General features: G+C 40.6%; 62 protein-coding genes (2 of these 62 running past the window's edge). 49 read left to right on the plus strand and 13 right to left on the minus strand.

From position 1 onward, the window contains the following. Together FA727_RS13415 and FA727_RS13420 are read left to right on the plus strand one after the other, a co-directional pair. A protein-coding gene (locus FA727_RS13415; RefSeq protein WP_136831579.1) for a chromate transporter crosses the window boundary here: on the plus strand, positions 1 to 42 show its final stretch. Its footprint begins 525 nt before the window's first position; 42 of the gene's 567 nt are visible here — the last part of the coding sequence; its start codon lies off the left edge, out of view; the stop codon is at positions 40 to 42. Next, positions 39 to 569, plus strand: a complete 531-nt coding sequence (locus FA727_RS13420) for a chromate transporter (RefSeq protein WP_136831581.1) — start codon at positions 39 to 41, stop codon at positions 567 to 569. Before FA727_RS13415 ends, FA727_RS13420 begins: the two co-directional genes overlap by 4 nt. 119 nt (positions 570 to 688) lie before the next feature. Here FA727_RS13420 and FA727_RS13425 read toward each other — a convergent pair whose 3' ends face one another. Both FA727_RS13425 and FA727_RS13430 read right to left on the minus strand, forming a co-directional pair. Beyond that, positions 689 to 2,350, minus strand: coding sequence for a methyl-accepting chemotaxis protein (locus FA727_RS13425; protein WP_136831583.1), 1,662 nt, complete (start codon positions 2,348 to 2,350; stop codon positions 689 to 691). A gap of 16 nt (positions 2,351 to 2,366) precedes the next feature. Next, on the minus strand, positions 2,367 to 3,332 hold the full coding sequence (locus FA727_RS13430) for a BMP family lipoprotein (protein WP_136831585.1): 966 nt from the start codon (positions 3,330 to 3,332) through the stop codon (positions 2,367 to 2,369). Between the two features lie 256 nt (positions 3,333 to 3,588). Here FA727_RS13430 and FA727_RS13435 point away from each other — a divergent pair, with 256 nt between their 5' ends. Next, positions 3,589 to 4,725: an SEC-C metal-binding domain-containing protein gene (locus FA727_RS13435; protein WP_136831587.1), complete on the plus strand. Its 1,137-nt coding sequence runs from the start codon at positions 3,589 to 3,591 to the stop codon at positions 4,723 to 4,725. A gap of 335 nt (positions 4,726 to 5,060) precedes the next feature. Continuing rightward, positions 5,061 to 5,990, plus strand: coding sequence for a nuclease-related domain-containing protein (locus FA727_RS13440; RefSeq protein WP_136831589.1), 930 nt, complete (start codon positions 5,061 to 5,063; stop codon positions 5,988 to 5,990). Positions 5,991 to 6,699: 709 nt separating this feature from the next. On the opposite strand, the gene FA727_RS13445 is transcribed toward FA727_RS13440, so the two are convergent. Beyond that, complete coding sequence (locus FA727_RS13445) at positions 6,700 to 7,428, minus strand: GntR family transcriptional regulator (RefSeq protein WP_136831591.1); 729 nt, start codon at positions 7,426 to 7,428, stop codon at positions 6,700 to 6,702. A gap of 176 nt (positions 7,429 to 7,604) precedes the next feature. On the opposite strand from FA727_RS13445, the gene FA727_RS13450 reads away from it, so the two are divergent. The 12 genes from FA727_RS13450 (at position 7,605) to FA727_RS13505 (ending at position 23,063) form a co-directional block, all read left to right on the plus strand. Continuing rightward, positions 7,605 to 8,987: a PTS transporter subunit EIIC gene (locus FA727_RS13450; RefSeq protein WP_136831593.1), complete on the plus strand. Its 1,383-nt coding sequence runs from the start codon at positions 7,605 to 7,607 to the stop codon at positions 8,985 to 8,987. Further along, complete coding sequence (locus FA727_RS13455; RefSeq protein ID WP_136831595.1) at positions 8,987 to 9,817, plus strand: alpha/beta hydrolase; 831 nt, start codon at positions 8,987 to 8,989, stop codon at positions 9,815 to 9,817. Before FA727_RS13450 ends, FA727_RS13455 begins: the two co-directional genes overlap by 1 nt. 18 nt (positions 9,818 to 9,835) lie before the next feature. Continuing rightward, positions 9,836 to 11,467 (plus strand): alpha,alpha-phosphotrehalase, encoded by a 1,632-nt coding sequence (treC, locus tag FA727_RS13460; RefSeq protein WP_136831597.1) that lies wholly within the window; start codon positions 9,836 to 9,838, stop codon positions 11,465 to 11,467. Between the two features lie 638 nt (positions 11,468 to 12,105). After that, positions 12,106 to 14,619 carry a preprotein translocase subunit SecA gene (gene secA / locus FA727_RS13465; RefSeq protein ID WP_136831599.1) on the plus strand — a complete coding sequence of 838 codons (2,514 nt, stop codon included), beginning with the start codon at positions 12,106 to 12,108 and terminating at the stop codon, positions 14,617 to 14,619. A 71-nt stretch (positions 14,620 to 14,690) separates the two neighbouring features. After that, a protein-coding gene (gene prfB / locus FA727_RS13470) for a peptide chain release factor 2 (protein ID WP_136831601.1) occupies positions 14,691 to 15,798 on the plus strand; the annotation gives its coding sequence in 2 pieces (ribosomal slippage) (positions 14,691 to 14,762 and positions 14,764 to 15,798; 1,107 coding nt in all). Between the two features lie 176 nt (positions 15,799 to 15,974). Continuing rightward, positions 15,975 to 16,841 (plus strand): YitT family protein, encoded by an 867-nt coding sequence (locus tag FA727_RS13475; protein ID WP_136831603.1) that lies wholly within the window; start codon positions 15,975 to 15,977, stop codon positions 16,839 to 16,841. 53 nt (positions 16,842 to 16,894) lie between these two features. Beyond that, positions 16,895 to 17,242 (plus strand): cytochrome c551, encoded by a 348-nt coding sequence (gene cccB / locus FA727_RS13480; RefSeq protein WP_136831605.1) that lies wholly within the window; start codon positions 16,895 to 16,897, stop codon positions 17,240 to 17,242. Positions 17,243 to 17,879: 637 nt separating this feature from the next. Next, on the plus strand, positions 17,880 to 18,224 hold the full coding sequence (gene cccB, locus FA727_RS13485) for a cytochrome c551 (protein ID WP_136831608.1): 345 nt from the start codon (positions 17,880 to 17,882) through the stop codon (positions 18,222 to 18,224). 326 nt (positions 18,225 to 18,550) lie between these two features. Next, positions 18,551 to 19,237, plus strand: a complete 687-nt coding sequence (ftsE, locus tag FA727_RS13490) for a cell division ATP-binding protein FtsE (protein WP_136831610.1) — start codon at positions 18,551 to 18,553, stop codon at positions 19,235 to 19,237. After that, on the plus strand, positions 19,227 to 20,120 hold the full coding sequence (gene ftsX, locus FA727_RS13495) for a permease-like cell division protein FtsX (protein ID WP_136831612.1): 894 nt from the start codon (positions 19,227 to 19,229) through the stop codon (positions 20,118 to 20,120). The genes ftsE and ftsX overlap by 11 nt, the downstream gene beginning before the upstream one ends. Positions 20,121 to 20,195: 75 nt before the next feature. Next, a complete protein-coding gene (locus FA727_RS13500) occupies positions 20,196 to 21,446 on the plus strand; it encodes a murein hydrolase activator EnvC family protein (RefSeq protein WP_136831614.1) in 1,251 nt (416 codons plus the stop codon). Positions 21,447 to 21,635: 189 nt separating this feature from the next. Further along, on the plus strand, positions 21,636 to 23,063 hold the full coding sequence (locus FA727_RS13505) for a S41 family peptidase (protein ID WP_136831616.1): 1,428 nt from the start codon (positions 21,636 to 21,638) through the stop codon (positions 23,061 to 23,063). An 851-nt stretch (positions 23,064 to 23,914) separates the two neighbouring features. Here the strand turns inward: FA727_RS13505 and FA727_RS13510 are convergent. Beyond that, positions 23,915 to 26,026 (minus strand): transglycosylase domain-containing protein, encoded by a 2,112-nt coding sequence (locus FA727_RS13510; RefSeq protein ID WP_136831618.1) that lies wholly within the window; start codon positions 26,024 to 26,026, stop codon positions 23,915 to 23,917. A gap of 536 nt (positions 26,027 to 26,562) precedes the next feature. Here FA727_RS13510 and FA727_RS13515 point away from each other — a divergent pair. From FA727_RS13515 to FA727_RS13595, 17 genes are all read left to right on the plus strand, one after another. Continuing rightward, on the plus strand, positions 26,563 to 27,849 hold the full coding sequence (locus FA727_RS13515) for a VWA domain-containing protein (protein ID WP_158318865.1): 1,287 nt from the start codon (positions 26,563 to 26,565) through the stop codon (positions 27,847 to 27,849). 333 nt (positions 27,850 to 28,182) lie between these two features. Beyond that, entirely contained in the window at positions 28,183 to 28,884 is a 702-nt protein-coding gene (locus tag FA727_RS13520; protein ID WP_136831622.1) for a hypothetical protein, read from the plus strand. Between the two features lie 15 nt (positions 28,885 to 28,899). Continuing rightward, entirely contained in the window at positions 28,900 to 29,529 is a 630-nt protein-coding gene (locus tag FA727_RS13525) for an SAF domain-containing protein (RefSeq protein WP_136831624.1), read from the plus strand. 49 nt (positions 29,530 to 29,578) lie between these two features. Further along, positions 29,579 to 30,706: a CpaE/TadZ family protein gene (locus tag FA727_RS13530; RefSeq protein ID WP_158318866.1), complete on the plus strand. Its 1,128-nt coding sequence runs from the start codon at positions 29,579 to 29,581 to the stop codon at positions 30,704 to 30,706. A gap of 4 nt (positions 30,707 to 30,710) precedes the next feature. After that, a complete protein-coding gene (locus FA727_RS13535) occupies positions 30,711 to 32,045 on the plus strand; it encodes a TadA family conjugal transfer-associated ATPase (protein ID WP_136831628.1) in 1,335 nt (444 codons plus the stop codon). After that, on the plus strand, positions 32,042 to 32,974 hold the full coding sequence (locus tag FA727_RS13540) for a type II secretion system F family protein (RefSeq protein ID WP_136831630.1): 933 nt from the start codon (positions 32,042 to 32,044) through the stop codon (positions 32,972 to 32,974). The genes FA727_RS13535 and FA727_RS13540 overlap by 4 nt, the downstream gene beginning before the upstream one ends. Before the next feature lie 4 nt (positions 32,975 to 32,978). Further along, on the plus strand, positions 32,979 to 33,917 hold the full coding sequence (locus FA727_RS13545) for a type II secretion system F family protein (RefSeq protein WP_136831632.1): 939 nt from the start codon (positions 32,979 to 32,981) through the stop codon (positions 33,915 to 33,917). Between the two features lie 335 nt (positions 33,918 to 34,252). Next, the gene (locus FA727_RS13550; RefSeq protein WP_136831634.1) at positions 34,253 to 34,459 is read left to right on the plus strand and encodes a hypothetical protein; all 207 of its coding nucleotides are present in this window, start codon (positions 34,253 to 34,255) and stop codon (positions 34,457 to 34,459) included. Between the two features lie 32 nt (positions 34,460 to 34,491). Further along, the gene (locus FA727_RS13555; protein WP_158318867.1) at positions 34,492 to 34,875 is read left to right on the plus strand and encodes a TadE/TadG family type IV pilus assembly protein; all 384 of its coding nucleotides are present in this window, start codon (positions 34,492 to 34,494) and stop codon (positions 34,873 to 34,875) included. Then, on the plus strand, positions 34,865 to 35,629 hold the full coding sequence (locus tag FA727_RS13560; protein WP_158318868.1) for a pilus assembly protein TadG-related protein: 765 nt from the start codon (positions 34,865 to 34,867) through the stop codon (positions 35,627 to 35,629). Before FA727_RS13555 ends, FA727_RS13560 begins: the two co-directional genes overlap by 11 nt. Positions 35,630 to 35,667: 38 nt before the next feature. Continuing rightward, on the plus strand, positions 35,668 to 37,191 hold the full coding sequence (locus tag FA727_RS13565) for a phage tail tape measure protein (RefSeq protein ID WP_136831640.1): 1,524 nt from the start codon (positions 35,668 to 35,670) through the stop codon (positions 37,189 to 37,191). 17 nt (positions 37,192 to 37,208) lie between these two features. Further along, on the plus strand, positions 37,209 to 37,502 hold the full coding sequence (locus tag FA727_RS13570; protein WP_136831642.1) for a hypothetical protein: 294 nt from the start codon (positions 37,209 to 37,211) through the stop codon (positions 37,500 to 37,502). A 130-nt stretch (positions 37,503 to 37,632) separates the two neighbouring features. After that, positions 37,633 to 37,932, plus strand: coding sequence for a hypothetical protein (locus FA727_RS13575; protein ID WP_246041876.1), 300 nt, complete (start codon positions 37,633 to 37,635; stop codon positions 37,930 to 37,932). Positions 37,933 to 38,113: 181 nt separating this feature from the next. Continuing rightward, positions 38,114 to 38,467 carry a hypothetical protein gene (locus FA727_RS13580; protein WP_246041877.1) on the plus strand — a complete coding sequence of 118 codons (354 nt, stop codon included), beginning with the start codon at positions 38,114 to 38,116 and terminating at the stop codon, positions 38,465 to 38,467. A gap of 16 nt (positions 38,468 to 38,483) precedes the next feature. Continuing rightward, entirely contained in the window at positions 38,484 to 38,777 is a 294-nt protein-coding gene (locus tag FA727_RS13585; protein WP_136831646.1) for a hypothetical protein, read from the plus strand. 135 nt (positions 38,778 to 38,912) lie between these two features. Next, positions 38,913 to 39,212, plus strand: coding sequence for a hypothetical protein (locus tag FA727_RS13590; protein WP_246041885.1), 300 nt, complete (start codon positions 38,913 to 38,915; stop codon positions 39,210 to 39,212). 155 nt (positions 39,213 to 39,367) lie between these two features. After that, the gene (locus FA727_RS13595; RefSeq protein WP_136831650.1) at positions 39,368 to 41,050 is read left to right on the plus strand and encodes a transglutaminase domain-containing protein; all 1,683 of its coding nucleotides are present in this window, start codon (positions 39,368 to 39,370) and stop codon (positions 41,048 to 41,050) included. A gap of 90 nt (positions 41,051 to 41,140) precedes the next feature. Here FA727_RS13595 and FA727_RS13600 read toward each other — a convergent pair whose 3' ends face one another. Together FA727_RS13600 and FA727_RS24060 are read right to left on the minus strand one after the other, a co-directional pair. Continuing rightward, complete coding sequence (locus FA727_RS13600) at positions 41,141 to 42,850, minus strand: methyl-accepting chemotaxis protein (protein ID WP_158318869.1); 1,710 nt, start codon at positions 42,848 to 42,850, stop codon at positions 41,141 to 41,143. A gap of 155 nt (positions 42,851 to 43,005) precedes the next feature. Further along, positions 43,006 to 43,176, minus strand: coding sequence for a hypothetical protein (locus tag FA727_RS24060; protein WP_158318870.1), 171 nt, complete (start codon positions 43,174 to 43,176; stop codon positions 43,006 to 43,008). A gap of 240 nt (positions 43,177 to 43,416) precedes the next feature. On the opposite strand from FA727_RS24060, the gene FA727_RS13605 reads away from it, so the two are divergent. The 4 genes from FA727_RS13605 (at position 43,417) to FA727_RS13615 (ending at position 45,330) form a co-directional block, all read left to right on the plus strand. Beyond that, positions 43,417 to 44,610 (plus strand): PDZ domain-containing protein, encoded by a 1,194-nt coding sequence (locus FA727_RS13605; protein ID WP_136831654.1) that lies wholly within the window; start codon positions 43,417 to 43,419, stop codon positions 44,608 to 44,610. Positions 44,611 to 44,712: 102 nt separating this feature from the next. Next, positions 44,713 to 44,907: a hypothetical protein gene (locus FA727_RS24065; protein WP_158318871.1), complete on the plus strand. Its 195-nt coding sequence runs from the start codon at positions 44,713 to 44,715 to the stop codon at positions 44,905 to 44,907. Next, positions 44,900 to 45,109, plus strand: coding sequence for a hypothetical protein (locus FA727_RS13610; protein WP_136831656.1), 210 nt, complete (start codon positions 44,900 to 44,902; stop codon positions 45,107 to 45,109). Before FA727_RS24065 ends, FA727_RS13610 begins: the two co-directional genes overlap by 8 nt. A 53-nt stretch (positions 45,110 to 45,162) precedes the next feature. Then, the gene (locus tag FA727_RS13615) at positions 45,163 to 45,330 is read left to right on the plus strand and encodes a DUF3934 family protein (RefSeq protein ID WP_136831658.1); all 168 of its coding nucleotides are present in this window, start codon (positions 45,163 to 45,165) and stop codon (positions 45,328 to 45,330) included. A gap of 87 nt (positions 45,331 to 45,417) precedes the next feature. Here the strand turns inward: FA727_RS13615 and FA727_RS13620 are convergent, their stop codons facing one another. Continuing rightward, positions 45,418 to 45,687: a hypothetical protein gene (locus tag FA727_RS13620; protein WP_136831660.1), complete on the minus strand. Its 270-nt coding sequence runs from the start codon at positions 45,685 to 45,687 to the stop codon at positions 45,418 to 45,420. A 93-nt stretch (positions 45,688 to 45,780) separates the two neighbouring features. Continuing rightward, positions 45,781 to 46,752, minus strand: a complete 972-nt coding sequence (locus tag FA727_RS13625) for an NAD(P)-dependent alcohol dehydrogenase (RefSeq protein ID WP_136831662.1) — start codon at positions 46,750 to 46,752, stop codon at positions 45,781 to 45,783. Positions 46,753 to 46,886: 134 nt separating this feature from the next. Here FA727_RS13625 and FA727_RS13630 point away from each other — a divergent pair, with 134 nt between their 5' ends. Both FA727_RS13630 and FA727_RS13635 read left to right on the plus strand, forming a co-directional pair. Beyond that, the gene (locus FA727_RS13630) at positions 46,887 to 47,195 is read left to right on the plus strand and encodes a hypothetical protein (protein WP_246041878.1); all 309 of its coding nucleotides are present in this window, start codon (positions 46,887 to 46,889) and stop codon (positions 47,193 to 47,195) included. Positions 47,196 to 47,353: 158 nt separating this feature from the next. Continuing rightward, positions 47,354 to 47,827: a GNAT family N-acetyltransferase gene (locus tag FA727_RS13635; protein WP_136831664.1), complete on the plus strand. Its 474-nt coding sequence runs from the start codon at positions 47,354 to 47,356 to the stop codon at positions 47,825 to 47,827. A gap of 10 nt (positions 47,828 to 47,837) precedes the next feature. On the opposite strand, the gene FA727_RS24415 is transcribed toward FA727_RS13635, so the two are convergent. Then, positions 47,838 to 48,011 carry a hypothetical protein gene (locus FA727_RS24415; protein WP_170209266.1) on the minus strand — a complete coding sequence of 58 codons (174 nt, stop codon included), beginning with the start codon at positions 48,009 to 48,011 and terminating at the stop codon, positions 47,838 to 47,840. 201 nt (positions 48,012 to 48,212) lie between these two features. Here FA727_RS24415 and FA727_RS13640 point away from each other — a divergent pair, with 201 nt between their 5' ends. Further along, positions 48,213 to 48,989, plus strand: a complete 777-nt coding sequence (locus FA727_RS13640) for a sulfite exporter TauE/SafE family protein (protein WP_136831666.1) — start codon at positions 48,213 to 48,215, stop codon at positions 48,987 to 48,989. Between the two features lie 198 nt (positions 48,990 to 49,187). After that, complete coding sequence (locus FA727_RS24960; RefSeq protein ID WP_281280894.1) at positions 49,188 to 49,316, plus strand: hypothetical protein; 129 nt, start codon at positions 49,188 to 49,190, stop codon at positions 49,314 to 49,316. Between the two features lie 58 nt (positions 49,317 to 49,374). Here FA727_RS24960 and FA727_RS13645 read toward each other — a convergent pair whose 3' ends face one another. Beyond that, positions 49,375 to 49,947, minus strand: a complete 573-nt coding sequence (locus FA727_RS13645) for a Rossmann-fold NAD(P)-binding domain-containing protein (RefSeq protein WP_136831668.1) — start codon at positions 49,945 to 49,947, stop codon at positions 49,375 to 49,377. Between the two features lie 70 nt (positions 49,948 to 50,017). Here FA727_RS13645 and FA727_RS13650 point away from each other — a divergent pair, with 70 nt between their 5' ends. The 5 genes from FA727_RS13650 to FA727_RS13670 all read left to right on the plus strand — a co-directional run bounded on the left by FA727_RS13650 (position 50,018) and on the right by FA727_RS13670 (position 52,856). Further along, positions 50,018 to 50,314, plus strand: a complete 297-nt coding sequence (locus FA727_RS13650; protein WP_136831670.1) for a hypothetical protein — start codon at positions 50,018 to 50,020, stop codon at positions 50,312 to 50,314. Between the two features lie 93 nt (positions 50,315 to 50,407). Continuing rightward, the gene (locus FA727_RS13655; protein WP_136831672.1) at positions 50,408 to 50,707 is read left to right on the plus strand and encodes a hypothetical protein; all 300 of its coding nucleotides are present in this window, start codon (positions 50,408 to 50,410) and stop codon (positions 50,705 to 50,707) included. Positions 50,708 to 50,854: 147 nt separating this feature from the next. Beyond that, positions 50,855 to 51,100: a YuzB family protein gene (locus FA727_RS13660; protein WP_136831674.1), complete on the plus strand. Its 246-nt coding sequence runs from the start codon at positions 50,855 to 50,857 to the stop codon at positions 51,098 to 51,100. Positions 51,101 to 51,121: 21 nt separating this feature from the next. After that, a complete protein-coding gene (locus FA727_RS13665; RefSeq protein WP_136831676.1) occupies positions 51,122 to 52,117 on the plus strand; it encodes an NAD(P)/FAD-dependent oxidoreductase in 996 nt (331 codons plus the stop codon). A gap of 127 nt (positions 52,118 to 52,244) precedes the next feature. Then, positions 52,245 to 52,856 (plus strand): superoxide dismutase, encoded by a 612-nt coding sequence (locus FA727_RS13670; RefSeq protein WP_136831678.1) that lies wholly within the window; start codon positions 52,245 to 52,247, stop codon positions 52,854 to 52,856. Positions 52,857 to 53,012: 156 nt separating this feature from the next. Here the strand turns inward: FA727_RS13670 and FA727_RS24670 are convergent, their stop codons facing one another. Together FA727_RS24670 and FA727_RS13675 are read right to left on the minus strand one after the other, a co-directional pair. After that, positions 53,013 to 53,108: a putative holin-like toxin gene (locus FA727_RS24670; RefSeq protein WP_220096739.1), complete on the minus strand. Its 96-nt coding sequence runs from the start codon at positions 53,106 to 53,108 to the stop codon at positions 53,013 to 53,015. A 141-nt stretch (positions 53,109 to 53,249) separates the two neighbouring features. Then, positions 53,250 to 53,873 (minus strand): helix-turn-helix transcriptional regulator, encoded by a 624-nt coding sequence (locus FA727_RS13675; RefSeq protein WP_136831680.1) that lies wholly within the window; start codon positions 53,871 to 53,873, stop codon positions 53,250 to 53,252. A gap of 195 nt (positions 53,874 to 54,068) precedes the next feature. Here FA727_RS13675 and FA727_RS13680 point away from each other — a divergent pair, with 195 nt between their 5' ends. The 3 genes from FA727_RS13680 (at position 54,069) to FA727_RS13690 (ending at position 56,987) form a co-directional block, all read left to right on the plus strand. Further along, on the plus strand, positions 54,069 to 54,638 hold the full coding sequence (locus tag FA727_RS13680) for a YdhK family protein (protein WP_136831682.1): 570 nt from the start codon (positions 54,069 to 54,071) through the stop codon (positions 54,636 to 54,638). 626 nt (positions 54,639 to 55,264) lie between these two features. Further along, positions 55,265 to 55,648, plus strand: coding sequence for a hypothetical protein (locus tag FA727_RS13685; RefSeq protein WP_136831684.1), 384 nt, complete (start codon positions 55,265 to 55,267; stop codon positions 55,646 to 55,648). Beyond that, positions 55,632 to 56,987, plus strand: a complete 1,356-nt coding sequence (locus FA727_RS13690) for a 4Fe-4S binding protein (protein ID WP_136831686.1) — start codon at positions 55,632 to 55,634, stop codon at positions 56,985 to 56,987. Before FA727_RS13685 ends, FA727_RS13690 begins: the two co-directional genes overlap by 17 nt. A gap of 39 nt (positions 56,988 to 57,026) precedes the next feature. On the opposite strand, the gene FA727_RS13695 is transcribed toward FA727_RS13690, so the two are convergent. Further along, on the minus strand, positions 57,027 to 57,671 hold the 3' portion of the coding sequence (locus FA727_RS13695; protein WP_136831688.1) for a response regulator transcription factor. Its footprint extends 15 nt past the window's final position; the window shows 645 of its 660 coding nt (coding positions 16-660); its start codon lies beyond the right edge, outside the window; it ends in the stop codon at positions 57,027 to 57,029.

Raw genomic sequence — 57,671 nt, forward strand, 5'->3', positions numbered from 1 at the left:
AAGGATTCCACTTCGGAGAAAAAGGAGAATCAGGCATCATGATCTATTGGCAGATATTTTTAGCGTTTTTCCTTCCAGGAATTCTTGGATACGGTGGGGGGCCCGCTTCGATTCCGTTGGTGGAACATGAAGTGGTTGACCGTTACGGTTGGCTGTCAGTGGAGGAGTTCAGTGAGGTGCTCGCATTAGGCAATGCTTTGCCAGGGCCCATTGCCACAAAAATGGCCGGTTACATCGGTTATCAAGAGGGCGGCATACTTGGTGCGATTATCGCCGTTTTTGCAACGGTCGGACCGTCACTGATTTTAATGATTGCTTTACTAGGGTTATTAATGAAATATAAGGAATCGCCGAGAGTTAAGCGCATGACGACGTATATCCGACCGGTTATTGCTGTTTTGCTCGGTATCATGACCTATGAGTTCTTTTTCTCCGCCTACGAAGGAGTCGGCATCTGGCAAACCCTTTTCATTGGAGCGGCAAGCTTTGTTTTAATGGAAAAATTGAAGGTGCATCCGGCGTATGTGATTGCTGGGGCATTGGTATATGGGGCGGTTGTGCTAGCTTAGCCGAGCCATCCCGAATTTTACGAGTTCGCCGATATATCGCAAAAACCGCCGATATCGCTCCCATCCCATAAAAAAACAGCCCCGGAAACCAATTTCCGGGGCTGTCCCAATCATAAAACTTAAATCGTAAACTTATCCAATTCCTTCTTCAATACTTCCGTCATATCTTGAAGCTTCAGAATCATGTTGTTTACTTCCTGGAAGGCATTTAGCTGTGCTTCTGTGGAAGCGGAGATTTCCTCTGTTCCAGCTGCTGTTTCTTCCGTAATCGCAGAAATGTTTTCAACTGCAAGAGATACTTGGTTACCCATTTCAGTTGATCTCTCAACGCTGCGAACTAACTCTTCTAATCTTTCTTGAATCGAAGTTACATCTGTAGCAATCGTTTCAAAAGCATGCTCAGTAGAAACTTTCGCTTGTTCCTGTTGAACAGTCAACACATTTCCAAGTTCAGTTGCTTCAACGATATTTTTCAAACCACTCATGATATTTGAAACCATCGCAGTAATTAAATGAGTTGCTTGTGTAGAATCTTCGGCAAGCTTTCGTACCTCGTCCGCTACAACCGCGAAACCTTTACCAGCTTCACCCGCACGAGCTGCTTCGATCGCTGCATTCAATGCAAGTAGGTTAGTTTGTTCGGCAATTGCACGTACCGATTGAGCTGCAGATTCGATTTCACCTGTAAATTGAGCGAACTCTTTTACAGACATAGCGATATTTTCAGTCGACTTCGAAAGCTGTTGCGCGATTTCGCCTTGCTTATTTAATGATTCGCGACCAACTTCAACGGACTTGAATGCACTTGCACTTGCTTCAGATGCTTGTCTACTTTCATCCTGCACATGCACGAAATCCTGGCTCATGCTTCCCATCAAGGATGCAGTAGATTGGATATCAGCAGAAATTGATTCGCTTCCTTTTGCAAGTTCCTCAGTCGATTCGGCCACCTGGCTACTCACTTCAGATAAGTTCTCCATTTGTGTGGAAACTTCTTTCGTGAACGCTGTTACGTCTTTCCCGATTTGTTCAATCGAGCTGACCGTGCCCTTTAAGTTTTCCATCATAAAAATAAACGCCGAATTCAATTGATCAATTTCAAACTTACTCTTCGCTTTTTTATCAGATTGAGTCAACTGGCTTGTTAAATCACCTGCAGCAATTTTATTCGCCACCTCAACAATTTCATTTAATGGTCTTGAAATCTTTTGTGATCCTGCCCAAATAACCACACTCATGATCAGAATCAATGCACCGATGCTAATGCTAGAAAAGAGCACGACACCATCAATCTTTGCCTCTGTTTGCTTAAGGATTTCTTCATACCATTCGTTTGTTCTTTTATCCAACATGTAAACGTCGTTTAACACGCCGGAAACTCGAATCGATTGACGCTTGATTTCTGCTTTATTATCTTGTTCAAACGCTGTCTGTGTTGCTGTAGATAATGTTTTAAATTTGCCTTCTGCTTTTTGTAAAAGCTGTTTGTGCTCGTCATCGCTTAGAATCTTATCAAGCTCAGTCATTTTTACTTGAATGCTATCAAGGATTTCTAACGCTTCTGTTTTATTCGCTTCAGAAGGATTCCCTGTATAGTTCGCTAGGGCTTGCTTGGCAACGTTCGAATTGCCCTTTAATTCCTCTACCTGTAGCAGAATTTCAACATCATTTTTACTAGAGCTTTGAATATTGACTAATTGAATAATCATAAATCCAATGATAAATGCCGAAAGAATCATTGGAATGATGGACATGCTTAATAGACGGCCTCTAAGTCTCATAATCTAGTTCCCTCCTTTACTCCGAATCAACGGTAATTTCGCCTGAAATGATTTTATTCGTTGCTTCTTCAATCGCTTTTTGTTGATCTGGCGTCAGAGATGCCACTCTAATTTCAGCAAGGCCAACCCCGTTTTCTGCTAAACCAAGTAAGTATGAGTCAGCATCGATTTTTCCGTCTTCATTAATCATTTTTGCAATATCATAAACTGCATTGTCGACATTTTTTAACATCGATGTCACAACCGCTTTTTCTGCTACGAAAAATTGATCCGTGTCCACTCCAGCTGCATATATTTTACGCTCTTGTGCTGTTTGTAGGACCCCGTAACCTGTGAATCCAGCTGCATGGTAAATAAAGTCAGCACCTTTATCGATTTGAGCTGTCGCTAATTTTTTGCCTAGTTCAACATCATCGAATGAACCAGCATAGTCAACGAATACCTCTGCGTTTGGTTTTACATATTTCACACCTTGCTTAAATCCTGCTTCAAAATGGTGAATTAGGGGAACGTCCACCCCTCCTACGAAGCCGATCTTATCAGTCTTACTTGTCATCGCTGCGACCATTCCAACTAAGAAGCTTCCTTCTTGCTCTTTAAAAGTAATCGATGCGATATTTTCTAGTTCAGATACTTCGTCAATCAATAAGAATTGCTGATCAGGATATTTCTTCGCTACTGTTTCAAGACCTTCCTTAACGGAGAATCCTAATCCAATAATGATGTCGTTTCCTTGCTCCACAAGCTCAGTCAATGGCTTTTCTAATTCACCATCTGGTGCTTCACGATAATCAAAAGTAATTCCGAATTCATCTCGTGCGCGTTCCAATCCACGAAAAGCTGAATCGTTAAAAGATTCATCGCCAAGACCGGCATCGGAAAGGAGTATGCCAATTTTATGTTCATCCTTTTTTTCTACGGCAGCACTAGAGCAGCCGCTTATAAGAAAGACCAACAAAATAATAAAACTCAATTTTTTCATGTTGGTTAAACCTCCAAGTTAGTGTAAGATAATTTACTGGTATAATATCGGTTCGAATTCGAGATAATTTAGGTCTTTTTGTCGACTTTTAGATATTTTGCGAAATTTGTCGAAAGTGGTTTAATGCTATAGGAATATAGTTGTGGAATTCAAGAGGTTTTTTCCAATAAAATAGTTTTGCTTTTTTGAAAAAATGATTAAACTAATATTAGTGATAGAATGGTAGGTACGTGTATAAAGGGGAGGAGCAGTAAAGTTGAATGTAAGTGTAGGTAGAAATGAACCGTGTCCCTGCGGAAGCGGGAAGAAATATAAAAAATGTTGTGGTGCTCAAAAGACCGTTTCGATTACTTCCATAATTGAACAAGAGATTTTAGCGCTGCAAACACAAGTGATTCAATATGCGATGCATGAATATGAGGAAGAACTTGTCGAAGATTTCGAGGAAAAGCTAGATGAGTTGTTGACTGAAGATGAGGATGAACTGGAATTTTATTCATTTGTCCATACAATTTGGTATGCGTTGTTTGTACCGGTTGAAAATGGGGAGACGATCCTACAGCAATTTATCAAGGGACGAAGCAAAATGATCCAGCGTCCGATGGTAAAAGAGATTTTGCAATCTTGGACGAATCCAAGACCAATTGCGGGAAGATTGCTTTCTCTAAGCTCTGATTCTATGAAAGTGAAGGATACATTAACCGAAGAGATCATTTCGATTAAGTTACTTGAACCTACTGAACCAGAAGAAAATTCGTTTGTATTTGGATTCCTTGTCCCATTTGGTGGCGAGTCAATCCTGTTTACATCTGTCTTTGACCTAGAAGGGGAGAAGGATGACAGGGAAGAGTTCTATCTTAAGGAAGTTTTCGAGAATTCAGGGTATGAAGATCCGATTGAGTTTTTAAAGGATGAATTTCTTACACTTATGAATGATGTCCCTTATGAGACGATGGAATATGGCGCAGAGGATTTTGAGTGGAAGAGCCCGATTCATAAGGAAGTCGCGGATCTTTTTGAAGCAGAAATGAAGAAGCTCGAAGCTCCGAACACACTGATTGCAACAGGTTTCATTCTGTGGAATCAATATTGTGAAGTTGCGCCACGAATGACGAAAAAGCCGGCGACTTATGCAGCGGCGATTCATTACATCAACGCATCGGTGAATCCGATGATCGATATAACTAAAAAAGAAATCGCCCAAGCTTATGGCATTTCTGCTTCCACACTTGGAAGCGCGATTGCAGATCTAGAAATGGATTTGCAAGATATCATTATGGAACTCCGAAGTGTCCATCTGGAAAATATCATCGAGGGCCTAGCAGCTCAAGGCATCAATCCTTTTGATGACCTGGAGGATGACGATGATGATGACGAGTATATTCCGTTTTGATTGAAAGAGGCCGTTCCCAAAAGGGTTGCTAATTAAGCGACCTTTTTTGGGAAACGGCCTTTTTGCTGTATCTGAATGTGCATGAAGACACTAATTGCAGAATCACGGTGAACAATGTCCGCATGAGCGCGTCATGAAGACACTAACTAGAGAACCCCGTTGAACAATGTCCGCATGCCCCATTCATAAAGACACTAAACGGAGAACCTCAGTGAATAATGTCCCCGTGACAAGACTCAAGTATTGTTTTTTCCCAAACAAGTAACAAAAGTGTTGATATTATCACATGCATAATAGAAGCGGAATGTTATGATTACTGTGTAACTCCATAAAAAATGAAAGGTTGTGAGGTTTTGATTATCCTTCCTCGTAGTGAATCCCCTGAGTTATTAATCCACAGTTATTTATCCTCCAGAAATGGCTTGACTGAAAAGGAAAAACAGTACCATTTACATCTCGAAAAAGGTTTTGAAGGCGAGAAACAGTTTGATGCTTTAGCGGATACTTTTTTAAAAGACATGTTGTTTATGAATGATATACTCCTCGAACAAAACAATTCTCATTTTCAGATGGATTCTTTAGGCTTTTCTAAAGATGGTTTGCATATGTTCGATATTAAAAATTTTGAAGGTGATTTCTGCATGGAAGGAGACGCGTGGAAAACGACTTCTGGAATAGAAATCAAGAATCCCTATCATCAATTGGAGCGGTGCACAGCATTGTTAAGAAAATTTTTGCTGGAACGAAAATATAACATTAGTATTAAATCATATCTGATATTTATAAATCCTCACTTTACTCTTTATCAGGCTCCTCAAATTCCAAATATTATTCTTCCTACACAGCTTGATAGATTCATTGAAAAACTACAAATGGATACATCAAACCCCGGCACACGATACAACAAGCTCATTGAGACTATTCTTTCAGAAAAACTCAATCATTATCCCAACTCGACTATCCCAAAGTATGAATACAGTGAACTATCGAAAGGTGTTATTTGTATGGAATGCGGATCGGCTATGTTGCCCTTAATCAATAGACGAGGACAACTAGTTTGTTGTGAATGTTCAAAAATGGAAAGTATTGAATCTATTGTTCTGCGTAGTGTAGATGAGTTGCAGGTACTTTTTCCGGAGAAAAAGATCACCACTATGGGAATGTATGATTGGTGTAATGGATCAATGCGTGAAAAGACAATTCAGAGGCAACTAATAAAAAACTTTACTCGGAACTCTCGTGGGAAATTTTCATACTATGTATAATTTTTTGGAATGGAAATCTAAAAATAGGTAATTGAAGGACTGGCTCTCTGAATTAACGCTTAGGCTAGTCTTATGGTTGCCGACATTGAAAAAACTAGCTCATTATCCGTAAATTCGTAGATCAAATTGGGATGCCTATCAACCCAATCAAGGCTACATTATGGAGGGAGCTAGTTCTATTATTTAGGGTACTTATAAAATACCTTTTTTTGGGGGGGAATCACAAGTACTGTTTCCATGAAGACGTTAATTTTAGAAACAGCATGGATAGAGTCAGCATGAAGGAGTCATGAAGACACTAATCTTAGCAACAGCATGAACAATGTCCGCATGAAGGAGTCATGAAGACACTAATGGCAGCAACAATATAAATAGAGTCCGCATGAGGGCGTCATGAAGACACAAATGAAAGCGACAACATGAACAGAGTCCGCATGAGCTCGTCATGAAGACACTAATGGGAGCAACAACATAAATAGAGTCCGCATGAGGACGTCATGAAGACACTAATGGCAGCAACAATATAAATAGAGTCCGCATAAGCTCGTCATGAAGACACTAATGCCAGCAGCCACATAAATAGAGTCCAGATGAACCAGTCATGTGGGCTCTAAATCCAGAAACTACATAAACAATGTCTTCATGCACCCTGGCCACGGTCTATAAATCTATCAGCAAGCCAAACTCCCCAAAAACCCCAAACACTTATCTACTCATTAATATTCTGCGCAAAGTTCGTTATCACAAACTTATTCGGAATAAAGCGAATTTCTGTATACTCAAATAGTTTTCCCATGTCTGTATAGACAATATTCTCCGCGGCACCTACACAATTATTGCCGTCTAAATCGAGGTACTCCATATCCTTAGCAATAGCTGTTTCGACCTTCAAAAACGTTTTTGCTGAAGCGATTTGGATTCCTATCGTTTCTCGGATATAACTATAAATCGAGCCGTGCGCAATTTCTTCCGTCAAATTCTCGACAATGTTTGCGCGAAAATAACTCGTATCATACATTACTCTCACTCCATCGACGATACGAATTCGCTCGATGAAATAAGCGGTTTCCCCTGCATCAAAGGATGTTCGTTCTGCTAAATCCTCATCTATTATTATTTCACGAAATGATTTCACAATAGATTTAGACTCCGATTTTTTGTTTGTATGTAAGGTGTTGAATCCCTGGAAGTTGCTCAAAGGTACGTACATATTGTCTTTCTTCGTACTCTCTAAAATCACAACGCCGCGCCCTTTAACGCTATACACAAGACCTTCTTCATTTAATTTTTGAATCGCACGACGCACGGTATTTCTACTCACATTAAATTCTTCAACGAGTGTCATTTCAGTCGGAAGAAGCATGGTATCAGAGTAATAATCATTTGCAATCCGAGCTTTTAGAATTTCGTATATATGTAAAAATTTATTCTGAGCCATAAAAAATTCCCCCAATATGTAATGGACACTCTCATTATAGTACACTGGAAAAACCTTATCAATTACGGAACTGCAAATTTGTTTAAACAAATCTCCGAAAACGCATTGACAATTTGTTTAAACAAATCTAAAATTCAAAGTGTAAAGCGTTTACAATATGGAGAGGGGATAGCGTCATGAACCATCATGAACTAGCGCAACAAATCGTTGACCGTGTGGGTGGTCCCACTAACGTTATTAAAGTAATTCATTGTATTACGAGATTAAGATTTTTCTTAAAAGATGAAACAATTGCCAACACAGAAGAAATTAACGAGTTAAAAGGGGTTATGAGTGTTGTTAAAAGTGGGGGCCAATATCAAGTCGTTATTGGTAGCCTAGTCGGTGCAGTGTACTCAGAAGTTATCGACATTCTAGGTGCAAAATTCTCTGGCGAAGAGACTCAACAAGAAGAAGTACTAGTAACTGAAAAAAAGAAAAACGTCTTCAACCGCTTTTTGGAAACGTTGACAGGAACGATTACACCAGTCATCGGACCGTTAGCAGCAGCGGGTATTTTAAAAGGAATTCTAGCACTACTTACTATTTTTAAACTAATTACTGCAGAGTCGGGCGCGTATTTATTGCTTAATGCTCTAGCAGACGCACTATTCTACTTTTTTCCTATTTTACTTGGATTTTCAGCAGGTAAAAAACTTAAAACAAATCCTTACATTCCAGCGATTATTGGAGCGGCACTTGTCCATCCAACAGTCGTAGCACAACTTGCCAACGTCGATTTAGACTTCTTTGGAATTCCAGTTGTGCTCATGAACTATTCGTCATCCGTATTCCCAGTTCTAGTGGCTGCTTGGTTATGTTCTTACGTTGAAAAATGGTTGAACAAAAAGTTACCTAGTGCAACTCAATTAATTTTGACTCCACTTTTTACAATGCTCGTAGTTGGAGTGTTAACTTTCCTATTAATTGGACCAGTCATCACATTCTTAAGTGGACAATTAGCAACAGTCGTATTCTGGATTTACAACTTAAGCCCGATGATTACAGGCTTCATTCTCGGTGGATTCTGGCAAATTCTTGTTATCTTCGGTTTACATTGGGGGATGCTTCCGATCTCAATCGGAAACTTCATGGCCAATGGACATGACCCATTACTTGCAATCTTAGCAGTATCAATCTTCTGTCAGCTTGGTGCAGCGCTTGGAATGCTGATCAAGACAAAGGATCCAATTCAAAAAGAAATCGCAGCAGGTGCAACGATTTCAGCCATGTTTGGGGTTACTGAACCAACGTTATACGGTATTTGTTTGAAGTTTAAAAGAGTTCTTTGGTTCTCCATTATTGGTGGTGGAATCGGTGGCGCAATTATGGGCGCGATGAATGCAGAAGCTTATGGCGTTGCTGGTGGTGTCTTCAGTTTATTTGGCGGAATTAATCCAGCAGGAATCGACCACAGCTTCTATGCAATGTTGATTTCATTTGTTGTCGCAGTATTCGGTACAGCAGCATTAGTTTTCATTTTTGGATATGAAAAAAGAAAGAAAAAAGGTGAAATGTAATGATATTTCGTTCGATTGACTTGCCGAACTTTGGTTATAGCGAAAAGAATGCTCAACTAGACACGTATATTCAACAAAAGGTAACCATCGATCCAGACTATCGAATGCCTGCTATCATTATCTGCCCTGGTGGTGGATATGAATTTATCTCGAATCGAGAATCTGAACCAATGGCCCTTTCATTTGCGGCACAAGGTTATCAAGCGTTTGTCTTGAATTATTCGATTATCAACAAAGAGAGTAAAGAAGAACTTTTACCATACCCATTATTGGAGCTTGGCTATACGGTGAAATACATTCGTGAACATGCCGACGAATGGAATATCGACCCGAATAAAATTGTCTTATTAGGCTGCTCGGCTGGTGGTCATTTAAGTGCACTCTATAATGGCGTTTGGCAGCAAGAGTGGTTAGCAGAGAAATTACAAACTTCAACTGAAAATTTGAAGCCAAATGCAACAGTTCTCTGTTATGCACTAGTGAGCTTTGATACGATTACCATTCACCCAGCTCTTGCAGAGGCTGTGGAAAAAATAACGACAAATGAAGAGTATCGCCATGTCGATCAATTAGTAGGGGAGCAGACAAGCCCGACCTTCATTTGGCACACGGCAGCAGACGAGACGACGCCTGTAGAGAACGCTTGGGTATACGCAAGTCAATTATCCAAGCACAAGATTCCTTTTGAAACACATATTTTTCATAAAGGAAGACATGGCTTATCGTTAGCAGATAAGACTTCGTCCAAGCTACAAACATCGGATTATATTAATCCGCATGTAGCAAACTGGTTCCCGTTATGTATCGAATTTCTTGACGAGACTCTATAATAGTTAGGATGTTTCAACATGTTGAACAAGCACACGGTTGTTTATCAAATTTATCCGAAATCATATAAAGATAGTAACAACGATGGAATTGGGGATTTAAGAGGCGTAATCGAAAAATTAGATTATATAGAAGAGTTGGGAGCCAATTTAATTTGGCTCACCCCGTTCTTCGTCTCACCGCAAAACGATAACGGATACGATATTGCCGATTATTACAATATTGAGCCTTTGTATGGAAGTATGGCGGATGTTGAAGAGTTAATTGCCGAGGCTGGTAAAAGAGGCATCGATATCATGTTTGATATGGTTTTTAACCATACATCAACTGAACACGAATGGTTTCAAAAGGCTTTGCAAGGCGACCCAAAATACGTAGATTATTATATCTTCAAAGACAGCCCGACCAATTGGGAATCCAAATTTGGGGGTAATGCTTGGGAATACGTTCCTGCATTGGGAAAATACTATCTTCATTTGTTTGATCGAACGCAAGCGGACCTGAATTGGGACAACCCTGAAGTACGTGAAGAATTGAAAAAGATTGTCCGTTTTTGGATTGAAAAAGGGACTAAAGGTTTCCGATTTGATGTCATTAATTTGATTTCGAAGCCGTTTGTTTTTGAAGATGATCTAGATGGTGATGGTCGCAAGTTTTATACAGATGGTCCGCGCATTCATGAATTTCTGAAGGAACTGAGTTTGGATACGGGATTGAATGAGGATTTCATCGTGACAGTTGGGGAGATGTCTTCGACGACGATCGACAACTGTATTCGCTATTCGAATCCGGATGAAAAAGAATTAAGCATGTGCTTCAATTTTCATCATTTAAAGGTTGATTACAAGAATCAGCAGAAGTGGGAATTGCAGGATTGCGATTTTGAAGCATTGATGAATCTGCTTGTGAACTGGCAGGTCGAAATGGAAAAAGGCAATGGCTGGAACGCCGTGTTCTGGTGTAACCATGACCAGCCGCGAATTGTTTCGCGCTTCGGCAATGATGACAAATATCATAAAGAATCAGCAAAAATGCTGGCGACGATGGTACATTTTTTACGAGGAACACCATATGTGTATCAAGGGGAAGAAATCGGCATGACCAATGCCTATTTCGATAAGCTTGCGCAGTATAAAGATGTAGAGAGCTTGAATTACTATCTCATCCTGAAGCAAGCTGGAAAAACGGATGAAGAGATTTTTGAAATCCTCCAAGCTCGTTCGCGAGATAACGCGAGAACCCCAATGCAATGGGATGATACGGAGTATACTGGGTTTAGCGATGTAGAGCCTTGGATTCCGGTGATTCATAACTACGTGGATATCAATGTTGCGAATAGCTTGCAGGATGAGGATTCGATCTTCCATTATTATAAAAAGTTGATCTCTTTACGTAGGGAAATGGATGTTATTGCGTATGGTTCGTTTAGGCAAGTTTTGCAGGAGCAGCAAGAGATTTTTGCTTACCAAAGAACACTTAATAATGAGGAATTATTAGTGATGACGAATTTCTTTGAGCAGCCGGTAGAGGTCACAATGCGTGATGTGGAGATTGCGGGTTATGAGTTTTTGCTGTCCAACTACGAGGAACGTCCGTTAGAGCAAACGATGATCTTGGGGCCGTATGAGGCTGTAGTGTTCTATAAGAAGTAATCAAGAGCGAAGCTGTCCCAAAGAAGGGTAAATACCTGTTTTGGGAGGGCTTCGCTTTTTATTTTATAGGGCTCATGAAGACACTAATCGAAGTAAGCTGGTAAATAGAGTCCGCAAGAAGGTCCCATGAAGACACAAATCGAAGGAGCCTGGTAGATAGAGTCCGCATGAAGAGCTCATGAAGACACAAATCGAAGGAACCTGGTAGATAGAGACCGCATGAAGGTCCCATGAAGACACAAATCGAAGGAACCTGGTAGATAGAGTCCGCATGAAGAGCTCATGAAGACACAAATCGAAGCAAGCTGGTAGATAGAGTCCGCAGGCCAAGTTCATAAAGACACTAATCAAAGTAGCCCCGCAAATAGTGTCTGCATACTCGGCCCATAAAGACAATATCCCGAGAAATCCACTAAACTATGTCCACATGAAGCCGGACTCCTGTAAAAATCCACACCCCCTAAGCCTTCAGCCTCCCACAAAAGTTGTCACTCTACTTTGGAAGTGGTAATATTAATACGAATATAGGATAAAAGAAACTTCTTAAAATAGACAATTGGAGAGAGGATTAAACCTTTCTTTTTTACATTTTTTGAGTAGGGCACTTGCTTTACTTTTGACACAAAGGAGCGTATTCAATGCTTGGAATGTTAAATAAGGTATTTGATCTGAACAAACGTGAAATTAAACGTCTAACAAAAATGAGTGAAGAAATCGAAGCACTAGCTTCGCAAACGGCCGCTTTGAGTGACGATGAACTCCGCCAAAAAACGGAAGAATTCAAAGCGCGTTATGAAAAAGGGGAAACACTCGAGGACCTTTTAACCGAAGCATTTGCTGTCGTTCGCGAAGGAGCCAAGCGTGTTCTTGGTCTATATCCTTATCCGGTACAGCTAATGGGGGGGATTGCCCTTCATGAAGGTAACATCGCTGAGATGAAAACAGGGGAAGGTAAAACCTTAACAGCGACAATGCCTATTTACTTAAACGCCCTATCTGGAAAAGGCGCCCACGTTGTAACAGTCAACGAATACTTAGCTAGTCGTGACGCGACAGAAATGGGTCAACTTTATCAATTCTTAGGCTTAACAGTTGGTTTGAACTCAAATGGTCTATCGAAGGAAGAAAAGCAGGAAGCGTATGCTTGCGATATTACGTATAGCACGAACAATGAGCTTGGCTTTGACTATCTTCGTGACAACATGGTTCTTTATAAGGAACAAAAGGTTCAACGCCCGCTTAATTTTGCGATTATCGATGAGGTCGACTCCATCTTAATTGATGAAGCGAGAACGCCATTAATCATTTCGGGTTCTGCGCAAAAGTCGACTGCACTATACATTCAAGCGAACGCTTTTGTCCGCACATTGAAAAAAGAAGAAGATTACACATATGATGAGAAAACAAAAGGCGTTCAGTTGACTGAAGACGGGATTTCTAAGGCTGAAAAGGCTTTTGGCATTGAGAACCTGTTTGATATCCGTCATGTAGCCTTGAACCATCATATTGGTCAAGCATTAAAAGCACATGCGAGCATGCATTTAGACGTCGACTATGTTGTTCAAGATGGCGAAATCGTCATTGTTGACCAATTTACAGGTCGTCTGATGAAAGGTCGTCGCTATAGTGATGGTTTGCACCAAGCGATCGAAGCCAAAGAGGGTCTTGAGATTCAAAACGAAAGCATGACGCTTGCATCGATCACGTTCCAGAACTTTTTCCGTATGTACAACAAGCTTTCTGGTATGACTGGTACAGCGAAGACGGAAGAAGAGGAATTCCGCAACATTTACAATATGAATGTTATCGTGATTCCGACGAACAAGCCAATTGCTCGTGATGACCGTCCGGACTTAATTTATGCGTCTATGGATGGAAAATTCCGTGCAGTAGTTGAGGATATCGCTGATCGTCATAAAAAAGGACAGCCTGTTTTAGTTGGTACAGTAGCGATTGAAACGTCAGAGCTAATTTCCAAGTACTTAACGAAAAAAGGCATCCAGCATAATGTCTTGAATGCCAAAAACCATGGTCGTGAAGCCGAAATCATTGCGAACGCTGGTGAGCAAGGTGCTGTAACGATTGCGACAAACATGGCTGGTCGTGGTACCGACATCAAGCTTGGCGAAGGTGTTATCGAGCTTGGTGGTTTAGCGGTTATTGGTACAGAACGTCATGAATCCCGTCGTATCGACAATCAGCTTCGCGGACGTTCTGGGCGTCAAGGAGACCCAGGTATTACGCAGTTCTATCTTTCAATGGAAGATGAGTTGATGCGCCGTTTCGGTTCTGACAACATGAAGGCTATGATGACGCGTCTTGGCATGGACGATTCTCAGCCAATCCAAAGTAAAATGGTGTCTAAAGCGGTTGAATCAGCGCAGAAACGTGTCGAAGGAAACAACTTTGATGCTCGTAAGCAGCTATTATCGTATGATGACGTTCTTCGTCAGCAACGTGAAATCATCTACAAGCAACGTAACGAAGTACTTGAGTCTGAAAATCTTCGTGACATCCTTGAAAACATGATTCTTAGCAGCTTAAGTCGTCATGTTGAGGCATTTACGCCAAGACATGATGATCCAGAAACATGGAATCTTCAAGGGCTCATCGACTACGTGAACGGAAACCTTTTACACGAAGGTGATGTGACGGTAGACAATATCCGTGGCAAGGATACGGACGAAATTATCGACCTTATTTTTGCGAAGGTTAAAGAGAATTATGATGAAAAAGAAAATCAGCTTGCTGAAGAGCAAATGCGCGAGTTTGAGAAGGTTGTTCTTCTACGTGCGGTTGATTCGAAGTGGATTGATCATATCGACCAAATGGATCAGCTTCGCCAAGGAATTCATCTTCGTGCGTACGGTCAAATTGACCCACTGCGCGAATATAATCGAGAAGGCTTTGCGATGTTCGAGGAAATGGTCTTGGCGATTGAGGATGACGCTGCTAAGTACGTGATGAAGGCTGAAATCCGCAATAACCTTGAGCGTGAAGAAGTTGCGAAGGGCCAAGCGGTGAATCCGAAGGAAGACGGCGAAAAAGTGAAGAAGAAGCCTGTCGTGAAGGCAATGGATGTTGGTCGTAACGATCCATGTATTTGCGGAAGCGGCAAGAAATATAAAAACTGTTGTGGTAAGATTTCATAAGATTTGAGGGTCGGGGTGCCGGCTCTCTTTTTCTGAAATGACTTTTTTGAAAAAAATACGAGGTGACATAGATGGAATTAGCAGATATTCGTCATGAGTTAGAAAATACAGCTAAGAAATTAGCGGACTTTAGGGGGTCTCTTTGACTTAGAAAACAAAGAGGCGCGCATTGCCGAGCTTGAGGATGAAATGCTTCAGCCGGAGTTCTGGAATGACCAACAAGCTGCACAAGCGGTTATTAGTGAATCTAATGGGTTGAAGGACCAGGTTCATGAATTTCATGATTTGAATGAAACGTTTGAAAACCTTGAATTAACGTATGAGTTAGTGAGGGAAGAAAACGATGACGAGCTTATGGCTGAACTCATCGAAGAGATGCAGGATTTAATGAAGCGAATGAGTGAATATGAGTTACAGCTTCTTTTAAGTGAACCATATGATAAAAATAATGCTATTTTAGAATTGCATCCAGGTGCAGGTGGTACCGAGTCTCAAGACTGGGGCTCCATGCTTCTTCGCATGTACACCCGTTGGGCGGAGAAAAAAGGCTTCAAAGTGGAAACGATGGATTACCTGCCTGGTGATGAAGCGGGAATTAAGAGTGTTACTCTTTCCATTAAGGGCCACAATGCTTATGGTTATTTGAAGGCGGAAAAAGGGGTTCACCGTTTGGTCCGTATTTCTCCGTTCGATTCTTCAGGTCGCCGTCATACTTCATTCGTTTCTTGTGAAGTAATGCCGGAAATGAATGAAGAGATTGAAATTGAGATTCGTACAGAGGATTTGAAAGTTGATACGTACCGTGCAACAGGTGCCGGTGGTCAGCATATTAATACAACCGATTCAGCGGTACGTATTACCCATCTTCCAACAGGTGTTGTTGTTCAGTGTCAAAATGAACGTTCTCAGATTAAGAACCGTGAAGCTGCAATGAAAATGCTTCAAGCGAAGCTTTACCAGAAGAAGATTGAAGAGCAGGAAGCTGAGCTTGCGGAAATCCGTGGCGAGCAAAAGGATATCGGCTGGGGAAGCCAGATTCGTTCTTACGTCTTCCATCCATATTCTATGGTAAAAGATCACCGTACCAACACTGAAAGCGGAAACGTTCAAGGGGTAATGGACGGCGATTTGGATCCGTTTATTAATGCATATTTACGTTCGAAATTGAGTTTATCTTAATTGATATGGCCTTCACCAAATTGGTGGAGGTTTTTCTTTTTGCATAGTTCTCTGTTTGTTTACCTCGTTAAAACGTCAATTTATCAACATTTACACCATTTGGGGTCCGTGATATACTCACTGACGGTATTGTGAATACATAAACGAGATATCCTAAGCAAAAGGAGAATGACAACATGTTTAATCGTAAAAGAAATCATACATCTAATCCTCGGATCGAAAAAATATTCGAGTACATATACATCCTATTGGGCTCGGCCATCATCGCCTTGTCATTTAATTTATTTCTTCTTCCAAATCAGATTGCCTCTGGTGGAGTGAGCGGAATTAGTACGATCACTGATTCGGTTTTCGGCTGGGAGCCTGCCTATGTGCAGTGGGCTTTTAATATTCCTTTATTTATTGCTGGAGTGATTTTATTAGGAAAGCAGTTTGGGTTTAAAACGCTAATTGGCACAATCTTTTTACCATTCGTTGTTTTTTTATCAAACGATATGGAACCGTGGACGAATGATCCGTTACTAGGAGCACTTTTTGGCGGAATTGGTATCGGGTTAGGACTAGGAATTGTTTTTCTAGGAAAAGCTTCGACAGGTGGAACGGATTTAGCAGCACAAATTATTAATAAATTTACGGGGCTTTCATTAGGGACATGCGTTGCGCTCATTGATGGGCTGATCGTGCTAACGGCTGCGATTGTTTTTGATATCGAGCGTGGATTGTATGCGTTAATTGCCCTTTATGTGACGAGTAAAACAATTGATTTGGTGCAGATTGGACTAGGGCGTTCGAAGATGGTCATGATCATAACGGGGAAACAAGCGGAAGTTCGCGAAGGAATTTTGAATAAAATTGATAGAGGTGTGACAAAACTATCAGCATACGGTGGTTATACTGATGAAGAACGTCCAACTCTCATGTGTGTCGTCGATCAAACCGAATTCACTAAATTGAAACAATTAGTGAAAAGCATTGATTCCACTGCGTTTGTCGTGGTTATGGATGCTTCAGAGGTCCTGGGTGAGGGTTTCAAACGGGCATAGAATTGGTATAATTAGGACGTATATGCATGATATTCCTTGAGGGGGAGTTACTATTGAAAAAGAAGCTTCTTGCTTTATTAATGGGTACGTCTCTAGTATTTGCTCTAGCAGCTTGTGGTGGAGATGACGAAGCTACTGACGATGGCGGTACTGGTGAAACTACTGAATCAACTGACTCATCTGGTGTTGATGCTGAACAGGTATTCAGTCAGTCTTGTGCAGCCTGCCATGGAGGAGATTTAACAGGCGGAGTGGGACCTGATATCTCAAAAGTGGGATCAAATTTATCTTCCGATGAAATCAAAACAATCATTCTAGAAGGTAGAGGCGCAATGCCAGCTCAAAATCTAGATGATGCTGAGGCTACTGCTGTAGCTGACTGGTTAGCAGCGAAAAAATAATAGCTACTACAAAAGAGACTATCTTAAAAGGGTTGTTAGCAACCTTTTTGGGAGGGTCTTTTTGTTTTATTAGGTTGGCGGGAGTCGAATGTTGTACAATTTTGGATATATCGTCGGTTTTCGGGAATTATCGCCAACATTTTCTGGGAAATAAACACGAAATACGGAAAATATCGACGAGGGGATACTTATACAGTATCAGTGAGTGCTCAAATACTGTTGGTTAAAGAGTATATCGGCGATTTTCCAGATTTATCGGCGAAAATAGAAATATATCGGCGAACAGCATTGAAGAAGAGTGTAACTTGACTTGGCTACCAATAGCATATCGGTCTTTATTTTGTTTTATCGGTCTACGTTGGAATATTTCGGTCTTTATCCAATTTTATCGGTCTTTATCGCAATATATCGGTCTTCGCACTACATATATCGGTCTTCACCCCCAAAAACAGGTAATCTCAAAATCACTTTCCTCCCCGCATTCACCGAGTTCACCAAATTGTTACAATTTACAGAACGTTGATTTAACAATGTTATCCTTGCTTTCCAATACGAATAGAGTGAGAACTAGGGGTTATAAATAACGTCGAGATTTGTATAATACAGGTAGATAGATTTAGTAGAGGAGGCGTGCGAATTGAAAAAGAAACTTCTAGCATTATTCATTGGTTCAGCTCTAGTTCTAGCCGCATGTGGTGGGGAAGACGAAGAGACAGAAAAGGAAACAGGTACAACAAATGAAGAAACCACAACGGCAAGTGTCGATGTGGACACGAAATTCCAACAAAAATGTTCCATGTGTCATGGGGTTAATCTTAATGATGGAAGAGGAGACGTGCCAGATTTAACGACGGTTGGTTCACGATTATCGAAAGAGGAAATCGAGGACGTCATCTTAAATGGTAGAGGTGCGATGCCAGGTGGACAACTTCAAGGTGAAGATGCATCCGCTGTTGCAGAATGGTTAGCAGCAAAGAAATAGATAGGGTCAGACATAAAGTAGGCCACTCTAAATATCATTATCCCAGAGTCAAGGAGTAATCCTTGGCTCTTTTTGACCATTTTCACACACAAAATCAGACAAATTTTTTAAATAGGTAGGAATATATAGGAAGAATGTTGTATATTTATAAAGGGAAAATATGCTCTAATTATGTCAAATTATAGCTTTTTTACCACTTTGAAAAGAAAATGTAATATTTTTTTAGGGTAAATCGACAAAATATGATGTTATAATAGTTTTGGTTACAAAAAAGGACAATGAATTTTTTATCTATAAAATATAGAAAGAACCTAAAGGTGATATAAATGATCGAAATGGAAGATGTATATAAGAAGTATCCAAACGGCGTCGTCGCCGCGAATGGAATCAATGTAAGCATCAAACAAGGCGAATTCGTTTATGTCGTTGGCCCAAGTGGTGCCGGAAAATCGACATTTATTAAAATGATGTATCGTGAAGAAAAGCCAAGCAAAGGTGCGATCATGATTGACGGTGTGAACCTTGCCAAGCTGAAAGAAAGCAAAGTACCTATTTTCCGTCGTAATCTGGGAGTCGTTTTCCAGGACTTTAAGTTGCTCCCTAAACTAACCGTGTACGAAAATGTGGCATTCGCTTTGGAAGTAATTGAAGAAAGCCCAAAGTACATTAAAAAGCGCGTTATGGAAGTGCTTGACCTTGTTGGTTTAAAGCATAAATCAAGAATGCTTCCAACTGAACTTTCTGGTGGAGAACAGCAAAGGGTATCCATTGCGCGTTCTATCGTTAACTCTCCAAAAGTAATGATTGCGGATGAGCCTACGGGTAACCTTGATCCAGAAACATCTTGGGAGATCATGAGAATTTTTGAAGAAATTAACACAAGAGGTACCACAATTGTAATGGCTACCCATAATAGAGAAATAGTGAACACAATTAGGCATCGCGTAATCGCCATTGAAAATGGTCAAATCATTCGTGATGAACAGCGAGGTGATTACGGATATGAAAGCTAGAACAATACGTCGTCATGTAAAAGAGTCTTTGAGAAACCTTGGTCGAAATGGCTGGATGACATTTGCGTCAGTCAGTGCTGTGACCGTAACACTCATGCTTGTAGGTGTATTTTTCGTCATTATGATGAATTTAAATAAAGTTGCAACCGATATTGAAGAGGATGTAAGAATCCGTGTCCATGTGGACATTGCTGCGACAAAAGAAGATCAGCAAGCACTTGAGGCTAAAATTAAACAGCTCGCCGATGTCGATACGGTTGAATATTCGTCAAAGGAAGCTGAGCTTGATAACTTAATTGCAAGCTTAGGGGATGAAGGGGAAGCTTTTAAGTTATTTGAACAGGACAACCCTCTATATGATGTATTTGTTGTTAAAACAAAGGAACCTGAACAATTAGAAAAAGTGGCAAAGCAAATTGAGAAATTTGAGTTTGCTTCAAAGGTAAAATATGGACAAGATGATGTTGATAAATTGTTCTCCTTTATCGGCACAAGTAGAAATGTGGGGATTATCCTCATTGTCGCATTGCTTTTCACAGCGATGTTCTTAATCTCTAACACAATTAAGATTACGATTGTGGCTAGAAGAAGAGAAATCGAAATCATGCGACTTGTTGGAGCGACGAACTCTTTTATCCGTTGGCCTTTCTTCATGGAAGGAATCATGATTGGGGTTCTTGGATCGGTTATTCCAATTGTCTTAATTAGCACGTTATATACGTATTCATATGACTATATTTCAGCTAAGCTGGAAGGTCATTTCATTCAATTATTAGAAATGAATCCATTTATGTACCAGGTTGCAGGCTTACTCATCTTACTAGGAGCATTCATTGGTATTTGGGGAAGTTTAATGTCTGTACGCAAGTTTTTAAAGATTTAATGGATAAGGATCGCCAGGGCTCACTTGGGATCCTTTTCTGATATACATATGCACGGGAAAGGAGAAAAATCAATCTTGAAAAAAACACTTTTAACCGTATCTGTAGCATCTGTATTAGGGTTTAGTAGTTTAGGAACGATTGACATTGCTTCTGCGAGCACAAAGATTAATAGTTTAAAAGAACAGAAGAGCGAGCTACAAGAGAAACAGGCTGAAGTCAATTCCCAACTTGATGAGAAAAATGATGCTCTTAAGGATGTTAAAAATGAGCAAGCAAGCGTCGATCAAGAGATTAAGCGTATTGACCTTGCTGTTGAAGATACTGAGGTGAAAATAAGCGAAAAAGAGAAACAAGTAACAGAAGCGGAAGCGAATATTAAAAAGCTTCAAGGTGAAATTGCTGTTTTAGAGGAACGAATTGCAAAGCGAAATGAGCTTTTAAAAGACAGAGCGCGTTCTTTCCAAGAAAATGGCCGTATCACCTATTTTGATGTGTTACTTGGTGCGAAAAGCTTTAGCGATTTTATCGACCGAATGGGAGCTGTTGCAGTTTTCGTTGCAGCGGACCAAGACATTTTAGCGGAACATAAAGCGGATAAAGATGAGCTTGAAGCAAAGCAGACAGAGATGGAAAATACGCTTGAGAGTCTGAAAAAGATGCAAGCTGATTTAGAATCGATGAAAAAATCTTTAGCTGCACAAAAGGCAGAAAAAGAAAAAGTAATGGAATCCTTAGAGCATGAAGAAGAGCATATGCATGCTGAAATGGCTGACTTAGAGGAAGCAGACAAGCTTCTTGCGGCTCAAAAAAAGGCGATCCAAAAAGCAATTGAGCTTGAGCAGAAGCGCCAAGCTGAAGCAGCGGCAAAAGCGAAGCAAAGTTCTTCAAATGGTGGCGGTGGCTCCGTGTCTGCACCACCGGTTTCTAGTGGAAACTTCACGAAACCAGCACAGGGCTATTTATCCTCTGGGTTTGGAATTCGTGAACGAAATGATCATAAGGGAATTGATATTGCGGCGAGCGGAACTGTACCGATTGTGGCTGCAGCCGATGGTGTCGTGATTCGTTCCTATTACTCTACTAGTTACGGAAACTGTATTTTTATCTCTCATTCTATTAATGGCCAAATTTATACAACGGTCTATGCTCATATGCGCCAACGTATTGCGAGCGAAGGACAAGTTGTCTCAAAGGGCCAGCAAATCGGGATTATGGGGAATACAGGAGCTTCATATGGGCAGCATCTTCACTTTGAGCTGCACAAAGGTGAATGGAATATGTCAAAATCAAACGCGATTAATCCTGTAGGGATTGTGCCGTTATAATAATCTGAGCGGGGGAAACATTGTTTCTCCTGCTTTTTTGTATTCAAGAAAATCCCAGTTGTTCAAATCAGGAAAATTCATAACTCGTCCCGTTCAAACATATAGTGAAGGGACAACTCTTTTTGAAGAACGGATGGAGGCTCTCAGCCACCGTGTATGTAAATCAACAGGTTGAACAGGAGGTAGAGGATGAAGCATAAATGGATTGCTCTATTTTTAGCATGCTCTTTTTTGTTAGGAGCCGGAAGTACCTATGCTATTTTAGAGTGGACTGGGGAAGAGGAGCAGACGAAGCAAAATGAGGAACCTGTAGAAAGTGATCTACCAAGTTTAGGAAAAGTAGAAAAAGCATATGACCTAATTTTAAACGGTTATGTGGAGGAAGTTGAGGAAGAGAAGCTTGTGGAGGGCGCCATAAAAGGGATGCTTTCTACCTTAGATGACCCGTATTCCGTCTATATGAACAAGGAAACGGCAGAACAATTTAATGAGACGCTCGAATCCTCTTTTGAAGGGATTGGCGCCGAAGTTGGCCTGGTCGATGGAAAAATTGTGATTGTCGCGCCATTTAAGGATTCTCCGGCTGAAAAGGCTGGTCTCAAACCGAATGACCGGATTTTATCAGTCGATGGGGAAAGTGTTGTTGGGCTTGACCTTTATGAAGCGACCTTGAAGATTCGCGGTGAAAAAGGATCGAAGGTGAAGCTTGAGATCGAGAGGCAGGGTCTGAAGGAGCCACTGATGGTTGAAGTGAAGCGTGATGAAATTCCACAAATCACCGTTTATAGTGAGATTAAGAAGCAGAACGGCAAAGATGTTGGCTATATGGAGATTACCTCTTTTTCTGAAGAAACAGCGAAGGAATTTACCAAGCAGCTGACCGATTTAGAGAAGAAGGGAATTGAGGGGCTTGTTATCGATGTACGCGGAAATCCTGGTGGTTTTTTGACAAGTGTCGAGGACATCCTGAAGGAATTCGTTTCGAAGGAAAAGCCGTTTGTGCAAATTGAGAAACGAAATGGCGAGAAGCTTCGTTATTTTTCTAGCCTGGAAAAAGATAAGCCGTATCCTGTCGCGGTTTTGATTGATAAAGGAAGCGCCTCCGCTTCAGAAATCTTGGCGGGAGCCCTAAAAGAGGCAGAAGGGTATACCTTGATTGGGGAAAAAACTTTCGGCAAAGGTACTGTGCAACAGCCTGTCCCAATGGGGGATGGCAGTAATATTAAGCTGACGATTTTCAAGTGGCTTACGCCAGATGGAAACTGGATTCATCAAAAAGGAATCGAGCCTGACCTTGAGGTGAAGCAGCCGGAGATTTTTCAGACGCATCCATTGCAGATTGAACAGGCGTTGACGAAGGATACGAATAATGATCAGGTTAAGAATGCTCAGCAAATGCTAGAAGGACTTGGGTTCACCCCTGGTCGTCAGGATGGCTATTTTGATGACGCCACGGAAACAGCAGTGAAAGCTTTCCAAAATCACAGAGGTCTCACGTCCAGTGGCCGAATTGATCAAGAGACAGCTACAGAGCTGCAAACGGCCATTATGGAGGAAATGAAGAAGGAACAAAATGACCTTCAGTTGCAAACCGCGTTAAGATATATTGCGAAGTAAATGATATGTGTGCCGCCGACCTCGTTCGGCGGTTTGTTTTTGTTTGGAGTTTTGGCGAGATGGCGTTGTGATGGGAGATAGTGCGGGAAATGCTGTGTGGGGTTTTACTGAAAATGGTAATTGGAATACCTGTTTTGGAGGCATACCTACTCAACAATGCCAAACTCCGGCGAAACTTAAGTATGAGCCCTTCCATGCGGACACTATTAGGAGGAGATCGGTGGATAGTGTCTTTATGAACCAGTCATGCGGACACTGTTATTCGGAAATCACAAGATAGTGTCTTCATGGGCTGTTCATGCGGACACTGTTAGAAGGATTTCAAGGAATAGTGTCTTCATGGGCCGTTCATGCGGACACTGTTAGAAGGATTTCAAGGAATAGTGTCTTCATGGGCTGTTCATGCGGACACTGTTAGGAGGATTTCAAGAAATAGTGTCTTCATGGGCCGTTCATGCGGACACTGTTAGGAGGAAATCAAAAGATAGTGTCTTCATGGGCCGTTCATGCGGACACTGTTAGGAGGAAATCAAGAGATAGTGTCTTCATGGGCCGTTCATGCGGACACTGTTAGAAGGATTTCAAGGAATAGTGTCTTCATGGGCTGTTCATGCGGACACTGTTAGAAGGATTTCAAGGAATAGTGTCTTCATGGGCTGTTCATGCGGACACTGTTAGCAGAATTTAATGGAGTAGTGTCTTCATGTCCGCTATTCAAACCCCATACCAATCGCAGCGAACTCCATCCAGCCAACTCCAAAAACCAAAACAACAAACAAAAAGCACCTACCACAATAGTAGGTGCCGCACTCCATCACACGAGCCAAACTCCATCCATAATCCACAATTCCTTACTGCCCAATCTTCTCCTTCGTCCAATTCCAGAGCCAGACTGTGTCATCCTTGAATTGCTCCATTACTTGTTTCCATTTTGGAGTCTCTTCCTTAATTACCTCTTTCAGAACTTCCGTTTTTTCCTTAATCGTTTCGGTGATTTTCGAATTGCCATTACCATCATCCGATGATTCCTCAACCTCAGAAGAACTATCACTAGCCCCAGCCAGACGAGCATTTACCGATTCCACAGCAAACTCACTCTCTTCAATATACGGCAAAGACTTTTCCATTATATCGTGGAAAATCGGCACGACATTGTCCGAGCTACTGTTGGATAAATAATGCTTTCGATCCGTTTGGTCGTATCCTAACCAAACCGCACCAACCACATTAGGGGTATACCCAACAAACCATTGATCCTTCGAGCCATTTACATCCTTGTATGGCAACTGAGTCGAACCCGTTTTCCCAGCAATCTCAACACCATCAATCTGAGCTGCTTCACCAGTTCCGGACTCTACGACATTTAATAGCATTGACGTCACTTCACGAGCAGTCGTTTTGGAAGTAACCTTCTTCGTTTCACCTTTATGCTCAGCAATCACATTTCCGGTCGGCCCGACAATTTCCGTAATCAAATGGCTATCATGGTATTTTCCTTCGTTTGCAAAAGTCGAGTAGGCTTCGGCCAACTTTACAGGAGAAATCCCTTTGTGCATTCCGCCTAACGCGATTCCTAAATATTTATCCTCATCGGTCAAAGGAATGCCGAATCGATTTAGTGCGTTAATTCCTTTTTCCAATCCCATTTCATTTAACAACCATACCGTTGCTGAATTGATTGAGTCTTGCGCTGCTTCGTACATTGGCACCTCACCACGATAAACGCCATCCGGGTTTGTCGGTGAATAGTTGCCGTATGTTTGCTTTTCATCTTTCAAGACCGAAGTAACCTCATAGCCTTCTTCAATCGCAGGCGTATAAACGGCCAATGGTTTCATTGTTGAACCTGGCTGAGCCTTTAAGTGTGTCGCTCGGTTAAAGCCGCGGAACACATAATCGCCACGACCCCCGACTAATCCAAGGATACCACCCGTTTTTGCATCAAGCATGACGGCGCCACTCTGCACAATCTCGCCGCCACGTCCGCGAGGGAACGTGGAATCCTTAGCATAGACCTCTTCCATTGACGATTGGATATTCTGGTCCATATTTGTATAGATTTTATAGCCTCTTGTTAAAATCTCTTCCTGTGTTAATCCGTATTCATTAATCGCTTCATCTAATACTGCATCCACGTAATAAGGATAGTCCCGCTTAATGAAGCTTCCGCCGCCATCTTCCAATTTAATCTCTTCAGCCTTAGCTGCCTTAAGCTCCTCGTCCGTAATAAAGCCCATATCCTTCATCCGGCCTAAAACAACATCTCTTCGTTCAAGGGCACGATCCATATGCTTATATGGGTCACGTGCAGAAGGGGACTGGAGAAGTCCAGCTAATAAAGCAGCTTCACTAATCGTGACATCTCCAATATCTTTATTGAAATATTTTTTCGACGCATTGCTAATTCCCCAAGCCCCACTTCCGAAATAGACCTGGTTAATATACATTTCCAGAATCTCGTCCTTTTTGTACGTCTTTTCAAGCTCTAATGCTAAAAATAGTTCCTCAGCCTTGCGTCGATACGTTTGCTCTGGAGAAAGCAAGGCGTTTTTCGCCAGCTGCTGCGTAATCGTACTTCCTCCGCCAGTGATTCTTCCGGCTAAAAGGTTTTTGAAAAACACTCGCACAATCCCTTGTAAATCAAAGCCGTTATGTTCATAAAAACGGTGGTCCTCAATTGCCACTACGGCATTTCGAACATGCTCGGGGATCTCCGAGCCACTCACACCTGACGTTCGATTCGTCGTGATGTTCGTTGCGACCTTGCCGTCCTTGTCATAAATGACGGTAGGTTGGTTTAAGCCAGCTTTCAATGATTCCACATTGGCTTGGCTCGCCAACACGGCAAAATAAATGATCGCAAAAAGAATAACGGATAAACCTAATAATAGTAATATTTGTGTAAAATGCATTTTCTTCCAAAAACGCACGAATTGTTCCCAATAGGGTCTTAATCTTTCCATATTTATCTCCCGTTTCAATCATTCTCGTCCTACAAATAAAAACAATCTTTCTCATGATATGAAGTCTTCAAAAATTTAGACCAGTAATTTGGTTATCTCTCATTATACATCAAAGGAAAGCAGTGCATAGTCACTATAATAGACATCATTATAGATCAATCTTTTAGATAGATACAGAATAGAAGACTGGTCTTTTACATATAAATGATGAAAAATCGTCGAAAAGGACTATGAATTTTAAGATTTGTAATATAACCCCCGATTAAATTACAAAATGTCTGATTGAAATTCGCAGAATATTCTTCTTTAGACCTATCTCTATCTCCGTCTTTCTACCTTCCTAATATTTTGAAATCAAGATAAAGATAGGAATATTCTCATAGTGGTTAATAGTTGAATAGATGGGAGAATTTGACGAAATTGTGAATGGATGTTAGTTAATATATAGGACTTTAGGTTAAAAATGGAAAATTATATTTATATAGAATTTGCTAGATACATAACACTAGAGCATATGACAAAGGGGAGATATGAACTTGAAATTCATTCGCATTCTTTTTATTTTCGCAGCATTACTCTTGATTACGGCTTGTGCTGACAAGGAAGCAAAGAAAGAGCAAAAAGAGGAAGTTGTTGAGGCGGTCAAGCAGGAAAAGAAAGAGAAAGAGAACGTGGAGTACCCAGTAGCGGCTACCACTCCAGAGGAGATTGTTCAGCAATCCAAGGGAATAAAGGCAGCCAGTGTGACAAAAGAGCTTATGGCTGATTTTGAAGCAGAGGGAATGACCCCAGATGAAATCTACAATGGTCTCGTCCATTGGTTTGCACAGGATTATCAAGACGCATATGCACAGCTTCGTGACTTCGATCCTGATTATGGGGAACTGGATATCACAAAAGGCGAAGAGAACAAGGTTAAAAATATTGCGATCCATTTGGATTCTAGTGGAAGTATGGCTGCAGCAGTACCTGGCGGGATCAAAATGGATCTCTCGAAAGGCGCATTAAAGCAATATGCATCAGGGTTGCCAAGTGACAGCTTGATCTCGTTACGCGTGTATGGTCACAAAGGAACGGGGAACGATTCGGATAAGGCGTTATCTTGTTCAAGCACGGAAATGATGTATACAGCGAGTACATACAATGAAGCGACATTCTCTAGTGCCTTAGAAAAATTTAAGCCGAGTGGCTGGACGCCTCTTGCAGCCTCGATTCAAAAAGCGTATGAGGATTTAAAAGCAACAGCCACCGATCAAACGGAAAACATTTTATTCGTGGTCAGCGATGGAATTGAAACCTGTGGTGGAAATCCAGTGGAGGAAGCTCGTAAACTAGCAGAATCTGATTTGAACATTAAGGTCAATATCATCGGGTTTAACGTAGATGATGCTGGCCAGCGGCAGTTGAAGGAAACAGCGGAAGCAGGGAATGGGGAATATTTTACCGTCAATTCCAATATTGATTTGACGAATACGATTGATCAATTGCTGACAGATGCAAGAAAGAATTATGAGAGCAACTTTAAAAAGGCTGGATTAGGTACAAAGGTTAACTTTCGACTAGTGGAGATAACGGATGAAATTGCTGATTTAGGTTATGAATTTAACGATGTTATTGAAGAGGAAAACAGCCTTTTGTCTGACGCAGCGTATGAGCTCAACTTAGCAGAAAAGATTTCGGAAGAAGACCATGCTGCCATTGAACAATTGATTGAACAGCGTTATGAGAGTCTTCGCCAATTCAAGGAAACGTTGCTTCAAGAAGCCAATGAGAAAAATGAACTGAAACATCAAGAACTTATATCAATCATCACTAATAGCTAAGGTTGTTTTTGTGGAGGTTGTGGTTTTTCTTAAAAAACTTAAAGCCGATAGGTGTTCCCATTTAACCGGAGAAATTCCGTTTATTTTGAAATATATATAAGGATTAGGTGAAATAGACGGAGATTTTCCGCTTAAATGACCTAACCAATCTTAAAATCACGAAAATGGATAGCTTAACCGGAAAAATTCCGCTTGTTTGTAAGGAAATAGGTAAATTTCTTGATTTAGCCGGAGTTTTTCCACCTATTTTTCAATGAAATAATTTTAACAGAGCTAATATCAAAAGCAACCAAGTTTGAGAAAAGAGCCATTGCTAAAGAAAGGAGTGCGTCCATGCAGGTCGTTGTCGATGAATCATTAGGATTACCAAGTGAAGTGGTGAAGGGTGCCATCATTAAAAAAGCGAGGCTGAAAAATGATGCATCTTTACCTGTGGTTGTTCAAAAGGAAACGGGTGGGCTTATCGCCAAAAAGCTCACATTGGAAAAAAGGAGTAAAGAGTTAGAGATAGAGGAAATGACTGAGCTTTTAGAGCAGCATGAAGAGATTCTTTATGTATACGATGCTCATGTTATCAATGAAGGCTGGTTGAGACGATTACGGACGTGGGTGTATCCGAATCGGAAGCTGTTCTTGCTAGATGGTTCAGACAATCGTGCCTTTACCATCTATTTTTTAGAGAAATTAAAAGAAAAATCTCTTGAGGAACTCTATCGTTCCAGTCCACATCAGAATAAAAAGTTCACCCTCACCAATGATTCAAAATATCAATCTAATTATCTACTTTTAAAAAAACTCAAACAAAAGCAGTACTATCTTTTTGAGAATAAGAGACAGGTCAAGATTGTTTCTGGGAAGAAGCAGGATTTGTTGGAACAATTCTTGAGTTTGCCTTCGCGAGAAATCTACATAGCATCTAGAAATCCGATTTCGCACAGTAATAACACCGTGAAATTTTATGAGTTAGAAAAGCATAGTCTTCCTGTTTGTTCAGATCAGACAGATATTTATATTCCACAATATGAAAACATGTAACGGAGTGACGGATGAATGATAGATGCAAAGCGTAAAGCCATTATTTTCTTAACGATTTCATTTTTATTAGCCGTTGTAACGGCAGGACTCATACTCGTACAAATTAATGAAGCACAAACAAAGCTTGGAAAGACGGTTCAGGTAGCGGCAGTATCGAAAAGTATTCAGTCGTATCATGAAATTGGTGATGCGGATGTCACTTGGGTGGAAATGCCTGCTACAAGCGCCTATGAATCTTTTATTACGAACGAACAAGAGCTCGAGGAAGCTATTTCAGTGGTTAATTTAGAAGAAGGTGAGCTCCTAACGAACTCTCTCGTCAGGAAAAAGCTAGACATTCCTGCGAATGAAAGAGTTGTTTGGTTAAATGCGACAGAAATTGTTCTGATTGATCAGCAGGTCGCTGAAGGCGATCGTGTCGATATCGTCATCGTGACGAAGAATGCGGAGGAACAGTTAGAAACGAAGCGTATGTTAGAGAATATCCCGGTGGTTCAAATCGAAGAGCAAGCAGAAGGTGCGCCAAGGGTGAAGGTGGCCCTCCCGATTGAGGACGCTGAATCCGTGATTCATTATCAAAATGCAGCTGTGCAAATTCGTGTTCTTAGAGTAAATCAAGCTTCTGCAGGAACCGAAGGGGTCTAGGCTCTGGCCTTTTCCAAACACTGCAGGAAAACAGGAAGGATGCGTATCGTTGAGTAATTTTAAAGGTCTATTCATATCTAAAAATCAAGTGTGGAAAGAGCAATTAAGCAATCTATTAAATGATGATCAAATCGAGCTTTCAACGGTTTCAGATTGGAAACGAACCTTTTTAGAGCAGCAGCACTATCATTATATTTTTGTTGATTTGGAGACGATTGATGATCCGCGAAAGCTTCAAATTCCATCGACCAGCGTTTTAATCGGTTTGACGAGCGAGCATGATTTTGAGATAGGAAGAGAATTGCTTGTTGCGGGTGCGAAGGACTTGATTCTATTTCCAGAAGAAGAACATCGCTTGAATCATTTAATAAAAGAATTAAACAACCAGTTTCTTTTTCAAAAAGAAGCGGAGTCTGGGTATGGAACGGGTCAAGTTCATGCCTTTTATAGCGCAAAAGGTGGCAGTGGCAAGACGTTGTTGGCCTCAATGGTGGCTCAATCTCTCAGTATTCACCACCAATTGAAGGTATTGGTGATTGATTTAAATGCTCAATTTGGGAATATCGATGTCCTGTTTGGGAGTCAGCCGTTCCGTTCTTACTATGACTTAATTCCGGTCATGGAGGAAATGGATATTCGCCATATTCAAAACATTGGTCAATACATAGAGGATGCTAATCTCACCTTGATTACAGGGCCAACCGACCCGGCAAAGGCGGAGCAAATTCCCGATGAGTTAATCAGCAGGCTTATTAGAGTGGCGAAAAGCCAATATGACTTTGTCATTCTTGATTTGCCATCTTCCATCAATAATCTTTCATTTACAGGCTTAAACGAAGCGACCCATGTGCATTATGTGTTAACGCCCGATAGCTTGGGACTGCGGGCTTATAAATACGCGGCAGAGATGTTTGAGCGTCTCCAAATTGGAAAAAATGACAATCTTTCGATCATCGTGAACCGTGTCCATTCGAAGCTGGAGTTAACGGAGAAGGATATTTCAAAGATTCTTGATAAAGAAGTTCATGGACTGATTCATTCTGACTTTTTCTCGATTCAACCAACCCTTAATATGGGAGGAGCCTTTTTTAAAAAAGTAAAAGATAAAGGCTCCACAAAGGTTGCGAAAGATGTGAAGAAGTATTCAGATGAGCTGATGAAACGGACAATGAGGTGATGAGATGTCCTGGATTGAAAAAGCAGCGGTAATTGGCGCAAAGAAGACACAGCAGGAATGGAATGTTGGGCAATCACAAATTGATGTGTGGGTTCGACATTACAAGGACCGTCTTATTAAGGAAGCGAATCTTGAAACGATTACGATGCTACCTCCAGTTGAGCGAAAAAAAACGATTGAACGCTTAGTAACGCAGATGATTAACGAGGAAAAGGTGATCATTACATCTGACCAGATGGAGCAGATTATTCAGCAAATTATCAATGAATCGGTCGGATATGGGCCTCTTGAAAGTCTATTGCGAGACGAATCGATTACCGAAATTATGGTCAATGGTCCGAACGAGATTTTTATCGAGAAGAACGGAAAAATTGAGAAGACACGGGTAAAGTTCAAGGACGATAATCATGTTCGGCATATTATTGATCGGATTATCGCCCCTTTGGGCAGAAGAATTGATGAGAGCTCGCCAATGGTCGATGCGAGGCTACAGGATGGAAGCCGTGTGAATGCGGTCATTCCACCGATTAGTGTCGATGGCCCATCGATTTCTATCCGGAAATTTCAAAAGGACCCGTATACCTTAGATGACTTGAAAGGCTTTGGTAGCTTTTCAGAAGAAATGGCTGAATTTTTGCAAGGCGCCGTACAAGCAAAATCCAATATTCTCGTATCCGGTGGAACGGGGAGTGGGAAGACGACTCTGCTGAATGTTCTATCAGGTTCCATTCCGCGAGGCGAGCGGATTGTGACGATTGAGGATATGGCAGAGCTTCGATTTACCCATGATAACTTAGTTCGTTTGGAAGCACGCCCGCCGAATATGGAGGGAAAAGGAGAAGTGACGATTCGTCATCTTGTGAAAAATGCCTTGCGGATGCGACCAGACCGTATTGTTGTCGGGGAGGTTCGTGGTTCAGAAGCTATCGATATGTTACAGGCGATGAACACAGGGCATGAAGGTTCTTTAACGACGATTCACGCGAACAGCCCAAAGGATGCCCTAGGGCGTTTGGAATCGATGGTCATTATGTCGGGCCTTCCGTTGACGGTAGAGGTAATTCGAGGCTATTTCGTTGGTGCACTTGATTTGATTGTCCAAACCTCAAGATTTTCCGATGGTAAAAGAAGAATCGTTCACATTACTGAGATTGTCGAGGAACAAGGGGCGATTCAGTTGCGAGATGTGTATCGATTTGAACGCCAAGCAACCCTTGCAGACGGTACGGTTACTGGCCAATTTTTAAAAACGGATTACACACCAAGAATCATGGAGAGGTTCCAGGCTTTTGGCATTCATTTGGAACAAAGTCGTGTGGAAAGTGGTGTCCTTCCATGAACTTAAGCTGGGTTGCCTTAACTGGAAGTCTTTTTACCTTCATTACGGGTATTTACTATATCGTTCAAAGTCGCAAGACGAGGAAAACGTATAAGCAAATGTATTCCTGGTTTGATAAGAAAAAGCAACAAGAGCGAAGAAGCTTTGTCTTATTGATCGGTGATAAATATGACGACTCGGAACTAGCAGAAACCCTGAAGAAGAAGCTGATACAAGGGGATATTCCGCTAAAACCGTCTGAGTATATGGGGATTTACATTCTCCTTTTAGCAGCCTTAACCTTTGTCAATGTCACGCTCCTCGGACTTGTTACGATGATGGGATTCCTATTTGCCTACTTAATCGTGGCGGTGGGATCAAAGCTCTATTTGAGCTCGAGGAAGAACAAGCGAACAGAGAGCTTTAATCATCAGCTTCCGGAAGTATGCCGGATGATGGCAAATGGGATTAAGGCGGGACAAACGATTCCCCAAGCGATTGAAATGGTCGGAAGGGATATTAAGGCTCCTAGTAAACTCGAATTTCAGCAAATGGATTACCAGTTGAAGCTAGGGGATAGCTTAGAGCTCGTCATGAATGAATTTCGCGAAAGAGTTTCCAGCAATGATATCAATATTTTCGTGAGCACGATTTTAATTCAGCAAAGGGTAGGGGGAAATCTCGCCGAGGTTCTCACCAATATGGCAGAAACGCTTGAAGAAAGAAGTCGGGTGCATAAAGAAATTAAGACGATTACAGCTGAGAGTCGTTCAGTTGCTTACATCCTCATGGGCATGCCGGTATTAATGGCGTTAATGATGAATCTCTTTATTAAAGGATTCTTAAACGTTCTATTTACACCGTTTGGATTACTGATTTTTGCAGGATTTGCTGCGATGAACTTTGTCGCATTTGTCATTATCAAAAGAATTACGACGATAAGGGTGTAAGGCTATGAAATTCTTAAGTCTTTTTTCAAGTGTTATGTTTATCAGTATTCTAATCTTATTGTTTATTGGTTTTGTATTTTTGTATTTATATATTGCGAAAAAAGATAATTTGCTTAAAGCGAATGGACTTACAGAGAAAAAGAAAAAGAAGAAACAGAATTTGCGCGAGCGTTTTGTTATGCCACTGGTGAAGTTGGGGAAAAAAGCTGGTCCCATCGGCATTAATTATCCCTTTTTTACGGATATTCAAAAGACTGAAGTTCTGATTAATCAAGCAGGGAATCCTTTGGGGATGCATCTCCAGGATTTTTATGGGTTTCGCTTTGTGTTAGCGATGTGTGGTCTTGGTTTTGGGTCATTTTATAGTTTCATAGGTTTTCCTTTTGCGATGCCGGTTATTCTCTTGGCTATCTTTGGTGGCCTATTCGGACCGAATGTCTGGATTTATTTTAAAGCAAAAAATAGGCAGGAAATGATTAGTGTGATGATGCCTGATTTTCTTGATACGGTCAGTGTTACCTTGTCGGCGGGGGTCAGCTTAGATGGCGCTTTGAAGCAGGTGACAAAGCAGTTCGAGGGACCGTTAAGTGAAGAGATTGACCGTTTTAATCGAGAGATTGAGTTAGGGGTAACCCGCTCGAGTGCGTATCAAGGATTAATTGACCGGAGCTCTTCAAAAGAGCTGCACTCGCTCGTAAATGCTCTAATGCAAGGTTCTACATTGGGAGTGCCCGTCTCAAGGACATTCAAATTGCAAGCCAGTGACTTACGAGCCACACGTGGCTTTGCCGCAAAGGAAAAAGCAGCGAAGGCAAGTCCGCTAATCACGCTTGTGACGACATTTTTTATTGCACCATCCGTTATTGGATTGATATTGGGATTGTTGGCGTTGAACCTTATTTATAATCCAGAAGCATTTGGATTGGATCACTTTTTCTTTTAGATGAGTGGGGTGATTGGAAAAATAGCTGGAAAAATTCCGGTTAAGCTATCTATTTTCATGATTTTAAGGCTGTTTAGGTCATTTAAGCGGAAAGTCTCCGCCTATTTCACCTAAATTCCGTTAATTTAACAAAATAAGCGGAGTTTCACCGGTTAAGCTATCCAAATTCATGATTTTAAGGCTGTTCAGGTTATTTAAGCGGAAAATCTCCGTCTATTTCATCTAAAATCCGTTAATTTAACAAAATAAGCGAAATTTTTCCGGTTAAGTGGGTACACCTACGCCTGTCGAAAACATTTTTGAAATTAAATTTTTACGATATTAGGAGGATGAACATGTTGATGAAGAAAGCTTGGAACAAAATGAATTCTGTGTACGCACGCTATGTAAACAATGAGAAGGGGGCACAAGCCTTAGAGTGGGTGGCGCTTGGTCTTGTTGTATTAGCGATTATGGGTGTGATTGCAGCAGGGATTAATGGGGATACCTCTTTAGGGAAGTCGATTATTAATAAACTGAAAGAAATGATTCAAGGGCTATAAGGAAAGTATGGGCAAAGGATGGGGTGATGTCGTTGAAGGGGATTTTAAAAAAATATATCAAAAATGAACGAGGCTCACAGGCGATTGAGTTTGTCGCGATGTTCCCTTTAATTATTTTGTCCATCCTTATTATTTGGCAAATTGGTCTTATTGCTTTTTCGTTAGTAGTCGGTGAATCTGCTGCCAGAGATGGGGCAAGAGCTGCAGCCATACATGATCCAAATTGGAAATCGGTTGCGGAAAGGTCCGCTTCTGGGATAAAAGTTGAAGTGTCAGGTGGACCGGGAACGGTCGATGCCCAAGTTTTTGTGAAAATCACGGCTCCGATAGTCAAGCTCCCTTTGATTGGCGACATGGAATTTACGTATACAGTCGATGCGGTCATGCCTATGGAGGATGATCCCGATGAAAACTAATAAACTGAAATCCTATTTAAAAAATGAACGAGGCAGCGGGACTCTCCTGATCATGGTCGGCATGGTTCTAGCTGCCATCTTTTTTGGATTGCTCTTTTTTGATTTTTCCAATGTGTTCATTAATAAAAGGGTCACGCAAACCGGTGCCGATGCGGCTGCAATTGCGGCTGCGAAAACGGCAAATGATTATATGAAAGACGAATTACAAACGAAAACCCAGGAGGAGCTTGATAACCTTGGGGAGGAATGGGAGAAATTTTTAGAAGAGGCTTTGGGAGATTTGGAAGAAGAAGAGGAGGGCGAGGAAGATGGCGATGAGGGTGAAGAGACGCCTCCACCAGATCCGCCTTCTACTGAGGAACTCTTAGATTTGTTTGTTGATATGAAAGAGACAGTGATGGGAAAGAGTATGCCAGGGGATGTAAGGGCGTGGCTTCTTAATCACTCTGTTAGCGTGAAGGCTCTGACAGCGATGAAATTTTTCTTTGATGATGAAGAAGTCAATGAAATGTCCTGTAAAGTCGTTCGTGAACATTTGGGGGATGCAAGAGAAGAAGCGGAGGAATATGCAGAGAAGAATCAAAACGATCATGTAACGGAGTTTACTTTTATCCCCGAGGATTTCCGAATATACGTTGAAACGGACCGAAGTGGGAAATACACAACGGTTCCAGATAAGGAGGTTCCAGCAGTCACCTCAGAATCCTCAGCAAAAATTGGGGATCCGGAAGGTTATACGATTTCTTGCAGCTAAATCTATAAATCTATAAGGATGGTGAAGGAGGAAAGGGGATGCCTCAGAAGGAAAAATGGGTTGGATTTTTCATATGCATGATCGTAGTTCTTTATCTACAGGCATTTTTGGTGCAGCCAATTTATGCTAATGTAGAAGATATACAAACTGATGGTCAGAATATTCATGAAACAAAACTGAACGATGGCAAGGGAGAATCCGTCGGTGGCGGTGGTGAAGATGTTCCGTGGTGGAAAAAGGCATGGAACAAAGTAAAAGACATTGGAAATAAAGGTTTGGATCTGATAGAGGATATAGGTGATTCTATTGGTGATCAATGGAATGAATTTCTCGATTGGTCTTCAGATGCCTTGGATAGTACGAAGGACTGGATATCTGATGTCGGAGGTGACATTGGAGATTGGTTCAAAGATGTAGGCAGCTCGATCGGAGCATTTTTCTCGGATGCCTGGGATTGGATTCAGGAGAATGAATGGATCCAAACGATAGCAGCAGGTTTATTAGCAACAGTGATCATCATCGGTGGTGCCTTCCTGATTGTTGGAAGCTTGCCAGCTATAGCCGTTATTGTGGTTGTTGCCGGTCTTGCAATCGGTGCTGGCTTCTTATATCAATGGCTAGCAGGAGAAGATTATAATTTCTTCGGTGCCTTGGGAGCTTCCTTAGTAGGAGGACTTGTCGGTTATTTCGGAATGACAACTGGTGCATTTGCTGCAGGCTGGGCATGGTTAAGGTATACGGCAGGACCTGCTGCTTGGTCATGGATTAAGGGAACGGCTGTCCCGTGGGTGGTTGGACGAGGTCAGGCTGCTTGGAGATGGATGAAAACAGCTGCCTATCCATGGATTCGAGGGAAAGTTGTTTCGGGTTGGCGCTGGTTTAAGGGGTTGCCTGCTTGGGGGCAGATTAAGGCGGGATTTGGTATTCCTAACTACTGGAAGGTAGTCTTAAAGGGTGCAGGAATGTCTGGCCTCTTTTCTGGGCTAATAGATATTGCCAACCAATTAATGGGTGACGATCCTTTCTCAGTATCTTCATTACTTAGTAGTGTATTCTTTGGTGCGATTACAGGCGGCTTCTTTGCTCCTGTATTGGCTACTACTGGCCTTGTATTGAGTGGCTCTTTAATTAGTGTGATGAGTATTGCTAGTGGTCTAGAAAACTATTTTTCAAGTGGCTTTGGTAAAGGTGAGTGGAGAAGCTGGCAAAACTTTGTGACTGGGACACTTACATCGTTTATCTCAATCGCAACGTTATCTAAAATATTTAGTAAGATTCCTATTCCAATAGTGGGTGAGGGGCTTCAAAAAGTTGTTGAAGAGTATTTTATTAAAAATCCAATAGATGATTTATTACCGAAAAATGGGGATGCCAAGACGAAGACAATTGATTCTCCTAAAGAAGCACCGAAAAAACCTGAACCAGTTCCATCTGAGGGGAATTTAGCTGATAATGCTAAATCCAATTCAAATGAAAAGACAACATCTCCAAATAATCAATTACAAAGTAACCCGTTAAATAATAGGACTGGTGGAGGAATTAAGCCTCAACCATTACAATAGAGATATGAGGTGAAAATTTGAATAAAAAGAAATTCTCTATCATTACTTGGTCTTATGTAGGTGTGATAGTGCTAATATTTGGGATCTATTTAGCTCGGAATATGGATGAAAATTGGGAAATTAATTTAGATGGTCAGAGAGGGAATATGTATACATTTCTAGGACTAATATTCATTGCTTGTATACTTACCGCTATTGATTTTGCAGGAATAAATGAAAAAAGCAATAAAATAACAAAAAGTACTATTTATGGTGGTCTTTCTGTGGCTGCATTTTTTCTTATTTGGAGGGCGGCGATGGCACTCGTTTGACCATACAGAAACTTATTAATAAAAGAGTTTAAGCTTCAAAAAAAGATTAACCAATCCGTTGGAGTTAATCTTTTTAAGCCCATTTATAGAAGATGTTCAGTCATTGTTATTTTGTTGAAGGACGCGAGGTGTGATCTTGGACAAAAAACACTTCTCAATTATAACTTATAGTTATCTCACCGTTTTGATAATTGTATTTGTCATCTATGCTTTTAAAGTAGCGGATGAAAATTGGAAAGTTGAAATAGAGGGGCAGATAGGAAATTTACTAACATTTGTCGGACTGTTGTTCATTGGTCTGATTCTTGCGTCGATTGATTTTGCAGGTATTAATGAGAAAGGGAACAAGTTGACGAAAAGCTCTATATATGGAGGCTTGTCAATTGCTGCATTTTTTCTTATTTGGAGATTAATGATGGAAATTGTTTGATCAATAGAAACATTGAAAAGAGACCATAAAAAGAATAGCACCATTCTATTGGAGCTAATTTTTGTACTATCTTTTAAATTTAAATTTTGGATGACTTATCAAAGATATATTCATTGAATCACAGGAAAGCAGAAATTATCAATCCTCAGCCATTACAGTAGTAAAAAAATGAGGTGAGATTTTGAGTAAGAAATTGTTAAAAATAATCACCTGTATCTATTTATTTGTCTTCGTCTCATTATTTGCCGTATATGTTAGTCAAGTTGCTGATAAAAATTGGCAAATTCAGTTGGAAGGCCAGAAAGGAAATTTGATTATATTTGCGGGCATGGCGTTTATTGGTATGATTCTTGCAGCTATAAATTTTACTGGAATTGATGAAAAGGGTAATAAAGTGACGAAAAGCTGTATATGGGGGACTTTCGGTTGCTGCATTTTTTCTAATTTGGCGGGCGATGATGGCAGTTGTTTGAGCGTAGTAGATTCAGCTTATTCTCTGAGTCAATCTCTTTTACAAGGAAACATGAGAGATTGAGAATTGAGGCGGCAAATTGAAGAAGAAACATTTTTCATTGATTACAAATGTTTATTACTTATTGATTATTGGCCTTTTTGTTATCTATGCTTCGCAAGTTACAGATGACAATTGGAAGATTGACCTTACCTATGAAAAAAATAATCTACTTATATTTGGAGGATTGTTTTTTATTGCATTAATTTTAACTTCCATTGATGCCGCTGGAGTAAGGGACAAAGGAAGTAAAGTCCAACTTAACACGGTTTATGCGGGATTATCGATTGCGACTTGCTTCTTAGTATGGAGATTAATGCTGTCGATCTTCTAATAGAAGTTTATTAGGTGCAACGATAGTGATGATCAAAAAGATTAGTCTTATTTCACCGGGCTAATCTTTTTAAATTCTTTTGATGGAGATGGAAAATGAGATGAATATTATTTTCTGAGGGTAATTATGCGAGGTGTGATTTTGGACAAAAAAATTTTCTCAATCGTAACTTATAGTTATCTCTCCCTATTGGTTATTATTTTTGTCATCTATGCTTTTCAAGTAGCAGATGAAAATTGGGTAATTGAATTAGACGGGCAGAGAGAGAATATATTCATATTTTTTGGCTTACTCTTTATTGGTGTGATTCTTTCCGCTGTTAATTTGGCTGGTATTCATGAAAAAAGTAATAAGGTGACGAAAGGTATGATTTATGGAGGCCTATCGGTTGCTGCATTTTTTCTAATTTGGAAGGCAGCGATGGCACTCGTTTAATCCTGTTGCAAAAATTTTTCTCAAACGAAATGTATAAGTCGGGACCTTTCTCACAGCCCGAAAGAGTCCAAAAGTCTCAGAAACTATTCCTCTTTAAAATACGTAAAACTTATAAAATGAAAAAATTGGAAGATGTTCTTTTGAAGGAGGAGACTATGAAACGAAAAGTGCAACTGTTTGGCTTTCTTTGCTGTGTGTTACTCTTGGCAGCCTGTAGCAATGCGGATAAGAGCGAAACAAAAGCAAAGGAAGCGGAAAAAGATAAATATGAAAAATTAGTAGAACAGAAAAACAGTGAACTGGAGCTTCTACCTCTTGAATTAACTTCATATGCGGAGGAAATCGGCGCTACCCTTAGTAAGCCGAAGTACCAAAAATTCGCTGCAAACGGAAAAGTGACGATTGAGGGGAAAGTCGAGCAAGCTAGTCAGCTACAAGCAGACTATGCGTGGATTAAGATTCGTTCGAATGAAGAAGGTCCAGCCGGTTCTGAGCATGAATACTATGCCCCGATTGAGGACGGAGCTTTTAAACAAACGATTCATTTTTTTAACGGGGAAGGCGATTATCAAGTAACCGTTCAGCTCCCAAGTACAGATGCAGAGAATTATTTTTATGATACGGCAAGATTTGACGTGATCAACGTCAATCCAGAGCAAAAAAGAGATCTTACGTACACTCCGTTCGGACTTTTAGCAGGATTGTCAGTGGATCTAAAAACAAGTTATGTAAAAGAAAATCAGACCTTCCTACTGAAAGGGGAGGCGTCGAATCTGACGAATGGCGTAAGAATTATGCTAAGTGTGACAAAGGATTCGGAGCAATGGAAGCATGTTTTACCGATAAAGGATGGAGCATTTGAATTTGAGGTGCCGTTGTTCTATGGAAAGGGTCTGCACAAAATAGAGGTATTAGTCCCAGATGATGAACGGGAAAATTATTTTCAGCTAGGGACAAATATTTTAGTAGATAACGAGTCAGAGCAAGTGATGAAGCCCATTGAATTCTCGGATGTATATATTGAGCGAGGAGTCACCTTGGAGGAACCGACATTTGGTGGCGTCATTTCTGAAGGAGAGTATCATATCAAAGGTTCAATTGACCCGAATGCTGAATTTGCGCAAGATACGACCCATATTTATGTGACCTCAGTAAAGGGTGAGGATGAGGCATTAGATGTCATTCCAGTCGAGGATTTCTCCTTCGATGATTCCTTCTATTTAAGGTTCGGACCAGGCACTTATGAAATTACCGTAAGTGTTCCAGAGATTAAAGAAGAGAATAGCGATCGTTTTCGTTATTTTGGATTTGCGAAATTCGAGGTCGAATCTACTGGTGAGGATAAAAGAGATTTGCTTCCTGCCAGAGGTGTTCAATCAGACGATCCGAAAATTATCCAACTAGCTGAGGAACTAACGAAAGGAAAGGCTACTGAACGAGAGAAAACGAAAGCAATCTATGATTATGTCGCACAGAATATTTCTTATGATGTTGGTAAAATGAAAAACGATGAGTTTGAATGGGATGATAGTGCACTTAAAACGCTTGAGGAAAAAACTGGCGTTTGCCAGGATTACGCTTACTTGGCGATTGCCTTACTAAGGGCAGCCAATATCGAAGCAAGATTCATAGAGGGTACGGCTATGGGGGGATTCTGGCCATCCAAACACGCTTGGGTAGAAGCGAAAGTGGATGGAAACTGGCTTGTGATGGACCCAACTTGGGGAGCGGGCTATATCAAGAACGACCAATTCGTAGCTGCATTTAATGAGGATTACTTTGACCCGAATATGCAAGAGTTTGAGAAAACGCATTATCGAACAGGTGTAATGTATTAAAAAAACGTGGTGTGCCCTTAAATTCAAAGCGCGTGACGAAAAGCTTAAATATTTCGTCACGCTTTTTTTAGATTTCACAATATGAGAAGGTTATATCTTAAACCGATCTGTTTGTTTCTTTAGGTGATCGGAAATCATCTTCATGTTTTCCATTCGGGCTTCAATATCTTTATAGATTTCTGTTTGCTTTTGGACTGCTGTACTAATATCTTGAGAAGTAGCAGCATGCTCTTGTAATCCGTCCGAAAGCGTTGTAACTGCTTCGGTCATATCCCCCGTAATTGTGGATTGATTCTGTGATGCACCGGTCATAGCGCCGATTTTTCCAGAAATGCTTTCAATAAAGTTTAGGATATTTTGAAATTCCTCAGATGTTTTTAATACCTTCTCAGAACTTGCTTGAATGAATGATTGTTCTTTCATTATAATTTCGTCGGTTTCGAGCATTTTTTGCTGAATCTCATCGACAATATGATGAATTTGCTGCGCTGAATTTTTACTTTCCTCTGAGAGCTTCTTCACTTCATCGGCAACTACAGCAAAGCCTTTTCCGGCTTCGCCCGCCCGTGCAGCTTCAATCGATGCGTTTAAGGAAAGCAGGCTTGTTTGCTCGGTAATTTGTGTGATCATTGCAACAATATTTTCGATTTCTTTGGATGACTTTTTCAATTCCCTCATTACCTTTAACACGTCTTTTGAAGAAGCTTGTACATTATGTATGGCAGATACAGCATCGTTGACCGAAATCTCGCCCATAGATGCAGCTGTTAATACCTTTTCACCTGTTTCATTTGCTTCTTGTGCTTCGGCAAATATCATTTGTGCTTGACCCGTTATTTCTTGAATACTCGCTATTGCCTCTTCAGAAACAGTGGCACTGGATTGAATATTTGAGCTGACAAACTCAACAGAAGTGGCAACTTCTTTCATTTGTTCGTTGGATTTTTCAATGGAATGTAGAACCTCTTGGGTCGACTGGTAAAGTTCATTTGAATTTTTTATAACTTCCTCTACTAAGCAATGGATTTTTTCGATAAAACGATTAAACCACAGGGTCATTTCTCCGATTTCATCTTTACTCTTTACCTCTAATCGTTTTGTTAAATCTCCTTCACCTTCAGCAATATCTTTCAACATATGAGATGTGTTCTCTATGTTTCGGACTACTGAGCGGCTCGTAGTTAGAAAAATAAGTAGTGATATGATCGCACCTATGATAGTTCCACCAATAAGCTGGATAAATGTTATTTTCCGTAACTGCTCAGCGTTCTTCTCCCGGTCAATTAATTCATTTTCTTCGATCTCAGCAATTTGTGTGAGCTGATTACTAAATTCATCCTCAACGATCGCTCCGTTTTCGATTTCAACTGGACGAGTAGCCTCCATGATCTGGTTGCGGAGCTCAGTTTCGTCACCCGAATAGGTTGAAATAATCGTTTCTACCTTTGCGAAATATTCGTTTACATAGGACTCAATATCTTTTAATAATGCTTGTTGTTTCTCATTTTTAGAGACTAAGGAGTCAACATTTGCTATTTTTTCAAGGGTTTCAGTTTGTGTTTCTTCAAAAACTTTCTCCGGAGATTCTGTTGATTGCTGCATTGTTATTCCAAGACTTCTTGTTGTTTCTTGCAATTCACTTGTGAGAGCTAGGATTTCCCAAGATTGTTTATCTTCAATATTGGATTTAACTAATTTTCCGAAGTTAAGGGCCGATAATATGGCAACAGTTGAAAAAATGGTGATTACCATTAAAATCGAGAGTCCGAGCTTTAATTTGATTGATAGACGATTAAACATATGTATTTCCTCCTGAAGTATGACAACTAGGTCATTAGTCATAGGAAGATCATATAAGATATGTATGAATAAACTATGAACAACTTGTTTCTTGAATGTGAAATATTTATCAAACTTACTTCAAAGAAAAAACGCCATATAAAATGGCGTGAATGTTAGTGCTCTGTATTGTCGGTTACATTGCTTTGCTGTTCAGCATTCGGATCAATGTCACCGTATCCCATAGCTTGATTGGTATGCTCCTTGTGATACTGTGTTCCTGACCCTTGCTGGTTGGTCATGTTGCTCGTACTCTGTTTCTGCTTATCATTTGATTGAGTCGACAAAAAATTCACCTCCTTCACACTCACATAGGATGTGAAGTATGAGTGAAATTATTCGAACTTAGTTGATTCACACGGTAGGGAAGCATGACTTACATTAAATCTCGTGTAAATCTATCAAAAATGACTTTATTTATAGGTGCCTAATCTGCCTAACATTTGGTAAAATAGAAATTGAAACCATTTTACATAGAGATGCTAGAAGCATTTTAATAGAATTTTAGATAAAGGTAGGTGGCAGATGTGGGTTTAGATTGGTTGATGGAACTATTAAAGGGCACGCTTAAGCTTTTTCTTCATCCGGTATTTTATTACTGCTTTTTCATTGCGGCTGCATTAGGCGTTTCCCGTGTTAAAAGGGAGCGCAAAAACTTCTCGGTTCGCTCGGAGAATGCTTATTTTGAATTAAGACAGCTACTTCCATTGGGGATTGTCATCGGGATTGGCATATCGATCGTGACCATCGCGGCGGGCATCACGATTCCGTTCGCAACCATTCTTTTTATGGCGGTTCTCACCATCCTTTTAAGCGCGACAACAAAACCTCGCCTGATTGCACCTGTCTATGTTGTTGGCCTCGCCTTTTTCCTAACGGTAGTTGCAGGAGGCGAAGAGTGGTCCGTGCCATTGTTTCGTGACGCATTTCTTCAGTTAGACGAGAAAATATTTCCATCAGTCGCGGCATTGCTTTCCTTATTAGTCATCGGTGAGGGGCTCTTGATTCTTATTAATGGGAAAAAAGGGACTTCTCCTAAGTTGATGAAAAGTAAGAGGGGCCAAAGAGTCGGCTTACACGAAGTGAAACGCTTGTGGATGGTGCCCGTGTTCTTGTTCATACCTGGAACCGCTTTGCAAGCACCGTTCGAATGGTGGCCGGTATTTTCAATCGGAAACGAAAGTTATTCAATGATTCTCGTGCCGTTTGCGGTCGGATTTCATCAGCAAATACAGGGTATGCTTCCAAAGGTCGCTATCCAAGCCTTTGGTAAAAAGGTTGTGGCGTTGGGCATCTTTTTGGCGCTTCTATCCGTCGGAAGCTATTGGCTACCGATTTTAGCGATAGGGGTTGTGGCAATCGCCATTGTTGGACGTGAAGTTTTGACATTAAGACAACGAATAAAAGATGACAATTCACCATTTTATTTTTCCAAACAAAATCATGGGGTTATGATCCTAGGTGTACTACCAGGCTCACCTGCGAGTAAAATGGCGCTTCAGGTTGGGGAACTCGTAACAAAGGTGAACGGAACGCTCGTCCACGATGAGCAAACCTTCTACGAGGCCCTTCAACGAAATCGCGCTCACTGTAAGCTCGAGGTACTAGACGTCAATGGCCAGGTACGTTTCGTTCAAAGAGCGCTTTATGAAGGCGATCATCATGAGTTAGGTATTCTCTTTGTTCAAGAAGAGAAGAAGTGGGGAACGGCAGCGGTTTAAAAAGAAAGAAGATTTCACTGAAAAGGTACGGTTTTGAAAATAGAGTCTTTATAGACGCTTCATGCGGACACAGTTCAAGGTTTTTTAAAAAATGGTATCTTCATGAACGCAACAATGGTGAAAAATAGTATCAAATTTAATGCACCTGCTGGGTGCTTTTTTTTTATAAAAATGATGCTCAATGTTCAAGTTAATGTTAAGGTTAGTTGGATATGTTTTAATGAAGAGATGGGTATCATGGTAAGGACATCTCCATTAAGTGATGGAATGAATTTGGAGGTAAAGTTTTATGAATAAGAGATGGACAATCGGAGAAATTAAAAAATTCGTTGAGAACAATTCAGATAGTAAGTTATTAACAACGGAATATCATGGCTTTTCTCAAAAGTTGCTATTCAAATGCGCATGCGGCAACCAGTTTGAAAAACCATTTAAGAAATTTAAAGATAATCATCAACGAAAATGTGAAGTGTGTCAGCCGCCGAAAGCATCAAGATAATAAGGGTGGCATCGATGGAGGATGCTTAACATACTAGATACGGAGTGGATTCAATGACTAAGCCCAAGGCTAAGGCTAAGAGCGGTACTGGACGAGGAACGGGAAAAAAAGGTTGGAATCGTTGGCAGGCGGGAGCAAACAAAGCGAAAAGTGCCAAACCTTATAAGAGTAAAGGTGTTAAACATCGCGAGGAGACCAAGGGTTCTGACGGCGAAGCCTGATGCACGTTTACTGGGAGTTTAATTTTTTCCAAAAGCTTAAGCGTTAATTTTGAATTAACGCTTATTTATATGGAACAACCAATATATTCAAAAGCCACTTCTCCGATATTTTAATCGATTGACTTCCTTCGTTAATTCATCAATTTGCTGCTGCATTTCTTGAAACCGTCCATTCAATTCTTCTTGAGCCGTTCTCTCGCTCTCTTCTTCCATTTTGAACTCTTCAATCGCATCTATAACTGAAAGCAGTCCAAGAACTTCTTCAATAATGGCAATGATTGACACGGACAGTGCGAGTCTAAGACTAGAAGGGATATCTGATTGGTCATTCTCTTCTTTGTTTGTCGAATTAAACATTGATTAACTCCTTTATTTGTAGGTGTTAATAAAATTTATGCTTTGGAATTTTGATTCATTCAATCTTTACTTTTGAGAGTTCGATATCAAAAATTAATGAATAGAAATGACAACCTTTCCCTGAGCATGACCTTCCTCAAAATACCTAAATGCATCAGCAACTTCATTTAACTTATACTGTCTATCAATCACTGATTTTACTTTACCGGTCTCGAGAAGCTTCTTCAAAAAATGGAGATCCTCTTGGTTTGATTTCTGTAACAGACTGCTCATTTTCTTCTTACTAGTCATTGAGATAAAAGGTCCGAGCATCAGAGTTTGATACATTTGAGTTTCGGCACCGCCTACATGAACAAATATCCCGCTCGGTTTTAATACCCGCTTATATGCTGAAATAGGGTGTGAGCCATTGACTCCAAGAATCAAATCATACTTCTTCGCATTTTGAGTGAAATCGTCTTTTGTATAGTCGATGACATGGTCTGCTTCGAGTGACTGCAAAATTTCTATATTTCGTGTACTACAAACACCGGTAACGTTGGCCCCCAATGATTTAGCAATCTGTACGGCGAATGTACCCACGCCACCGGAGGCACCGTTAATTAACACTTTTTGACCAGACTGGATCATTCCTTTATCACGTAATCCTTGTAGGGCAGTAACACCTGCCATCGGTGCGGCGGCTGCTTCCTCGAAAGAAATGTTAGTTGGTTTCAACGCTAAAGCTTGTTCTGGTGCAGTGGCGTATTCAGCAAAACTACCCCAGCCACAAGCAGATAGATCTCCGAATACTTCATCTCCAGGTTTAAAATGCCTAACATTTTCACCAACAGCTTCAACGATCCCAGCGACATCACCACCTGGTATCGGATATTTTGGTCGCCGTAATCCGAAAGCCAAGCGAGCTAAATGAGGTTCTCCTTTTAAGAGAACAAGATTGCCAAAGTTAATAGATGCTGCACGAATTTTGACCAATACTTCCTCTTCTGTCGGTACCGGTTTTTCAACCTCTTTTAATTCTAGAACATCGGGTGAACCATATTTTGGACTAATGATTGCTTTCATGCATACCCCTCCAAAAGTCATCGATGATAATAATACGAATGTTGGGAGGCATAGATTCATAAAATAATTGAATTTTTAAAATTTTGCAAAGTAAACTATCCTATATAGATGAGCTTTAACGGGGAAGTGATACCATGCAGGAGATTGTTAAAAGAATCAATCATTGGATCAACGTTTTACCTGAAGAGTACAAGTTAATGTCTGAACAGGAAGCTTCAAAAAGACCATTGCCAAATAAGTGGTCAAAAAAAGAAATCCTAGGACATCTCTGCGATTCTGCCATCAATAATATGGCGAGATTCATCAAAATTCAATATGAAGAAGAGGTATATGTGATCCAATCGTATAACCAAGATCAATGGGTCACACTGCAAAATTATCAGGCTCTCCCAGTTAATGAAATCATCGATCTTTTTCAGGCATTGAATAAACAAATCGTTTAGATTGTCACCAATGTTCCTGATGAGAAGCTAACAAATCTTTGTGATATAGGGGATAACGAATTGAACACATTGGAGTGGCTAATCCGAGATTATGTTGTTCATATGGAGCACCATATCAACCAAATTAAGAATTAGGATGAATGAAAGGAGGCAGCAGATTGGAGATTTTAAAATATCGTGAATCGGATTGTGAGGCGATGGTTTCCTTGTTTTATGAAACGATTCATTCCGTCAATGCGAAGGATTACTCACTAGAGCAATTAGATGCTTGGGCACCGAGGGATGAAAGGGAAGTAAAAATGCAATCTTGGAATGAGTCCTTGGGAAAAAATATTACTTTCGTTGCAAAGATCAATCATCAAGTAGTGGGATTTAGTGACTTAACCAGAGAAGGCCATTTGGATCGACTGTTTGTACATAAGGATTATCAAGGAATGGGAATAGCAACGGCATTGGTGGAAAGATTAGAATCTGAGGCAAAGAAGCTAAATCTGAACGTAATTGATACAGATGCGAGTATTACAGCTAGACCCTTTTTCGAAAATAGAGGTTATAAGGTTGTCCGAACTCAAGAGAATGAGCGCAGAGGTGTTGTATTGATCAATTTTAAAATGGTGAAACAATTGTCTTAGGAAACCCTCTTTAATATTTAGATTTCTCAATAACCGTCTCCAAAGCAGAGTGATATTCTTTTTCGTAATGCCCATCTGGACAAGATTTAATCACAATAGGATTGAGCATGCTTGATGTGCTATTCATCAATACTTTATTGCAATGAGGGCATTTATCCATAAACAAGTCTTTAATGAAATTCATTGTAAATTCCTCCATACACTTAAATTCCTATGTGTTTAATATGAATTATAATTAGAAATAGGATTGGTTTCAATCATTATTTTATGTCATGTTATAAAAAGAGTGAAAAAGGCGAATTAATCTGAAGCGTTCGCAAAAAAGGTATATAATGAAGATGAGATCAATTTCGACTAGAAATCTTCTTATACAAAGGTGGACAATATGGACATCAGTTTTATCATCACACTCTTTATTATTGGGTTAATTGGCTCTTTTCTATCAGGTATGTTAGGAATTGGGGGAGCCATCATCAATTTTCCCATGTTGTTATATATTCCGGCTGCCTTAGGGGTTGGGCAATTTTCCGCCCATGAAGTATCGGGTATTACGGCGATACAGGTGTTTTTTTCGACCATAGGTGGCGTGATTGCTTATCGTAAAAGTGGTTATTTAAATATGAAATTAATTGCGGTTATGGGAATTAGTATTTTAATAGGGAGTTTTATTGGAGGATTCGGTTCCACGCTTTTACCTGAAAAAACGATCAATATTGTGTATGGTGTTTTGGCCTTGATCGCCGTCGCATTGATTGTGATTCCGAAAAAAGGTACGGTTGATGTTCCACTTGGCCAGTTGGTTTTTAGCAAGGGGATTGCTGCTAGTCTTTCCTTTTTAGTAGGAATTGCTGCGGGTATTGTCGGTGCGGGCGGTGCGTTTTTATTGGTTCCTATTATGCTAACGGTGTTAAAAATTCCAATAAGAGTGACGATCGCATCATCCCTTGCTATTACACTTATTTCATCGATTGGGACGATCGTTGGAAAAATATCAACGGATCACATCGCGATGCTCCCTACACTCATTATTGTCGTAGCTAGTGTTATTGGCTCCCCGTTAGGAGCGAATACGGGGAAGCGGTTAAATACGAAAGTCTTACAAATGATTATGGGAATTCTTATTTTAGCAACAGCGGTGAAGGTTTGGTTGGACATATTATAGAAAGAAAATTTATACTTAAAATTGATACAGCAAAAGGAGGATACGAACATGATTATCACAGACGCAGCACGTGACGAATTCAAGAAAATGTTCAAAGAAGAGAATGCTACTAACATTCGTATCTTTTTTGATGGCTTTGGCTGAGGGGAGCCAAGGATAGGACTGGCTCTGGATGAGCCAGAAGAAGATGATATTATCGTGATTATTAATGAGATAAAGGTAGCAATTGACCCTATTATTGAACCGAATACGGAAGACCTTATGCTTGATCTTAGTGGAAATGGCCAAGGGATTTCGATGATTGGTTCAACGGGAAGATGCTGCTAAATAGAATGATTACGTAAGGTACAAAAACGGTAGCAAAGTTGCTACCGTTTTTCTAATGTTATGGTCGCTTTGACCAAGGAGACACAGTTCCAATAATCTTCCGGTCAGCTTGACTTTCGATTGCTTCAATAACGCCCTGACAAATTTCTTGATGGGTGAGCCAACGTGAAGATTGGCTTTCAAGGACAAATCCTAAAATGGTTTCGCAATAGTTGATGTTAGGGTATGCTTTTTTCATAAAGTCTCGGTCATTTGATTTCTTTTCGGGGTTTCCATACGCACTTCCAAGCAAACGTAAATAGGTACTACCTGGAGAGGTCGTGTGCTGCAAGTCCATTAAAGCTTTCGGAGCATGAGGGGCATTGCTGTGAATCCAATTCACCGATGTTCGAATGGGACCATATTGTGTAATGGAACGAGATATCTCTTGAATGAATTCATCAGTATTTGTATAGTCGACAGCGACAGAGTTCAGAACGCCAGGCGTTCCTTGCAATTCTTGCTCCAGCATTTGCAATTTTTTTCGATTACGACCAACTACTGTTACTATATTTCCTTGCTCCATGAAATACTTCACAACACCTTTTAACATTCCAGAGCCACCAACCACTAAAACATGATCTTTACTCATCAAATCACCCTTTCTAAGGAATAAACGTTATCCTGCAAGGAGACCCTTAAACTAAGGTCGGTGATATGCAGTGGATTTTCCAACGATACATACAAATTTCTGGGACGCGGTCATCGCCATTCCGATTGTGATGGTGTTGACCCAAGTCCTTAAATTGTTCCTTAAGGTTCCGAAAAAATATGTGCCATTAATGGCTCTTATCATCGGTTTATGTATCTCAATTTTTTTTGCCCATCGAGGAGATTTCGTCGCAGGTGTATTCATGGGCTATTTTTATGGGTATTCTGCAATTGGGAGCTATGCATCCTTGAAAACAACGATTCGTTCTTATCGAAACCCTCATAATTCTGAAAAGAAAGATTACTAACATAGGTATTGAACAAATCCGCTATTCATGTTTTAATTTTTGTATTAATTTTTTATACTTTTTAGTATAAAAACATATTAGAGGAGAAGCAACATGTTTGTATTGGAAGGAGTTATTCAGTTACGGCGGATCAAGGGTTCTGATGTGCTGGAGATTGATAATGTGCCGATTGCAAAAGCACTGAGTGATTATAATGGAAAGCAGATAGAGCTTCATGTTGGGGATGCTTCATTTAAAGGTGAAGCTGAAATCTTTTATTTTGAAGGTTCGCAAGTCTATCATAGGGGTATAAAGTACGTAAATGACTTTTTCATTGACGAGTATGATATGATTGAGTTTCTGGAAAGGCTGGAGGGTGAGTCTGTGAGGCTCGCGATTTCGGCAGAGAGCTGAAACTTTTTTATAAAAGGCTGTTTTCGTAAAGATTGTTTTTTTCTATCGAAAAAAACCTGTTGTTAAAATCCTAGTACCGATTTTAACGTAGTAATAGCCATTTGGTGCATCGTATCTCGCTTATAAAACCAAGGAGGTGGAACAGCTATGGGAATTGTCATTGTTGACATTTGTGATGCAAGCTTAATCAAGGCACTTGATATTGAAACGATTTTAGAAGAAGAATATCCAGAGGTTGCAGTGATTGAAAGTAGCTGTCTATCTTTCTGTGGTATGTGTGCAAAACGGCCATACGCCATCGTGAATGGGAAAAAGATTTTTGCGAAAACGGCCGAAGAATGTCTTGAATTAATCAAAAAACAAATTGAAATCGAACTATCGATTTTTGCATAAGCAGCAAGAGGAGGAAACGTTTTGAAGGTAGATCAAAAAGTATACGACATTACGATTATTGGTGGAGGTCCAGTGGGACTGTTCACAGCATTTTACGGAGGTATGAGACAGCTTTCTGTGAAAATCATTGAGAGTCTTCCACAACTAGGTGGGCAATTGTCTACTTTATATCCGGAAAAATATATTTATGATATAGCTGGATTTCCAAAGGTTCGCGCTCAGGAGCTTGTCGATCGTTTGAAGGAGCAAATGTCTATTTTTTCACAAACAATTGTTTTAGGACAGACTGTCGAAGGGTTAGAAAAAGAAGAAAACGGCAATTTTAAATTAACAACAGGTGAAGAGGTACACTACTCAAAAGCTGTTATCATTACAGCAGGCGTTGGAGCATTCCAACCGCGCCGAATTGAGCTTGAAAATGGGGCACAGTATGAAGGCAAGAATCTGCATTACTTCATAAATGATTTGAACCATTTTGCTGGTAAAAAAGTAGTGGTCTTCGGCGGGGGAGATTCTGCGGTTGACTGGGCTATGATGCTCGAACCTATTGCTGAAAAAGTAACGCTTGTGCACCGTCGTGATAAATTCCGTGCGCATGAACACAGTGTTGAAAACCTTAAGAATTCAAAGGTTGAGATTAAGACACCTTATGTTCCTGCTGAATTAATTGGTGACGAAAATCAAATCAACCAAGTTGTGTTGCAACATGTAACGACTGAAGAGAAGGAAACGCTCGATGTCGATGCCGTTATCGTCAATTATGGTTTCGTGTCTGCATTAGGGCCGATTAAGGAATGGGGACTCGATATTGAGAGAAACTCCATTATCGTTAACTCCAAAATGGAAACAAATATCGAAGGCGTTTATGCTGTAGGGGATATTTGTACGTATGAAGGCAAAGTGAAGTTGATCGCAAGTGGATTTGGTGAAGCTCCAGTTGCTATTAACGCAGCTAAGCATTATGTTGACCCAACTGCGAAAAAGCATGTCCCGCATAGTTCGGACCTATTCAAATAATTTGTAGCATCTCGGGTGAGGTATGCCCGAGATGTATTTTTACATAGTTTTTATACTTTTTAGTTGAAAAAGTACGCAAAAGAAAATACAATGAAAAGGTAAACATTACATATTGGGAGGAATTCACATGTCTAAATACGAATTACCAGCATTGCCTTATGCAAACAACGCACTTGAGCCACATATCGATGAAACAACAATGATGATCCACCACGATCGTCACCATGCAACTTATGTAAACAACTTAAATGCAGCACTTGAAGGTCACGACGATTTAGCAAGCAAGAGCATTGAAGAATTAATCGCGAACCTTGATGCTGTTCCTGAAAGCATCCGTACAGCTGTACGTAACAACGGTGGTGGTCATGCGAACCACAGCCTATTCTGGACACTTCTTTCACCAGCAGGTGGCGGAAATCCAACAGGCGAAGTAGCAGAAGCAATCGATGCTGCATTCGGTAGCTTTGATGAGTTCAAAGCAGAATTCGCAAAAGCAGCAGCAGGCCGTTTCGGTTCTGGTTGGGCTTGGTTAGTTGTTGACAATGGTCAACTTGCAATTACTAGCACACCAAACCAAGATAGCCCGGTAATGGAAGGTAAGGCTCCAATCCTTGGTCTCGATGTTTGGGAGCATGCTTACTACCTGAACTATCAAAACAGACGCCCTGACTACGTTCAAGCATTCTTCAATGTAGTAAATTGGGATGAAGTGAACAAGCTTTTTGCAGCTACAAAATAAGATTGTTATAATATCTTCCTAAAATGAAGATAATATTAAAAAAGACCATTCGGTGCTAGTAACACCAAATGGTCCTGTAACAAAATAGTATCGCTTCAAAAGCGATCAGCGATTAGGACAGAAAACCGCCCAGGCTGGCAAGCTCAAGGGGCGGTTTTACTTTTTTCTAGAAAAAGTATATGCCAAAGCTACAACAGACACGATCAAGGTTGCAAAACCGATCATGAGAGTCAAGCCTTCATATACTGACATCGGCATCATCTCCTTCCCTTTTCGCAAAATTTGGCTGAAAAGTTTCAGAATAAGAGATGCCGACCGCCCTTGAACACACTATTTCGTTACTTCTTCATTATTGCCACTTATCCGTTCTTCTAATAAGCGTCCGTTCCATTTTTAGACCTGAATGAGAAATTTACAATGATCATTGCCGTCAGTTTTACAGCTAACACGGCGAACATCCTTCGTACCCAGGACTTTCTTAAATAAATTTGTTTCGCATTGACACGCGGTTTTAAATTCATTCGCTACGGCCATAATCGGGCAATTATATTCAATCAACTCAAATGTTTGTGCATCAATTTCTGTGACATCTGCCATATATCCCTTTTCGTTCTGGATATTAGCGATCTCATGAATTTTTTCTTTATTTGTCTTTTTCGCGAGTCTTTTTGTATATTCCGAAGTGAGACGTTCTTCCCGTTTCTGGAATAATTTTTGAATGGAATCCTCTCCATACAGTTCTTTCATATCTTCTAAAAATTCGAGAGTAAGACCTTCGTAATTTTTCGGGAACAAGTTGTCCCCAGTATCGGTTAGGAGATACATTTGAAGCGGTCTTCCAATCGGTTGTTTGATTTCCTTCGACGAAATGATGTTGTCTTTTTGCAGGCTATCAAGATGTTTTCTGACTGCCATATGAGAAATGCTTAAATGGTCGGTGAGTTCGTTCACCGTGACGGAGCCTTGTCTTTTAAGCAAATCAAGGATTCGCTCTTTCGTTGTGATTTTTGCAGCCAAGAAAAACACCTCGATTCTTTGTAAAATAAAAAGCAGTGCCAAGCACTACTGAACGACGACTATATTATAGTTAATTATACTTGAAAGTATAAAAAAATAAAAGGCGCACTATTCTATGAAGCATTTGTCTGACTTCACAATTTCTGCACATCTTTTTGGTAAAACTATTCATAACTACCAAAGGAGGATACTTTTATGCAGAAAAAACGACATGGTTTATTCTTGTTGATAGGCGCACTATTATTCGCATTAACGGCTTGTTCCGATGAGAAGGAAGAAACTGCCGATGCAGAGAAAGTGGAACGTGCTGAAGGAACGGGCCATGAACATATGGATATGTCTAGTTCAGGAGAAGTACCAGAAGGATTGAAGGAAGCGGAAAATCCAACATTTGAAGTTGGAAGCAAAGCGATTATTGTGTCCGACCATATGGAAGGAATGAAGGGAGCCGAAGCGACAATCGTTGGGGCTTATAGCACCACCGTTTATGCGGTTTCTTATACACCGACAACTGGTGGAGACAAGGTAGAAAATCACAAATGGGTCATTCATGAAGAACTGATTGATGCAGGAGAAAAGCCATTGGCACCTGGTGCCGAAGTGAAAACGGATGCCGCCCATATGGAAGGGATGGCAGATGCGACGGTGACGATTGATACAGCAGAAGATACAACAGTGTATATGGTCGATTTCACAACGACGGATGGGCAAGAAGTGAAAAATCATAAATGGGTAACGGAGAACGAGCTTTCTCCAGTGAAGTGATCTGTCTCAGATTTTGAGGCAGATTTTTTTTCGGCTCTGTATAGCTCCGCAACTTTTTCATGCGGACATACTTCAATGGAAATCGAAAAATAGAGTCTTCATGAAACGTTCATGCGGACATACTTCAATGGAAATCGAAAAATAGAGTCTTCATGAAGCGTTCATGCGGACATACTTCAATGGAAATCGAAAAATAGAGTCTTCATGAAGCGTTCATGCGGACATACTTCAATGGAAATTGAAAAATAGAGTCTTCATGAAGCGTTCATGCGGACATACTTCAATGGAAATTGAAAAATAGAGTCTTCATGAAGCGTTCATGCGGACATACTTCAATGGAAATCGAAAAATAGAGTCTTCATGAAGCGTTCATGCGGACATACTTCAATAGGAATTGAGAAATAGTGTCTTCATGAATCGTTCATGTGTGGACATATTCTACGAGAAATCCATAAATATTGATTCATGCCCCGTCTATGAAGACCACCCCAATGATAGATACCATTTCTGGTGAATCTAATTTTCAATTATGTCCACAAATCGTCCACGAAATATCCATTGTTTCTGCATAGTTTTGCCATACAGTGAACACTGTTAAATCACAGATAAGCAGGTGGTAAACAAGGATGAAAGCTAAGTGGCTTATGTTATTTTTAATCATTTTATTTGTATTTCCTCAGACCTCTGTAGCAGATGAGGGGCACTCTCATTCCGATGAACTTTCAGAGGATATTGAGGGATTCTTAAATGGAAAAGAGAGCGAGCATGAAGACCATGGTGACATGTCGCACACCGAAGACGAAACTGTCTCCCATGACGAGTATGGCACCACTACACACGAAGACTCTTCCGAAAGTAGCCAAGGTCATGGTCACGGAGGACCGGTGGTCGAAACGCGGCCAAATTACACCATCTTAAGTGTATTCGGTCTTATTAATCTCGCATTTATCAGCATTGGTTTGTGGAACAAAAAGAAGGGAGGCATCCAAGTCTATGGAAAGAAAGCCTAACGAGATCAAGCAACCTATCAACCTATTAGACATTCCATTCGTAAAACGATTCATTCAAAGCAAATGGTATCCGGGCATCTTTCAATGGGCGACCATGGTGGTGTTCTCCGTTATTGTATTTGAACTGGTTATCGGCACGGTTAATCCGAGTAAAAACTTTGGGACTTCCCTTACGTGGGTACTGTGGTGGCCGATTATTCCTGTCTTGTTTATTGTGGCAGGAAGGTTTTGGTGCGCCATTTGTCCGTTTGGAAAGCTAAGTGACATCGTTCGGAAACTAGTCGGCAGTGAAAGACCAATGCCTAAATTCTTGAAGAAATACGGCATCTGGTTGATCGACTTGTTCTTTATTTTAATCACCTGGAGTGACCATGTCTGGGGCATTGTTGAATCACCTAGAGGCTCGGGGTATTTACTTCTTGCACTCGTAACCATGGTCGTCGGAACATCCGTTTTTTACGAAAGAAGAACGTTTTGTAAGACTCTGTGTTTCCTTGGGGGTCTAGCAGGAAACTACTCGCGTGCTGGCATGGTGGAACTACGAGGAACACCGGACATCTGTCGTACTTGTAAAACACAGTCTTGTTTTAAAGGAAATGAACAAGTAGAAGGCTGTCCGATGTTTCAATTTGTGCGCACGATGGATTCAAGTGCAGACTGCAATCTTTGTGGAAACTGTGTGAAGACTTGTCCAAATAATTCGATTCATATTTCGCCACGCATTCCGACGAAGGAATTGTGGGGCATTAAGAAACCAAAGCTTGAGCATGCGGCATTAGCAACGGTGATTATGGGCATCGTCTTTGTCCAAAACATTACCATGCTGGAAATTTGGGAAGATATTTTAGGTGTCATCGGCTCTGTAACTGGAACGGTAAACTATACGGTGAATTTCACAGTTGCCTTTGTGTTATCAATGCTACTCCCTGTGCTTTTATTAATGGGGACGGCGAAAACTTCTGTTTTGTTAAAAGGGAACTCTGAAAAGGTGAAGGAAAACTTTGTTCGCTTTGGCTATGCCATTATTCCGTTAGATCTCGCGGGACACCTCGCTCATAATTTGTTTCATATTTTAACAGAGGGAAAAGCGATCTGGTTTAACACTGCTGGGCTGTTTGGAGCGAACATCAGCGGTGAACTTAGCCTTTTATCAGGTAGTACGGTGCAGTTCATGCAATATGGCATCATCCTTTTAGGCTTTATTTGCTCTGTCTATACGATCAATCGCATTGGAAAAAAAGCGTCGTTCACACAACTAGCTCCATACTATGCTTTGATGATCGTCCTAACGGTGGCAAATCTCTATTTATTTGCCTTGCCAATGGTCCATCGAGTCTAAACGGAAGGAACAGTTACATACTAAAATAGGGCGGGGTATTTACTCCGCCCATTTGTATCCAACTCCCCAAACTGTTTGCAAATACTCTTCAGCAGGGAATCCGGCTTTTCTAAGCTTATCTCGTAAATTCCGAACATGAGAATCGACAGTCCGATCCTCGGTGTTTCCATCATAGCCCCAAATGGTTACGATTAGATGTTCACGTGAGAACACTTTATTCTGATGACTTAAAAATAAATCCATCATCGCAAATTCCTTTGGAGTTAACGGAATATCCTTTCCTTCATATTGAAGCTGGTAGGAATCCTGATCCAACAAAAGACCTTGATTGGTCTCTTTTTTATGCCGTCTCAATACAGCTCTGATTCTCGCAGTCAGTTCTTCTTCATCAAATGGTTTGGAAAGATAATCGTCTGCACCAAAATTTAGTCCCTTAACGACGTCGGACTTTTCGCTCATCGCAGTCAGCATAATGATTGGCGTGTCCCACTTTTTTCGAATCTCCTGACAGGCTTCCCAGCCGTCCATCTCCGGCATCATGATGTCTAGTAAAATGAGGTCAACCGAATGGAATTGTAAATAGGCCAACGCATCCTTTGCCGACTCTTTTTTGATACAGGTGTAGCCAAGAGGGGAAAGGTACAACGACAATAGATCCAACATCATCGGTTCGTCATCAATTAA

The sequence above is a fragment of the Robertmurraya kyonggiensis genome, assembly GCF_005116465.1.
GTDB lineage: Bacteria > Bacillota > Bacilli > Bacillales > Cytobacillaceae > Robertmurraya > Robertmurraya kyonggiensis.

What these genes read in the sequence shown, in the direction of transcription:
- FA727_RS13420 (WP_136831581.1), top strand. Translation starts at nt 39, where the DNA reads ATGATCTATTGGCAGATATTTTTAGCGTTTTTCCTTCCAGGAATTCTT.
- FA727_RS13425 (WP_136831583.1), bottom strand. Translation starts at nt 2,350, where the DNA reads ATGAGACTTAGAGGCCGTCTATTAAGCATGTCCATCATTCCAATGATT.
- FA727_RS13430 (WP_136831585.1), bottom strand. Translation starts at nt 3,332, where the DNA reads ATGAAAAAATTGAGTTTTATTATTTTGTTGGTCTTTCTTATAAGCGGC.
- FA727_RS13440 (WP_136831589.1), top strand. Translation starts at nt 5,061, where the DNA reads ATGAAAGGTTGTGAGGTTTTGATTATCCTTCCTCGTAGTGAATCCCCT.
- FA727_RS13445 (WP_136831591.1), bottom strand. Translation starts at nt 7,428, where the DNA reads ATGGCTCAGAATAAATTTTTACATATATACGAAATTCTAAAAGCTCGG.
- FA727_RS13450 (WP_136831593.1), top strand. Translation starts at nt 7,605, where the DNA reads ATGAACCATCATGAACTAGCGCAACAAATCGTTGACCGTGTGGGTGGT.
- FA727_RS13455 (WP_136831595.1), top strand. Translation starts at nt 8,987, where the DNA reads ATGATATTTCGTTCGATTGACTTGCCGAACTTTGGTTATAGCGAAAAG.
- treC (WP_136831597.1), top strand. Translation starts at nt 9,836, where the DNA reads ATGTTGAACAAGCACACGGTTGTTTATCAAATTTATCCGAAATCATAT.
- secA (WP_136831599.1), top strand. Translation starts at nt 12,106, where the DNA reads ATGCTTGGAATGTTAAATAAGGTATTTGATCTGAACAAACGTGAAATT.
- FA727_RS13475 (WP_136831603.1), top strand. Translation starts at nt 15,975, where the DNA reads ATGTTTAATCGTAAAAGAAATCATACATCTAATCCTCGGATCGAAAAA.
- ftsE (WP_136831610.1), top strand. Translation starts at nt 18,551, where the DNA reads ATGATCGAAATGGAAGATGTATATAAGAAGTATCCAAACGGCGTCGTC.
- ftsX (WP_136831612.1), top strand. Translation starts at nt 19,227, where the DNA reads ATGAAAGCTAGAACAATACGTCGTCATGTAAAAGAGTCTTTGAGAAAC.
- FA727_RS13505 (WP_136831616.1), top strand. Translation starts at nt 21,636, where the DNA reads ATGAAGCATAAATGGATTGCTCTATTTTTAGCATGCTCTTTTTTGTTA.
- FA727_RS13510 (WP_136831618.1), bottom strand. Translation starts at nt 26,026, where the DNA reads ATGGAAAGATTAAGACCCTATTGGGAACAATTCGTGCGTTTTTGGAAG.
- FA727_RS13520 (WP_136831622.1), top strand. Translation starts at nt 28,183, where the DNA reads ATGCAGGTCGTTGTCGATGAATCATTAGGATTACCAAGTGAAGTGGTG.
- FA727_RS13525 (WP_136831624.1), top strand. Translation starts at nt 28,900, where the DNA reads ATGATAGATGCAAAGCGTAAAGCCATTATTTTCTTAACGATTTCATTT.
- FA727_RS13535 (WP_136831628.1), top strand. Translation starts at nt 30,711, where the DNA reads ATGTCCTGGATTGAAAAAGCAGCGGTAATTGGCGCAAAGAAGACACAG.
- FA727_RS13540 (WP_136831630.1), top strand. Translation starts at nt 32,042, where the DNA reads ATGAACTTAAGCTGGGTTGCCTTAACTGGAAGTCTTTTTACCTTCATT.
- FA727_RS13545 (WP_136831632.1), top strand. Translation starts at nt 32,979, where the DNA reads ATGAAATTCTTAAGTCTTTTTTCAAGTGTTATGTTTATCAGTATTCTA.
- FA727_RS13550 (WP_136831634.1), top strand. Translation starts at nt 34,253, where the DNA reads ATGTTGATGAAGAAAGCTTGGAACAAAATGAATTCTGTGTACGCACGC.
- FA727_RS13560 (WP_158318868.1), top strand. Translation starts at nt 34,865, where the DNA reads ATGAAAACTAATAAACTGAAATCCTATTTAAAAAATGAACGAGGCAGC.
- FA727_RS13565 (WP_136831640.1), top strand. Translation starts at nt 35,668, where the DNA reads ATGCCTCAGAAGGAAAAATGGGTTGGATTTTTCATATGCATGATCGTA.
- FA727_RS13595 (WP_136831650.1), top strand. Translation starts at nt 39,368, where the DNA reads ATGAAACGAAAAGTGCAACTGTTTGGCTTTCTTTGCTGTGTGTTACTC.
- FA727_RS13600 (WP_158318869.1), bottom strand. Translation starts at nt 42,850, where the DNA reads ATGTTTAATCGTCTATCAATCAAATTAAAGCTCGGACTCTCGATTTTA.
- FA727_RS24065 (WP_158318871.1), top strand. Translation starts at nt 44,713, where the DNA reads ATGAACGCAACAATGGTGAAAAATAGTATCAAATTTAATGCACCTGCT.
- FA727_RS13610 (WP_136831656.1), top strand. Translation starts at nt 44,900, where the DNA reads ATGAATAAGAGATGGACAATCGGAGAAATTAAAAAATTCGTTGAGAAC.
- FA727_RS13615 (WP_136831658.1), top strand. Translation starts at nt 45,163, where the DNA reads ATGACTAAGCCCAAGGCTAAGGCTAAGAGCGGTACTGGACGAGGAACG.
- FA727_RS13620 (WP_136831660.1), bottom strand. Translation starts at nt 45,687, where the DNA reads ATGTTTAATTCGACAAACAAAGAAGAGAATGACCAATCAGATATCCCT.
- FA727_RS13625 (WP_136831662.1), bottom strand. Translation starts at nt 46,752, where the DNA reads ATGAAAGCAATCATTAGTCCAAAATATGGTTCACCCGATGTTCTAGAA.
- FA727_RS13630 (WP_246041878.1), top strand. Translation starts at nt 46,887, where the DNA reads ATGCAGGAGATTGTTAAAAGAATCAATCATTGGATCAACGTTTTACCT.
- FA727_RS24415 (WP_170209266.1), bottom strand. Translation starts at nt 48,011, where the DNA reads ATGAATTTCATTAAAGACTTGTTTATGGATAAATGCCCTCATTGCAAT.
- FA727_RS13640 (WP_136831666.1), top strand. Translation starts at nt 48,213, where the DNA reads ATGGACATCAGTTTTATCATCACACTCTTTATTATTGGGTTAATTGGC.
- FA727_RS13645 (WP_136831668.1), bottom strand. Translation starts at nt 49,947, where the DNA reads ATGAGTAAAGATCATGTTTTAGTGGTTGGTGGCTCTGGAATGTTAAAA.
- FA727_RS13655 (WP_136831672.1), top strand. Translation starts at nt 50,408, where the DNA reads ATGTTTGTATTGGAAGGAGTTATTCAGTTACGGCGGATCAAGGGTTCT.
- FA727_RS13660 (WP_136831674.1), top strand. Translation starts at nt 50,855, where the DNA reads ATGGGAATTGTCATTGTTGACATTTGTGATGCAAGCTTAATCAAGGCA.
- FA727_RS13670 (WP_136831678.1), top strand. Translation starts at nt 52,245, where the DNA reads ATGTCTAAATACGAATTACCAGCATTGCCTTATGCAAACAACGCACTT.
- FA727_RS24670 (WP_220096739.1), bottom strand. Translation starts at nt 53,108, where the DNA reads ATGTCAGTATATGAAGGCTTGACTCTCATGATCGGTTTTGCAACCTTG.
- FA727_RS13680 (WP_136831682.1), top strand. Translation starts at nt 54,069, where the DNA reads ATGCAGAAAAAACGACATGGTTTATTCTTGTTGATAGGCGCACTATTA.
- FA727_RS13685 (WP_136831684.1), top strand. Translation starts at nt 55,265, where the DNA reads ATGAAAGCTAAGTGGCTTATGTTATTTTTAATCATTTTATTTGTATTT.
- FA727_RS13690 (WP_136831686.1), top strand. Translation starts at nt 55,632, where the DNA reads ATGGAAAGAAAGCCTAACGAGATCAAGCAACCTATCAACCTATTAGAC.